The organism is Mycolicibacter sinensis (genome assembly GCF_001673565.1).
In the GTDB taxonomy this organism is placed as follows: domain Bacteria; phylum Actinomycetota; class Actinomycetes; order Mycobacteriales; family Mycobacteriaceae; genus Mycobacterium; species Mycobacterium sinense_C.
Genome location: NZ_LZMF01000017.1, coordinates 57,672 through 98,785, shown reverse-complemented (window position 1 = coordinate 98,785; position 41,114 = coordinate 57,672). Strand labels below are relative to the sequence as shown.

40 protein-coding genes and 2 tRNA genes (1 of these 42 only partly in view) are annotated in these 41,114 nt (G+C 69.5%); 14 read left to right on the top strand and 28 right to left on the bottom strand.

Going from position 1 to position 41,114, the window contains the following annotated elements:
• On the bottom strand, nt 1-1,224 hold a 1,224-nt coding region (locus tag A5648_RS03060; RefSeq protein WP_131810511.1), incomplete at its 3' end, for a DUF7159 family protein.
• A 108-nt stretch (nt 1,225-1,332) separates the two neighbouring features.
• Complete coding sequence (dcd, locus tag A5648_RS03055; RefSeq protein WP_065023140.1) at nt 1,333-1,905, bottom strand: dCTP deaminase; 573 nt, start codon at nt 1,903-1,905, stop codon at nt 1,333-1,335.
• 148 nt (nt 1,906-2,053) lie between these two features.
• On the opposite strand from dcd, the gene A5648_RS03050 reads away from it, so the two are divergent.
• The 4 genes from A5648_RS03050 (at nt 2,054) to A5648_RS03035 (ending at nt 4,519) form a co-directional block, all read left to right on the top strand.
• A tRNA-Gly gene (locus A5648_RS03050) sits at nt 2,054-2,127 on the top strand.
• A gap of 417 nt (nt 2,128-2,544) precedes the next feature.
• On the top strand, nt 2,545-2,871 hold the full coding sequence (locus A5648_RS03045; RefSeq protein WP_065023130.1) for a PASTA domain-containing protein: 327 nt from the start codon (nt 2,545-2,547) through the stop codon (nt 2,869-2,871).
• A gap of 82 nt (nt 2,872-2,953) precedes the next feature.
• Nucleotides 2,954-3,568, top strand: a complete 615-nt coding sequence (locus tag A5648_RS24300) for a DUF2510 domain-containing protein (protein WP_065023129.1) — start codon at nt 2,954-2,956, stop codon at nt 3,566-3,568.
• A 141-nt stretch (nt 3,569-3,709) separates the two neighbouring features.
• Nucleotides 3,710-4,519, top strand: coding sequence for a hypothetical protein (locus A5648_RS03035; protein ID WP_065023128.1), 810 nt, complete (start codon nt 3,710-3,712; stop codon nt 4,517-4,519).
• Here the strand turns inward: A5648_RS03035 and A5648_RS03030 are convergent.
• The 5 genes from A5648_RS03030 to A5648_RS03010 form a co-directional block, all read right to left on the bottom strand.
• A complete protein-coding gene (locus tag A5648_RS03030) occupies nt 4,516-5,328 on the bottom strand; it encodes a glycoside hydrolase family 16 protein (RefSeq protein WP_428844302.1) in 813 nt (270 codons plus the stop codon). The two genes, A5648_RS03035 and A5648_RS03030, sit on opposite strands and share 4 nt — an antisense overlap.
• A gap of 41 nt (nt 5,329-5,369) precedes the next feature.
• Nucleotides 5,370-6,263, bottom strand: coding sequence for a glycoside hydrolase family 16 protein (locus A5648_RS03025; protein WP_065023139.1), 894 nt, complete (start codon nt 6,261-6,263; stop codon nt 5,370-5,372).
• Between the two features lie 75 nt (nt 6,264-6,338).
• Nucleotides 6,339-6,725 carry a hypothetical protein gene (locus tag A5648_RS03020; RefSeq protein WP_065023126.1) on the bottom strand — a complete coding sequence of 129 codons (387 nt, stop codon included), beginning with the start codon at nt 6,723-6,725 and terminating at the stop codon, nt 6,339-6,341.
• Nucleotides 6,726-6,804: 79 nt separating this feature from the next.
• Complete coding sequence (locus A5648_RS23900) at nt 6,805-7,530, bottom strand: hypothetical protein (RefSeq protein WP_065023125.1); 726 nt, start codon at nt 7,528-7,530, stop codon at nt 6,805-6,807.
• Between the two features lie 88 nt (nt 7,531-7,618).
• Nucleotides 7,619-8,845 carry a hypothetical protein gene (locus A5648_RS03010; protein WP_065023124.1) on the bottom strand — a complete coding sequence of 409 codons (1,227 nt, stop codon included), beginning with the start codon at nt 8,843-8,845 and terminating at the stop codon, nt 7,619-7,621.
• 38 nt (nt 8,846-8,883) lie between these two features.
• Between A5648_RS03010 and A5648_RS03005 the strand changes: the two genes are divergently transcribed.
• A complete protein-coding gene (locus tag A5648_RS03005) occupies nt 8,884-9,498 on the top strand; it encodes a TetR/AcrR family transcriptional regulator (protein WP_065023123.1) in 615 nt (204 codons plus the stop codon).
• 9 nt (nt 9,499-9,507) lie between these two features.
• Here the strand turns inward: A5648_RS03005 and A5648_RS03000 are convergent, their stop codons facing one another.
• From A5648_RS03000 to A5648_RS02985, 4 genes are read right to left on the bottom strand one after another with little or no spacing between them, the layout of a single operon-like run.
• A complete protein-coding gene (locus A5648_RS03000) occupies nt 9,508-10,164 on the bottom strand; it encodes a L,D-transpeptidase family protein (RefSeq protein ID WP_065023122.1) in 657 nt (218 codons plus the stop codon).
• 60 nt (nt 10,165-10,224) lie between these two features.
• Nucleotides 10,225-10,461: a hypothetical protein gene (locus A5648_RS02995; protein WP_064857082.1), complete on the bottom strand. Its 237-nt coding sequence runs from the start codon at nt 10,459-10,461 to the stop codon at nt 10,225-10,227.
• On the bottom strand, nt 10,448-11,125 hold the full coding sequence (locus tag A5648_RS02990) for a phosphatase PAP2 family protein (RefSeq protein WP_065023121.1): 678 nt from the start codon (nt 11,123-11,125) through the stop codon (nt 10,448-10,450). Before A5648_RS02990 ends, A5648_RS02995 begins: the two co-directional genes overlap by 14 nt.
• Complete coding sequence (locus A5648_RS02985) at nt 11,122-11,457, bottom strand: hypothetical protein (RefSeq protein ID WP_065023120.1); 336 nt, start codon at nt 11,455-11,457, stop codon at nt 11,122-11,124. Before A5648_RS02985 ends, A5648_RS02990 begins: the two co-directional genes overlap by 4 nt.
• A 37-nt stretch (nt 11,458-11,494) precedes the next feature.
• On the opposite strand from A5648_RS02985, the gene bluB reads away from it, so the two are divergent.
• From bluB to A5648_RS02970, 3 genes are read left to right on the top strand one after another with little or no spacing between them, the layout of a single operon-like run.
• Nucleotides 11,495-12,145: a 5,6-dimethylbenzimidazole synthase gene (gene bluB, locus A5648_RS02980; protein WP_267887779.1), complete on the top strand. Its 651-nt coding sequence runs from the start codon at nt 11,495-11,497 to the stop codon at nt 12,143-12,145.
• Complete coding sequence (locus tag A5648_RS02975) at nt 12,142-13,041, top strand: amidohydrolase family protein (protein WP_065023119.1); 900 nt, start codon at nt 12,142-12,144, stop codon at nt 13,039-13,041. The genes bluB and A5648_RS02975 overlap by 4 nt, the downstream gene beginning before the upstream one ends.
• Before the next feature lie 52 nt (nt 13,042-13,093).
• Nucleotides 13,094-14,287 carry an alpha/beta hydrolase family protein gene (locus tag A5648_RS02970; protein WP_065023118.1) on the top strand — a complete coding sequence of 398 codons (1,194 nt, stop codon included), beginning with the start codon at nt 13,094-13,096 and terminating at the stop codon, nt 14,285-14,287.
• A gap of 9 nt (nt 14,288-14,296) precedes the next feature.
• Here the strand turns inward: A5648_RS02970 and eccE are convergent, their stop codons facing one another.
• From eccE to fdhD, 15 genes are all read right to left on the bottom strand, one after another.
• On the bottom strand, nt 14,297-15,283 hold the full coding sequence (eccE, locus tag A5648_RS02965; RefSeq protein ID WP_065023117.1) for a type VII secretion protein EccE: 987 nt from the start codon (nt 15,281-15,283) through the stop codon (nt 14,297-14,299).
• Nucleotides 15,280-16,698, bottom strand: a complete 1,419-nt coding sequence (mycP, locus tag A5648_RS02960; protein WP_065023116.1) for a type VII secretion-associated serine protease mycosin — start codon at nt 16,696-16,698, stop codon at nt 15,280-15,282. The genes eccE and mycP overlap by 4 nt, the downstream gene beginning before the upstream one ends.
• Nucleotides 16,695-18,128, bottom strand: a complete 1,434-nt coding sequence (eccD, locus tag A5648_RS02955; protein WP_275080635.1) for a type VII secretion integral membrane protein EccD — start codon at nt 18,126-18,128, stop codon at nt 16,695-16,697. Before eccD ends, mycP begins: the two co-directional genes overlap by 4 nt.
• Nucleotides 18,129-18,152: 24 nt before the next feature.
• Entirely contained in the window at nt 18,153-19,028 is an 876-nt protein-coding gene (locus A5648_RS02950; protein ID WP_065023115.1) for an ESX secretion-associated protein EspG, read from the bottom strand.
• A gap of 33 nt (nt 19,029-19,061) precedes the next feature.
• Nucleotides 19,062-19,349 carry a WXG100 family type VII secretion target gene (locus A5648_RS02945; RefSeq protein WP_064857090.1) on the bottom strand — a complete coding sequence of 96 codons (288 nt, stop codon included), beginning with the start codon at nt 19,347-19,349 and terminating at the stop codon, nt 19,062-19,064.
• 34 nt (nt 19,350-19,383) lie between these two features.
• Entirely contained in the window at nt 19,384-19,677 is a 294-nt protein-coding gene (locus A5648_RS02940; protein WP_064857096.1) for a hypothetical protein, read from the bottom strand.
• Nucleotides 19,677-21,137, bottom strand: coding sequence for a PPE family protein (locus A5648_RS02935; RefSeq protein ID WP_207511583.1), 1,461 nt, complete (start codon nt 21,135-21,137; stop codon nt 19,677-19,679). Before A5648_RS02935 ends, A5648_RS02940 begins: the two co-directional genes overlap by 1 nt.
• Before the next feature lie 2 nt (nt 21,138-21,139).
• On the bottom strand, nt 21,140-21,463 hold the full coding sequence (locus tag A5648_RS02930) for a PE family protein (RefSeq protein ID WP_065023113.1): 324 nt from the start codon (nt 21,461-21,463) through the stop codon (nt 21,140-21,142).
• A 28-nt stretch (nt 21,464-21,491) separates the two neighbouring features.
• Entirely contained in the window at nt 21,492-25,445 is a 3,954-nt protein-coding gene (gene eccCa / locus A5648_RS02925) for a type VII secretion protein EccCa (protein WP_065023112.1), read from the bottom strand.
• Entirely contained in the window at nt 25,442-27,064 is a 1,623-nt protein-coding gene (gene eccB / locus A5648_RS02920; protein WP_065023111.1) for a type VII secretion protein EccB, read from the bottom strand. Before eccB ends, eccCa begins: the two co-directional genes overlap by 4 nt.
• The gene (gene eccA, locus A5648_RS02915) at nt 27,061-28,893 is read right to left on the bottom strand and encodes a type VII secretion AAA-ATPase EccA (protein ID WP_065023110.1); all 1,833 of its coding nucleotides are present in this window, start codon (nt 28,891-28,893) and stop codon (nt 27,061-27,063) included. The genes eccB and eccA overlap by 4 nt, the downstream gene beginning before the upstream one ends.
• Nucleotides 28,894-29,147: 254 nt before the next feature.
• Entirely contained in the window at nt 29,148-30,047 is a 900-nt protein-coding gene (locus A5648_RS02910) for a class I SAM-dependent methyltransferase (protein WP_065023109.1), read from the bottom strand.
• 72 nt (nt 30,048-30,119) lie between these two features.
• Complete coding sequence (locus tag A5648_RS02905) at nt 30,120-30,407, bottom strand: WXG100 family type VII secretion target (protein ID WP_064857090.1); 288 nt, start codon at nt 30,405-30,407, stop codon at nt 30,120-30,122.
• Nucleotides 30,408-30,441: 34 nt separating this feature from the next.
• The gene (locus tag A5648_RS02900; protein WP_064857096.1) at nt 30,442-30,735 is read right to left on the bottom strand and encodes a hypothetical protein; all 294 of its coding nucleotides are present in this window, start codon (nt 30,733-30,735) and stop codon (nt 30,442-30,444) included.
• A 186-nt stretch (nt 30,736-30,921) separates the two neighbouring features.
• Nucleotides 30,922-31,746 (bottom strand): formate dehydrogenase accessory sulfurtransferase FdhD, encoded by an 825-nt coding sequence (gene fdhD, locus A5648_RS02895; RefSeq protein ID WP_065023108.1) that lies wholly within the window; start codon nt 31,744-31,746, stop codon nt 30,922-30,924.
• Between the two features lie 89 nt (nt 31,747-31,835).
• Between fdhD and fdh the strand changes: the two genes are divergently transcribed.
• From fdh to nrfD, 3 genes are read left to right on the top strand one after another with little or no spacing between them, the layout of a single operon-like run.
• Nucleotides 31,836-35,114: a formate dehydrogenase gene (fdh, locus tag A5648_RS02885; RefSeq protein ID WP_082966300.1), complete on the top strand. Its 3,279-nt coding sequence runs from the start codon at nt 31,836-31,838 to the stop codon at nt 35,112-35,114.
• Nucleotides 35,114-36,073, top strand: a complete 960-nt coding sequence (locus tag A5648_RS02880; RefSeq protein ID WP_065023105.1) for a 4Fe-4S dicluster domain-containing protein — start codon at nt 35,114-35,116, stop codon at nt 36,071-36,073. Before fdh ends, A5648_RS02880 begins: the two co-directional genes overlap by 1 nt.
• Nucleotides 36,070-37,125: an NrfD/PsrC family molybdoenzyme membrane anchor subunit gene (gene nrfD / locus A5648_RS02875; protein ID WP_065023104.1), complete on the top strand. Its 1,056-nt coding sequence runs from the start codon at nt 36,070-36,072 to the stop codon at nt 37,123-37,125. The genes A5648_RS02880 and nrfD overlap by 4 nt, the downstream gene beginning before the upstream one ends.
• A gap of 7 nt (nt 37,126-37,132) precedes the next feature.
• Here the strand turns inward: nrfD and A5648_RS02870 are convergent, their stop codons facing one another.
• Nucleotides 37,133-37,345 (bottom strand): DUF2945 domain-containing protein, encoded by a 213-nt coding sequence (locus A5648_RS02870; protein ID WP_065023103.1) that lies wholly within the window; start codon nt 37,343-37,345, stop codon nt 37,133-37,135.
• Entirely contained in the window at nt 37,342-38,328 is a 987-nt protein-coding gene (gene selD / locus A5648_RS02865) for a selenide, water dikinase SelD (RefSeq protein WP_065023102.1), read from the bottom strand. Before selD ends, A5648_RS02870 begins: the two co-directional genes overlap by 4 nt.
• A gap of 161 nt (nt 38,329-38,489) precedes the next feature.
• On the opposite strand from selD, the gene A5648_RS02860 reads away from it, so the two are divergent.
• The 3 genes from A5648_RS02860 to selB form a co-directional block, all read left to right on the top strand.
• A tRNA-Sec gene (locus tag A5648_RS02860) sits at nt 38,490-38,584 on the top strand.
• Between the two features lie 16 nt (nt 38,585-38,600).
• On the top strand, nt 38,601-39,908 hold the full coding sequence (selA, locus tag A5648_RS02855) for an L-seryl-tRNA(Sec) selenium transferase (RefSeq protein WP_065023101.1): 1,308 nt from the start codon (nt 38,601-38,603) through the stop codon (nt 39,906-39,908).
• A gap of 13 nt (nt 39,909-39,921) precedes the next feature.
• Nucleotides 39,922-41,114, top strand: partial view of a selenocysteine-specific translation elongation factor gene (gene selB, locus A5648_RS02850; protein ID WP_065023100.1) — the 5' portion only. It continues 607 nt past the right edge of the window; 1,193 of the gene's 1,800 nt are visible here — the first part of the coding sequence; its start codon is at nt 39,922-39,924; the stop codon falls past the right edge of the window.

Sequence of the window (41,114 nt, the reverse complement as noted above, 5' to 3'; positions counted from 1 at the left end):
CCGGTCCGATACTGGTGACCGGGGGGGGGGCTGCACTGTTCGTGGTCGGTGTGCTTGCCCTGGCGATCGCGCCGGCGGTAACGCGGGTGGCGGCGCCGGGGGCGGAACAGCGGCCTTGGGTGGCGGTGGCTGGTGAGTGACGACGTTGGCCCGCACGTCCGGCCCCTGGTGGTTGGCCGCCCGCATGCCCACCGCCAGCGCGATCGCCAGGGCCAGCACACCGACCACGAACAGTGCCGCCACCCCACCGGTCACCAGTATCGGTTTGCGTTCCCGCTGCTGGATCGCGGTGCTGAAGTCCAGCATGCGGGAGTCGACAAGCTCGGGCTGGTCGACGACGTCCTGGATGCCCGAGGGCAGGTAGCCGCTGTCGGCGAAGTCGGGAACCGCGCTGTAGGCCAGCGGCTCGATGTCCGAGGTGGCGTTGTAGTCCACTGCCCCGGGCGGGACGTAGGCGTAGCCGGCTTGGACCAGCCCTGGGCCCAGCGCCGGGTCCACTGCGCCGGTGCCGGGGTCCTGCGCCCAGGCCAGCGCCCGGGTGGACGAGTTGAACAGGGGGGCGTGTGCACTGGCCAGTGCAGCTCCTCGAGCCAGCGCCATGTCCGGTTCTTCGGGGGCGCTGACCGGCAGCGGGCTGGCCTTATCCAGCTCCGGCTTGATCATGGCGACGTTGACGCCGCCCGATCCGACCACGAACAGCCCGTCGGGACGCGACTCCAGGCGTTGGGCGCCGGCCGCCAGCTCGGTCAGCTCACCGACGGCGCTGGCGTCATCGCTCGACAGCGGCTGCCGGTAGATCTCGGCGATCGAGCCGTCGTCGGAGTTGACCACCGCAAGGGTGGCGGCCTCCGGCTCGACGAACAGCAGTGCCGTCCGGTTGTAGCGGGTCGCGCTGCCGACCGCCTGGGCCAGCGCCGCGGCGGCCAGGAACGCCGACACCAGCATCACGTTCTCGACCTTGTGGCTGACCAGGGCATCGCGCAGCGCGGCGGCCTCGGCGGGATGACTCCAGGTCACCCCGGTCGAGCTGAGCTGATAGCCGCCCTCGCGCGCACCCTCGCGGGTGCCCAGGATCGCCGAGACCACCCGCTCCGGGGCGCCCTCGTTACCGGCGCCGACGTCGAAGTCGTCATGCTCGACCGTCACCCCGTTGGCGGTTTCACCTTCCACCAACACCATGCGGACCGTCGAGGGTGCTACCGACACCCCGAGAACGATGTCCACCAATACCTCCACGCGCTGCTGATCGGCCAGTGATGAGGGCCAGACCCCCGCCAAGGCCAGCGGTACCGGCTTCATCCCGGCGGCGCGGCGGCCGTCGCATCCGAAGGGCTAACTGGACTGGATGAAGTTCTGGTACGAGCGGGACGGCGTCGGCCCGCGCTGGCCCTGATATTTCGACCCTACCCGCGTGCTGCCGTAAGGGTGCTCCGCCGGACTCGTCAGCCGCAGTAGGCACAGCTGGCCGATCTTCATCCCCGCCCACAACGTGATCGGCAGATTCGCCACGTTGGACAGCTCCAACGTGATGTGCCCGGAGAAGCCCGGGTCGATGAAACCCGCGGTCGAATGGGTCAACAATCCCAGCCGGCCCAGGCTCGATTTGCCCTCCAGCCGGCCGGCCAGATCGTCGGGCAGCGTGCAGCACTCCAGGGTGGAGCCCAGCACGAACTCGCCGGGATGCAGCACGAACGGCTCACCGGGATCGGGCTCGAACAGCGTCGTCAGTTCGTCCTGCTGTTTAGCCGGGTCGATGTGGGTGTAGCGGGTGTTGTTGAACACCCGGAACAGGCTGTCGAGGCGGACGTCCACGCTGGACGGCTGTACCAGGGCGTCATCGAAGGGGTCGATGCCCAGCCGGCCGGCGGCGATTTCGGCCCGCAGGTCGCGATCGGAGAGCAGCACCGCACGAGCGTATCCGCTGACCGCTTGGATGGGCCGTACCACGGGGCGCCGAGGGTGCGGTTTCATCCGCAACACGCCGCGTCCGGCCGATGAAGATGCACTCTCGCAGGCAGCGAGCGCCCAGATGCTAGCCTGCTAGCGCAGCAATGCCGATGTAGTTCAATGGCAGAACATCAGCTTCCCAAGCTGAATACGCGGGTTCGATTCCCGTCATCGGCTCCACGAGTACGTCGGGTTTTACCTCGGTGGATCCGCAGTCTGGTTGGCGGTCCAGTCGGGCCCGTTGCGGGCGGCCATACAGCTTGGTCCCGGCCGCTACTACGCCAGATCTTTTTCCATGAGCGTGAAGACCGGCTTCCGGAAGCTTGCGAGTCGGCGATTAAGTATCGAATCTCGCCAGTACTAGCTGCCACCATTCCCGCGTTCATAGACGATATGGTCGAGCGCCATGCTCGTCGCCTCTAAGCCGGAGCCAGCAGGATTTTCACAACCGCGTCCAGCTTCTCAAAGTAGATCTGGGATGACTGGGAGTCTCACGCCAGTCGGTGCCACTCGCCAGTGGCGTGCTGATAAAACTCGTTATATGTTAATGGCCGTAATTTGGTAGATAGGCAAACCCCAGCGAGAGGTTGTCACACGATGACGCTCCGTATCCCCCTGATCGCCGCGTCAATGCTTGCGGCCGGCGTGCTCGGCCTCGCACCCACCGCAGCTGCCGAGTCTGAGTGGACGATGCCCGACTTAGTAGGCAAGGACCTCCAAGGCGCGCAAGATTCAATTCAGTCATTGACCAACGATCAGGTCTGGTATTCCGGTTCGACGGACCTGACCGGCAAGGGCCGCAACCAGATTCTTGATCGGAACTGGTTGGTGTGCAGTTCGACTCCGCCTGCCGGTGCGACAATCACAGCCAGCACGCAGATCACGTTTGGCGTTGTACGTATGGATACGGAATCTTGCCCCTAGTCGGCGGAGCTTCCAAGTGGCGACGCGGGCCCAATAGCAACGCGTCTGCCGTGGTGACGAGATCAGACTGGAGGGATCCCCGATGACGAGCCCCGTGCCGCAATCAGGTTGGTACCCCGATCCGTCAGGTAACGGGGGCCAGCGATATTTCGATGGGAAGGCGTGGACGGAGCATTTCAGTCCGCCGCCGCCACCGCAGCCGTCGATCGTCATCAACAACACCAATACGGTCGGTGGTGGCGCGGTAATCGTGTCGAAGGGGCCAAATCATGCTCTGCACCTGGTCCTGACCTTGATCACATTCGGCCTATGGCTTCCGGTCTGGGTGCTCGTCGCAATTTTCAGCAGCGGCAGCCGAGTACAGGTGGCCGGTGCGGTTTCGGACGTCACGGAGTCCGTAGGCCAGGTGTCAGGGAAGGGGTGGCGGATCATCGCCGCAGTCCTAGGCGGGCTCGTGCTCCTAGGTCTTGTCAGCGAGCACCCGGTGCTGCTGGTTCCCGCGGCGATTATCGCCGCCTCAGGGTACTTCGGCTATCGCGAGTACCAGCGAACTATCGAACGCCGTGCGGACCACGCCAACCTCGCAGCCCGCGCAGACATGGAAAATCAGGCGGTGAACTCCGGAGACCCCACCGCCTTTTACGGTCAATATCCGCCGCCGCGTCTGCCGCCAATGCCACCACCGGTCAATCCCTAGGCGGGCGCGCCACCATCGAAAATTGATCTCGTTCGCGGACAAGACCGGAAGCATCTGCGGCACGGTATCGAACGAGACTGGGGCGCCACATCATCTCCAACACGATGATGAACGCGTTTGAATCCGGCCACAATGGGCGCTATGCGCCTGTTCCCCAAGCCGCACACCGCCCTCACCGACGCCGAGGTCGCCGACGCACTCGGTCGCGCGGTGGCGATCATCAACCCGCTGCTCGACCTGCTCGCGCAAGCGGATCCGATCGGCCTGCGCGACCGCACCCACCGCCTGCTCACCCCGCCCCGCGGTCTGATCCAGCGGATCCGCCGCCTACGGCTGAGGCGGCGCCGCCACGAGGCCGGCCGCGGTCCCAGCAACGCCGTCCGGGCCCGCAACGCCGGCGCGCAGTTGATGAACGCCGCCGACCTTCCGGGCACCGCCGCCTGGGAGCGGATGAGCCGCGACGAGCGCGTCCATTGGTGGGTGCACCGGGTCGGCGCGCTGAACACCCTGGTGGTGGCCTCACCGCGCGTCTTCGGCTGGCTGGCGCGGCTGCTGCCGGTCGACGAGCTGGCCGGATTCGTCAACCACGCCATCGTGCTGTGCGCGCTGGCCCGCGAGTACGGCGTCACCGACCGGCGCCAGCAGGTGCGGCTGCTCGCCGCGGTGCTGTGCCGGCGTGAGCTGCCCGAGAATGTCGACGTGCCGCCACCGCCCGAACCCGAGCCGCTCCCGCAACGCCGGGCGATCCCCCGGACTCTCTGGCGGCTGGCCGGGATCTTGCGGGCGACTTTCGAGGAGGCCGCCAAGCGGCCGCAGCCCAAGAAGCTCTACCAGCGGCTGAGTGTCCTGCCCGGGGTCGGGGCGATCGCCGGCTACTTCGGCGAGCGCGACGCGCTGTTCCGATCCGCTGCCGACGGCGTGGCCTGGCTCGACGCGCACACCGCCGGTTAGGACACCCGGATCCAGTCGACCAGCATCTCCGCCGGGTAGCTGCCCGCCCCGGGATCGCCCCCGCCGGACCCGGCGACGGCCAGATTCAACACCGAAAACACTTGGTAGCCGGGGTCATTGAACGGCCAGTCGGCGATCGAGTTCGCCGGAACGGTGAAGTAGGGCTGCGCGCCGTCGACGTAGTCGCGCCAGAACCGGATGCCCTCGTCATCCCAGCGGCATCGCCAGGTGTGCCAGGCGGTGTCCATGGCGATCTGGTGGGTGGCCCACTCGGCCCCGTTCGCCTTGGTGTGGACGGTGGTCGCCGACGGCCAGTTGCCGTTGCCGTACCACTCCAGCACGTCGATCTCGCCGCGATCGTCGTTGCCCATCCACCAGGCGGGCCAGGCGCCGGGGGTCAGGCAGTTGAGTTTGATGCGGACTTCCCAGGTGTGGCCGATGCCGCCGGTCCACCGGCTCTGGACCTTGCCGCTGTAGTAGGTGTTGCGGTCTTTGGCGGCGCGCAGCACCAGGTTGGACTTGCCGTCGAGGAACACGTTCTGGCGATCGTCGCGGTATTGCCCGACGTTCTCGGGCCGCTCCCAGAACGTCGGGTCCTTCATGGATTCGCGCGCCCGCGCCACCGTCCACTTCGCCGAATCGGGGGCCGACCCGGCGGGACCGTCGAACTCGTCACTGAATAGGTAGGTCTGGGCGGGGGCGGCGGGCAGCGGACCGGCCGGCGCCGGCTGCGCCCAGGCCTGCGGAACGCGCATCGCGGTGGCCAGCATCCCGACCCCGGTGCTCAGCATCAGGTTGCGGCGATTCATCTCGGGCACCTTCGCATGGTGCCACTGAATCCCCGCCGCCGTTAGAAGACCCGCACCCAGTCGATCAGCATGTCCGCCGGGTAGGACCCCTGACGAGCGTCGCCGCCCCCAGATCCGCCGACGGCCAGGTTCAGGATCGGGAACACCGTGTAGCCGGGGTCGTTGAACGGCCACTCCCGGCCGGGTTCTTCGATGTTCTCGATGCCCACAGCCGGGACGGAAAAGTAGGGCTCCATGCCCTCGGCGTAGTCCTGCCAGAAGTACATGCCGCTGGCGTTCCAGGTGACCCGCCAGTTGTGCCAGTTGCCGTCGACGGGAAACGCGAACGTTTCGAACGCGGTGCCATACGGGTTGGCGTGCACCGTGGTACCGGACGGCCACTCGCCGTTGCCGTACCACTCCATCATGTCGATTTCGCCTTCGCGGCCCGGGTCGTCGTTGGACAACCACCAGGCGGGCCAGGCGCCCGCGGTCTGGCAGTTCAGTTTGATCCGCGCTTCCCAGGTGGTGCCGAGGCCGCCGCGCCAGTTGCCGTGCACCAGGCCGCCGAAGTAGGTGTTGCCTTCCTGGGTGGCCCGGATGACGAGGTTGGACTTGCCGTCGAGGAAGACGTTCTTGCGACTGTCGCGGTACTGGTAGAAGTACTCCGGCCGATCCCAGCCGACCGGGCGGCGGATCGGAGTGCGGTGGTTGGAGATCGTCCACTTGGACGGGTCCGGGGCCGAACCGGCCGGGCCGTCGAATTCGTCATGCCAGATAAATCCGCCGGGCTTGGCCGCGGCCGGCGGTGCCGCGGGATCGGCCGGGGAGACCGGTTGCTGCGCCGGGTCGCCGGGCGCCCTGGGAGACGCCGGAATGGCTCTGGCCAGCGGATTCGGGGCGGCGGCGGCCAGCGCCCCGGCACCCAGCATCAACATGACGTGGCGGCGGTTCATCTCAGGCACGGTGGCAATGTAACCCACGCCGCAACGGTGTCAAACCAGGCGAGCCGCGCCCATCAGTGGGCTATCTCACTCGCCCGCGCCGGCACTGTCGTCGAGCACACCGACCGCAATCCCATAGGGCAAAAACCGTACTTTTCGTTTGGGATCGGGATTGCGCTGGCTGGCACGCAGGGCATCGATCTCGGTGGCGAACACCTGCTCGACCCGGGCCGCGCCGTCGTCGCCGACCGTGTAGATGGCCCACACCCCATCGCCGGTCTCGCCGGTGGTCGGCGGCCCAGAACGCGCCGCGTGAGCCAGGTCGGCGAACAGCGCGCCCCAACCGGCGCGGTTTCCGGCGGAGCCGAACGTTCCGGAGAAGCGGTCGAACGCCGCGCGCAGCCCCTCACCCGCCTCGCGGAGCACCCGGTCCAAGTCCTCGGCATCGAATCCGAACGCACCCTCATCGCTCATGGCTCGCTCCTATCTGCCTCGGTGGCCACACCCCAGTGTGCCTGCCGCAGGCAGGGCCCGGCCAGCATCGGCCGGGCGGCTAGTTCTCCGGAACGGTGATCGGGATCGGTATCGGCACCAGCGGGATGCGCAGGTACTCCGTGGTCATCGGCACCGTCGTGGTCGGCGGCACCGTGGTGGTCGGCGGCGCCGTGGTAGTCGGGGGTGCGGTGGTGGTCGTCGTCGGTGGCGCCGTTGTCGTCGTGGTGCTCGGCGGCGCGGTGGTGGTCGTGGTGGGCGGCGCCGTCGTGGTGGTGGTGACCGGCGCCTCGGTGGTGGTCACCGGCGGCGGCGCCGGGGTGGTGGCCACCGGCGGCGGCGGAGGTGCGGGCGTGCTGGGCGCCGGCGGCGGCGGCAACGCGCTGGACGACGGCACCGGCGGCACGACGGCGCTGGTCTCCGGCTGCACCGGCGCTTCGTCCTGCGAGGTGCGGGCCAGGTTGAACAGGGCGCCGGCGACGGCGATCAGCGCCACCAGGATGCCGATACCGAGCGCGTAGCGCGGCCACTGCGACGGGTGCCGACGGGCCGGCACCGGCGCCGAGGGCGGTGCCGCGACGGGGCGGCGGCCGGTGCCCGGCGCCGGGTCGTAGAAGTCGTCGACGTAGGGCACCGGTTCGGCGCTGGCGCTGCCGTCCTCCTGCGACCAGGCCAGGGCGTCCACCACGGAACCGGAGGCGGGGCCGGACGTCACCGTCGGCGCCATCTCGGTTGCTCCGATTGCGTCGGCTTCCCGGGTGACCTCGTCGTCCTGCGGGTCATACATATGCGGCATACCTTGGATCGACAACGGCTGGGGATTGCCCCACGATAGGGGCACGGCGCGGTGTGCCGCCACCGCCGAGACCACAGGTTTATACAACTGTTAGCGGCAGTGACCTGCGGGGCCGGAACTGGAAGTTCGCCCCGCCACTGACCTTGGTCACCATCACCTCGGGCAGCTCGGATGCCGCGGTGTCGGTCCCGGTCAGCCGGGCGGTCCACTCGGTGTCCGACCCGTCGACCGTCACCCGCAGGTGCGGGTTGACCGCGGTCGCGATGGCCTGCAGCGGATTGACCTCGGTCGGCGAACACAGCGCGAGCCAGGCGCCGTCATCGTGTGCGGGCGAGTGGCGCACCGCGATCCGGCCCTCGCCGATCTCGGCGCACACGTAGCCGACCGGATTGAGCAGCGGGTGCAACTCGAAGGTGCGCAGCGCCCCGTCGATGTCCTCGGAGAGCCGCAGGGCGTTTTTGATGCGCATCGCGCCCAGCCCGGCCAGCCCGGTGAGCTGGCGCCGGCCCACCGAGGCGGCCAGTTCGTCGGTTGCGGCGCGGGCACGCACCGCCAGCGCGAAGGACAGGTACAGCAGGTGCATCTGCAGGCACACCTCGTCGGCCAGCCGGACCAGCGCCGAGTGCGAGAACGCGGTGAAGTCGACGTCGGACAGCAGTGGCCCGGTGTAGTCGGCCAGACCGTCGTCGGTGCGGTCGATGTCCGCGAGTTCCCAAGTGGCGGCCCGTGTTTGACTGACCAGCTCCAGGGCCGGGATCGGCTGGGCCGGCGGGTAGGACTCGTCGATGATGACGGTCCAGCAGCAGTGCGGTTGGCGGTCCGACGGGGTGCGCGGCGGCCGGTGCACGGGGCGGCACTGCGCCTTGACATTGGTGGCCACCGCGGTGGCGTCGAACGTCGGGTCCTCGATGGTGTGACACATGCCGAAGACGTAGTCGTCACCCATCGGCTCCACGTCGAGCAGCGCACCGCAGCTGGCCAGCTCGAACTCGCCGTGCCAGCGGTCGTGGACGGTGAAGCGGAAGTCCATGAACTGCGGCGGTGAGCCGATGTCGAACTGGATGCCCTTGAAGATGGTCGGCACGTCGTCGCCGACGAAGTTCAGCGCCCGCTGCATCCGCCGGGTGTAGATCGGACTGGAGCCCGCCCACTCCTCGATGGCGATCTGCAACATCTCCTCGCGGCCGAATTCCTGGATGCACCATGCCATCCCGGAGCGGTCGATCATGTGCCCGATCAGCAGCAGCTCGGGTACCAGCACGGCCAACTCGTCGCGCGACAGCGACGCATATCTGGATTCGGTCACAGAGGAAAAATAGACCGGTCTATGTTATAAAGTCAACAATGGTTATTTCCGCAGGTCCCAGCCCCACTCGGCGAACCAGCGCGCCCCGCAAGCGCGGCGACGACACGCGCGCCCGGATCATCGACGAGACGGTGCGCTGCATCCTGGAGGAGGGCTTCGGCGCGGCGAACGCCAAGCACGTCGCCGAACGGGCCGGGGTGACCTGGGGTGTCATCCAGTACCACTTCGGCGACCGCAACGGCCTGCTGATGGCCGTGGTCGACGACGGCGTGGCCCGGTTGTTGGACAGCCTCTCAGCGGTCGAGGTCGGCGAACTGGAACTGCGCCAGCGCATCGAGGCCGTCGTCGACACCGCCTGGCGCTGCTACGCCAGCCCCACCTCGCTGGCCGCGTTCGAGATCCTGCGGGCCACCCGCGGCAGCCTCGGCGAGCAGTCCCACGAGCACCTGTTGCAGATGAACGACGCGATCAACCGACTGGGCAGGCTGGTATCTGATGACCCGGCGGACTCCGGTGTGGCCGAGGTGATTTGGGCATCGCTACGGGGAATCATATTGGCGCAGATGATCGTCGGCGGTGCCTTCGACTGGCAGGCCGAGCGGCGGACGTTGATCGAGATGGTCAGCCACTACTTGGAACGCGACCGCGGCTGACCCGGGCGCCTATTGCGCGATGGCCATCACCGCGCCGGGGCGCAGCCACTGAATGACCTGCACCAGCTTGGCGTCGTCGATGGCGACGCAGCCCGCGGTCGGGCCGCCGTCGGTGGTGTGAAAGAAGAACGCCGCCCCGTCGCCCGGGGTGCGCGCGGTGTTGACGCCCATCACCACCGCGTGCTTGTACTGCGGGATCTGAAGGTTCTCGCTCGCACTGGTATCGAACGCGCACTGCGCCTTTTTGCAGACCTGCATGGTGTTGAAGGTGGGGCTGTGGTCGTCGCCGTCCCACCAGTGGTCCGGGCCGACCTGGACATATTGCAGTCCCCCACCGGGATTCGGTGCGGTGCCGAACGCGTACGGCAGTGTGAAGACGCCCATCGGCGTCGCCGGGTAGCCACTCTTGGCCTTCTGCGCCATCCCGGCCGAGCCGACGAAGGTGGGAATTCCCGCGGCCACCGGCTGCCAACCCGTCGCGCTGCGCTGGTAAACGTCCATCTTGGCGTTTGAACCACCAACTCCGACAACGGATATCACCTGGCTGGCATTGCCGACCGACCGGGCGAACCACGGAGTGACATCGGCTTGGGCTCCCGGCGAAGCGCCGAGCGTCGTACCGGCGGCGCATACCGCAGCGCACAACAAGCTCAGCAGTCGGCGCATGGACTCATGATCGGTGCAGACCGGGGTCCGGTCAAACACCGCTCACGGCGTGCCGGGGCTTTAGGGTTCCGCGCGCCGCTGCAGCTGCTCGACCGGCGTCTCGTCCTTGAGCAGGCCCCGCGACGACAGATAACCGCGGAAGTACTCCCGGTGCTCGGGACAGGTCAGCCAGACCTTGCGCCGTTCGGGGGTGTGCAGCTTCGGGTTGTTCCACAGCATGCCGAAGGTCGCCGCGGCGCTGCAGCCCTTGCGCGAGCAGACGAGCTCCCCTACCGGGTCGGGTTCACAACTGGTCATCAAGATCATCCTGCGGCGCGGACGTGGACCGGTCAACCTGCCACGGTGTCAGCAGCATCGCCCAGAGCGCCAGATAGGCCCAGCCCAGCGCCCAGCCGGCCAGCACATCGGAGGGATGGTGCACGTTGAGCGCCACCCGGGCGATCCCGACCGCGGCGACCACCAGCACGCCGGCACACACCGCAGCCACCCGGGCCCGGCGTCGCAGCAACGGCAGCGTCAGGGCCAGCAGTGCGCCGACCGCGACCATCACGCCCAGTGCGTGGCCGGAGGGAAACGACGACGACGATGCCGTGGCCAACGCGGTACCCGGACGGGGCCGGTCGACCGAACCCTTGGCCACGACGGTGAGCAGCCAGCTCATCTCGACGGTCACCAGCAGAAACAGCGCCGGCCGCAACCGGCGGCGCGCCAGCGCGACCACCGACGCCACCATGGCCAGCACCCGGAACACCGCCGGCGCGAAGACCGTGGACAACCCGTCCCAGAACCGTACCCAGCCCCGATGCTTGATCCCGATGTCGTAGCTCGTGTCCAGCGCGGCGGCGTCGACGGTGGCCAGCCAACCCCAATGCTGCCAATAGCCCACCAGCATCAGCACATACACCGCCGCGGCCGCCAGCACCGAGACCAGCACGGTCGCACGCACGCTCGACGGCGTCATAAGGCCTCGTCGCGGCGAGCACCGGTGCCCCGCAGGTCCGGCCACGGCGGGCGGCGCAGCACCGCCAGCGACGCGATCACCGCCGACAACAGACCGGTGAGCACCCCCACCAACGCGATCCGGTCCGCATCGACGGCGGGCACCCACTTGGCCCGGTCACCGCGGATCACCACCACGCCCAGCGGCGTGGCGGTCATCCCGGAATCGCCCGCGGCCTTCACGCGGGCGGCGGTGATGACTGTGGCGCCGTCGGGGGTCTGGTGCGGTTCGCCGTAGACCAGGCTTCCGGCGGAGTCGGTGAACAGGCGGTCGAGCGGTTCCGAACGTTTCATGGCGGGCGTCCCTTCTCCTGACTCCTACCATGATCGCGTGGCCGATCCTTCCTTCACCGCTCAGGAGCGTCAAGCCGTGTACCGGGTGATCGCCGAACGCCGCGATATGCGCCGGTTCGTTCCCGGCAGCACCGTCGAGCCCGACGTCCTGGCGCGCCTGCTGGCCGCGGCCCACGCCGCACCGAGTGTGGGGCTCATGCAGCCGTGGCGATTCGTCCGGATCACCGACGAGGGCCTGCGGCATCGCATCCACGCGCTGGTCGACGAGGAGCGCCATCGCACCGCCCGCGCGCTCGGGCGGCGCGAACAGGAGTTCCTGGCGCTCAAGGTGGAAGGCATCCGCGACTGCGCCGAGCTGTTGGTGGTGGCGTTGCGCGAGGGCAGGCAGGCGCACATCTTCGGTCGCCGTACCTTGCCGCAGATGGATCTGGCGTCGGTGTCGTGCGCGATCCAGAACCTGTGGCTGGCCGCCCGCGCCGAGGGACTGGGCATGGGATGGGTGTCCTTGTTCGAACCGCAGCCGCTGGCGGCGCTATTGGGTATGCCCGCCGACGCCGAGCCGGTGGCGATCTTGTGCCTGGGCCCGGTGCCGGAGTTTCCGGACCGGCCGGCGCTGGAACTCGATGACTGGGCCTATCGGAAACCCTTGAGCGAGTTCGTCTCCGAGAACAGCTGGGAGCGTTCGTGAGATACGATGACGAAGCCGCCGCGGTGCGGCAGGTCTGGTCCAGTCTCGGGCTGCCGGGGATCATCGACGTGCACACGCATTTCATGCCGAAGCCGGTGATGGACAAGGTATGGAACTACTTCGACTCGGCCGGCCCGATGGTGGGACGCAGCTGGCCGATCACTTACCGCACCGAGGAGTCCGATCGGGTCGCCACGCTGCGGGCGTTTGGGATCCGGCGATTCACCTCGCTGGTCTACCCGCACAAACCGGCGATGGCCGCCTGGCTGAACCAGTGGTCGGCCGAATTCGCCCGGGAGACACCGGATTGCCTGGCTACCGCGACGTTCTATCCCGAGCCGGGCGCGGCCGACTACGTGGCTGCGGCGATCGGGTCAGGCGCCCAGGTCTTCAAGGCGCACATCCAGGTCGGCGACTACGATCCGAACGACCCGATGCTCGAAGGGGTTTGGGGCGCACTCGAGGACGCCGGCATTCCGGTCGTCGTCCACTGCGGCTCCGGACCGCAGCCCGGACGCTTCACCGGTCCCGAACCGATTCGGCGGCTGCTGCGCCGTCACCCGCGGCTGGCCCTGATCGTCGCGCATATGGGCATGCCGGAGTACGGCGAGTTCCTCGACATCTGCCTGAATTCGGCTGCCGTGTACCTGGACACCACGATGGCGTTCACCGCGTTCGTTGACGAGATGATGCCCTTTCCGGCCGGTGAAGAGCCGCGACTGCGCGCCGCGGGCGAGCGGATCCTGTTCGGCAGCGACTTTCCGAACATCCCGTACGGCTACTGCGACGCGCTGAACGCCATCGCCGCAGTTCCCGGCGTCGACGACGCCTGGCTGCGGGGCGTTCTGCACGACAACGCGGCGCGGCTGTTCGCCATCGGGCTACCATCGGATTGACGGTGCCCCGCGCCACTACGGGGGCGATCTCATCCGAGAAAGGCCGGCGACCGTGAGTTCTGACGTGACCCCGCTGACGCCGCCCATCCCGGTCCCCGACATTCCGGGCGAGGACGCCGGCGCCCACGGCCTGCCGGATCGCAGCGAGTTGTCGTTGCGGGACAAGCTGATCGTCGACGCCTCGGCGTGGGCGGACATCGGCTTGCGCACCGCGGTCGCGTCCATGGTCGCGGCGGCGATGGTCCCCTCGGTGCTGACGACCGCGGTCGGGCGCGACCAGTCGCGCCGGGAACGGGAACGGCTGGCGTTCTACGCCGAGCTGGCCGCCGAGCGCGACCCGGCCCGCTCGTTTCCCGCCCCCACAGCGCTGCCCAGAATCTCCTCGCGGCGGGCCAATCCGCTCGCTGAACGGGTGGCGCGTGGCGTGGTGGAAAACGTGGCGTTCCACAGCAGTTTCGAGGCGGTCAACCCCGCCATGCGGGATTCCTGGAATGGCTTGGCCCTGAACAACACCGCCCGGTTCCAGCACTGGCGGCACGAGGACGGGCCCCGGCCGACACTGTGCGTCATCCATGGGTTCATGGGGTCGGCCTACCTGTTCAACGGCCTGTTCTTCGCGCTGCCCTGGTTCTACCGGTCCGGCTACGACGTCGTGTTGTACACCCTGCCCTTCCACGGTCGGCGCGCCGAAAAGTATTCGCCCTTCAGCGGATACGGCATCTTCTCGCACGGCATGTCGGGATTCGCCGAGGCGATGGCCCAAGCCGTGCACGACTTCCGTTCGGTGGTCGACTATCTGGAGTTCACCGGTGTCGACCGCATCGCGTTGACCGGCCTGTCGCTGGGCGGCTACACCAGCGCGCTGCTGGCCGCCGTCGAACCCCGACTGCAGGCGGTGATCCCGAATGTTCCGGTGGTCTCGGTGGACGCCGAGATCAGGGACTGGTTCCCGGCCAACATGGTGCTACAGGCCGGGCAACTGCTGGGCCGGGTCGATCACGACGACTTCACCTCCGCCACGGCGTATCACTCCCCGCTGAACTACCCGCCACTGGTGGCCAAGGACCGGCGGCTGATCATCACCGGTCTGGGCGATCGGCTGGCGCCGCCGGAGCAGTCCGAAATGCTGTGGCAGCACTGGGATCGCTGCGCGCTGCACTGGTTCCCGGGCAACCACATACTGCACGTCAGCCAGCCGACCTACCTACGCCGGATGACCGCATTCCTGCGCGGGTACATGTTTTAGCCCGATCGGCTAACGCGCGGCGATACCGGCCGCCGCGACCGGCCAGCGCAGTCCGGCGAGGTCATCGTCTGACAGCGCGGTGTGGCCGTCGAGACGGCTTCCCGACAGCGGGTGCAAGCCCAGCAGCGCGTCGCGGTGATTGCCCTGCTCGGGCACCAGGCCGGCCAGCGGTGCCGCGCCGTCGGGGGCCGACCCGGTGCGCAGGGCGCACGCCGCAGCGACGCTCAGTTGACCGCCGTCGTCGGCGAATTCCACTGCCGTCCAGGTCTCCCCAGCGTTCGCAGCGCGGATCCGGCTCAGCGTGTCCGTCAGCGCCGCGTCGATAGCGACCTGGTAGGCGGCGACGTGGTCGCCCGAGCCGTCGACCACCGAGCGCCAGGTTTCCCGGGCACCCGCGTCGAGCAGCGCGGGCACCTCGTCGGCGGCGACCAGAGCGGTATCCCAGCCGAGCTCCCGCAGATGGTCGGCGAGGCGCCGGACAGCGATGTCAGCGGTCCGCTGCAGCGGGATCTGCGACGAACGGGCTTGCAGCGCAGCCAGATTCGGCGCGGCAGAATAGGTCAGGCCGATCCAGGTGTCGGAGGCGGCCATACCGCCGTCCGGCCGGGTACCGCGGCTGGTGATGCGCACCGCGTCGGCTCGCAGGCCGTAGCGGTTCAGGTAGCCGGCGATCAGCGACAGCGGCAACGCATCCCCGGCCGCCGAGGCCGAGATCCGCAGCGCCGACGTGGCCCGGGCACCGGAGACCGATCGCCGGTCGGTGTGCGCGCCGCGCCGCGAGCGCGTCATGGCGAGCCGGCGGCGGACGATGGTGGTCAGATGCAGGCCATGCCACCAGCTCAGCAGCAGGATCGCGACGGCGACGGCCACGCCGAGCACCCAGCGGTCCCGGGTGGTCGGCCACGGGTAGGCCAGCAACGCTGGCACGACGGCCAGCAGCACCAGGGTGATCCGGGCGGGCCCGGGCCGGGGAATGGTGGAACGGAGCGGGCTCACAGCTGGTTTTCCTTTCGTCGGCGGGCGGCCGCCGCGGCGCCGACGGCGACGACGAGTCCGGCCAGCAGCGCGGTTCCGGCGAAGGCCACGATCCGCGGCGCCGGGTTCTCGGGTTGTGGGGCCGGCGGTGGCGAGAGTTTCTTCGACGGGGGGTTGGCCGGATCGGCGGCCGGCGCCAGTTCCCAGGTCAGCGCGGCTACCGCGTCGACGGCCCCGGCGCCCACCAGGCCCGACGGGGCACGGGCGCCGTTGTGGGCGGTGGAGACGATCCGGTGGGCCGCCTGCATGGCATTGAGGTCGGGGTAGCGGCTACGCACCAGCGCGGCCACCCCCGCGACGTAGCCGGCGGCGTAACCGGTGCCGGTCAGCGGTACCAATCGGCCCTGGTTGCCGGGCAGTCCGTTGGCCAGACCACCGTCGTCGCGGTTGCTGACCGAAACGATGCCTTCACCGGGTGCGGCGACACCCACCCACGGCCCGGCCATGGTGAATGCCGACGGCTGCCCGGTCGGGGACAGCGATGCCACCGACAGCACATAGGGATGCCACCACGATGGCACCGACAGCGAGGTGACGCCCGTCCAGTTGCGCGGGTCGTGCGGCCGGCTGAGGTCGGTGAGCGGATTGGATTCGCACGCCTCACTGCCGCCCCCGACCGAGCCGGTCTGCCCGCTGTCGCCGGCGGCGGCCACGATCAGCGCGTCCTTTTCCACCGCCGCGTAGCGCAGCGCCGCGCCCAGCGCGGTCTGGTCGACGTCGCGGTCAGCCGGCAGGCAGGTCGTGGTGGAGATGGTGATGACCCGCGCGCCCAGGTCGGCGGCGCGCACGATGGCCCGCGACAGGGCGGTGATGTCGGTGACCACGCGGGTGGTGCGGGGGTCGTCCCCGGCCAGCCGCGGCGAAATCGTCGCCGAGGCGGTGCGCAGTGACAGCAGGCGCGCCGCCGGGGCCACCCCGATGAAACCGTCCTGGCCGTCCGGCGCGGGCTGGCCCGCGATGATCCCGGCGACCAGCGTTCCGTGCCCGTCGCAGTCGGTCAGCCCGTCGGTGGTGCCCATATAGTCGCCGCCCGGGTCCACCGCCGGCAGCCGCGGACCCGGCCGCACGCCGGTGTCGATGACGGCCACGGTCTGGCCCTCGCCGCGGGAGAACTGCCATGCGGTGGGCAGGTCGAGCATCCGCTGCCCGCCGGTCGGGCCGCTGAGGTCGCTGCCGGGCAGCAAACCCGAACTCGCGCACTCGGCGCGCTGCTCCATCGCGGCGACGGGCCCGGGCGCCCCGTTGGGCGGCGGCACCGTCGGGTCGATCTTGGGCGGGGTGATCGCCAGCGCCGGTGCACTGGTCAGCAGCGCGATCAGCGCCGCGATCCCGGCCCCGCGGACCGCACGTCCCCGCCGGATGTCGGCCAACGTCATCGAGACAGAACCCAGGCGAAGATGCCCACCAAGTAGGCCATGACCGGGATCAGGGTGGCGTCCACGCCGGAGGCCAGGAAGCCCACCAACCGCCGCACCGGCAGCGAGTAGCTGTCCGGCGACGCAACGGTCGGGCTCAGGGCGACCACCGCCCACACCGCCACCAGCGCGGCCAGCACCAGCACCGCACCGAAGGCGGCCGGGTAGCGGCCCGTCGCGGCGTAGCAGACCAGCAGCACGACGGCGGTCAGGTGCGGCTGGGCCAGCAGCCAGGCCTTGCACCACGCCGAATCCCACACCCGGGCGCGCAGCACCGAGGCCACCCCGATACCGGCGACCACGTACCACGCCCACCCCGAAAGACCCTCGGGCCGGGTGGCGATCGCCACCGAGCCGAGCACGGCCAGCAACACGGCGCCGGCGATGAAACCGGTCTGGTGGGCGTCGGTGACGCGAACGCGGCGCGGCAGGTCTTCGAGCACGCTTTGCGGCAGCGCCGACGGGGTCGGGTCACCCGGCGCCGGGATCACCGGCAGCGGCAGTCGCGCCCACAACGCCGAGACCTGCGGAGCGGCAACGGTGAGCAGCAGCGACGCGGTGATCAGCCCGCAGCCGAGGCTGAGCGCCGGCAGCTCCCAGAAGGTCCTGACGGCGGCGGCAGCCAGCACCCCCACCCCGGCGACCACCGCGGCGGTGAAGAAGGCGATCCCGCGCTCGCCGCGCCCAGCCGGCGGCAGAATCAGGCAGATCAACGACCACGCGCTCACCGCGGCCGCGCCCAGCACCAGGTGCGCCGGGCTGAACACGCCGGGCACCGCCAGGATGCCTGCGGCAGCGACCGGTACCAACGCCGCGATCGCCAGGGTCAGCCCCGCGTCGGCCGAACGCGTCCGGGTCGCCAGCGCCGCCACGATGGTGACCAGCGCGACGGCAGCCACCGCGAACAGGCCGGCCGGTTCGCCGGTGAGGGCGCGATGCGCGGTGGCCAGCCCGGTGGCCGCGAGGATCAGCCCCACCCCGGCCGCCAGCGTGGCACGCTGAATGTGCTGCGCTCCCCAAGGCTTACGCCGCGATGCCGAGAAGATGACGGCGGCGTCGGCGATGTCTTCGACGATGCCGGGCGCCGCCGGTCCGACCGGCACCGGCCGCAGCGCCAGCAGGTCGCCGTCGACCACGCCGACCGTGTCCAGGCTGGCGTCCAGGCTGAACGGGGCACCGCCGACCGGCGCCAGGCTCAGGCGGGTCGTCGCGCCGTCGCCGGGTTCGGTGTCATCGCCGGCGTCTGGGGCCACCAGACGTTGCACGGCGGGCAGGATTTCGCGCAGCGGCAACTCCGCGGGCACGGCGATCTCGGTCAGCCGACTGTCGGCCAGCACCGCGATGCGCACGATCGGCATGACGGCGCTGGTCAGCACCGGGGCTTCGGTCATGGGTGTTCCCTATTCTTTTCTGTACTAGGTCAGCTGGGTGGTGAAATCTCGGGACAGTCGCTGACCGGGGAACCACTGCCCGTCGGGCAGCGTGGCGGTCAGCTGTTCGATCGCGACGGCGGTCGCGAAATCGGTTCCGGGCCGGAAGGTCGACACCCACTCGCCGTCGAATGCCTGCGATGGGGTGACCAGGATCCGGCCCTCGTCGGTGTCGACCAGGCTCATGCCCACCTCGGTGGTGGCGTGCCGGCCATGGTGGGCGCAGCCCGCGACCACCTCGACGTAGCTGCGCGGACCGGAGAACACCGATTCCACGACCGGTCGGGCGGAGGCGGGAATGCCCAGGTATTCCAGGACTTCGGCGAGCGGGGCGCCGGCGCGCAACCGCTCGTCGGCGCGCACCCCGACCCGGGCGGGCAGGGTGAACTCGTCGAACCGGGCCGGCGGGCGCTGGCGCAACCCGGCCGCGAGCACCGGGACCAGCAGCCGTGGGTCGTCGATGTCCATCGCGGTGAAGGTGACCAGTTGGGCGTTGCGCAGTGCCACCACGGTCCGGGTGCGCTTACCGGCGCCCGGGTCGCGGCGAGCCACGATGCCACGCAACATCTCGGTCGCCCCGCTGGACGGTGAACCCACATAACGCAGGTCCAGCCACCGGTCCGGGAAGCACACCACCCGGATCCATTCGGCCACAGCCGGATTGACCGTGCCGTCCGGCGAGACGACGCCCATCCGAGTAAGCTCGTCGCGCTGGCGAGCCATGAACGCACCGCGTTCCCCGGCGTCGGTGTAGGGCATGGTGATCGCCAATACCCACGGGAAAGACCCGGCGCCAATGGTTTCCGCGATGTACCAGGCCTGCTCGACGGTCAGTTCAGCGGCGTTGGGCTCAGCAGCCATCGCAGCGTTCTTTCGTCGAGCGGATCACCTGGCTCAGCCCCACTTGGCCGCTTCGGCGGTGTCGCGGGCATTCATCATCATGGTGTTGGTCTCATGCGTGCTCGCCATCGCACGATAAGCCAGCACCAACTCCTCCATCGCCTGATTCCACTGCACCTGCCACGCCTGATACGTCATCCCCGTATCGCCCTGCCACGCCGCCGACAACGCCGCCTGCTCACTGGCAATATCGGCACCGACGGCCTGCAACGTGCCCGCATACCCATTCATCTCAGCCGCATGGGCCAACATCGCCGGGTAGTTGTACATAATCTGCGACATCAGACTGTGTTCCTTTCTCTGGCCCCGATATCCCTTAAACCCCGGTGTAACCAGAAGCAGCCGCCGCGTCAGCCGCCACATAGGTACTGCCGGCATCCGCCAAATTCGCCTGCGCCATATCCAGCAACGCATTCACGCGCGCCGCCATCGCCACAAACCGCGCATGCGACCCCTGAAACGCCGCCGCCGCCTCACCGAGGTGAAACGCCTGCGCCGACAACGCCGCCTGCTCGGCCTGCGCCATCGTCGACCGCATCAACGCCGCCTTAGCCCCAAACGCCGACTCCGACGCCACCAACTGCGGAATATGGGCATCCAACAAACTCATCACCGCACTCCTTTCTCTTCCTTCGATACTTCGACTGGCGATTCCGGCTCCGGATCGCCCCGATCGTTCTCACTCCAGGTGTCGGGCAACATCGGCACGCTCGGGCCCCCACCGAATCCGTCGTCGGCCAGTGTGGCCAGCCCCGACGCGGTCGCGGTGCTGCGCTTGCCCACCGTTCCGGTGAAGCCCAGCGCCCCGGCCCCGCGATCGGAACCGGAAGCAGCCGGCTGCTCCACCGGACCGGCCGGACCCGAATCCATGTCCATGTACTCGTCAGCGTGGTCGTGCAACACCGCACGCCGGCGCCGTCGCGCCCGGGCCTTGTCGCGCGCCGAGGCGGCCACCCCCGCCGCGGCCGCCGGCACCCGAGAGGCCGGTGCCTGCGCCTTGTTGCGGTCGGTGAGGGTCGGTCCCAGCCCAGTGCCCGGGTCGGTGCCGCCCATCAGGTAGCCGAAACCCAGCACTCCGGCCGCCGGTGGCGGCGGCGCCACCGCCGGCGTGGCCGGTGCCGCCGACACTGCGGGCGCACCCGGCGTGGCGATACCGGAGGCGAAACCAGTCACCACCGCGATCGGCCGGTCACCCGAGGGGGCGACGCCGAGCGGCGTCGGCACGATCTCGTCCTCACCCGCGGCCGGTTCACCCATGGTGGGCAGCTGGCTCAGCGCCGCGCCCAGGATGATCGGCAAAAATGCTGGGGCAGAAAGCATCACGCCCCAAAAGGTGAAACCGAACGGGATGAAGAACGCCTCGTAGGCGATGAAGAACAGCAGCGGGAACCAGGTCGTCAAGGCGGCGGGGCCGCCGCCCAGGATCTCCCGGATCACCCCGGCCGGATCTTGCAGCAGCTGGCCGAGCTGGTTGAACAGCTGGGTGAAGAAGTCCCCGCCCCCGGCGGCATCGGCGGGCTGTGCCGAGTCGGCCTTGACCACCGGCGGTGCTGCCACCGCCCGCGGCGCCGACGCCAGCGCCGCACCGGACACCGCGTGATAGGTGCCCATGGTGGTGGCCGCCTGAACCCACATCCGGACGTAGTCGGCTTCGTTGAGCGCGATCGGGATCGTGTTGATACCAAAGAAGTTGGTGGCGACCAACACTCCGTGCGTCATGTGGTTGGCGGCCAGTTCGGCCAGCGTCGGCATCGACGCCAGCGCACTGGTGTAGGCCGAGGCCGCCACCTCATGCTGGGCGGCCACTCCGGCGCTGTCCGCGCTGGCCTTGCCCAGCCAGGCCAGGTAGGGCACGTGCGCCGCCAGATACTGCTCGGCGCTGGGGCCCTGCCAGGCACCGCTCTGCACCACACCGAGCAGCGCGGTCAATTCGTCTGCGACGGTGGCGTATTCGACGCTCAGCGCATTCCACACCCCGGCAGCGCTCAGCAGCGGACCCGCTCCGGGACCGCTGCTCAGCAATGCTGAATGCACCTCCGGCGGGGAGGCGATCCAGACCGGGGCGGCAATCATCAGGCGCTCGTGCCCCCCGCGTGGCCTGCCACATAGGTCGAGGCGGCCGCGGCGTCACCGACGGCGTAGTTGACGCCGGACTCACCGACACCCACACCGGCGCGGCCGAGTTCGGTGGCGCCCTGGGCGCCCACCGCGGCATGCTCGCTGCCCTGCGCGCTGAAACCGGCAGCGGTCTGCAGCGACACCGGGTCGGCCGCCGGCGGAATCACCGCGGTGATCAGCGGGGCGGCACTGGCCTGTGCGGCCGCCAGCCGGGCGGTCAGCGCCTCGACCGCCGCGCTGGCGGCGGCGAGACCTTCCGGAACCACGTTGAGCGTCATGACTGTTTCTCCTTCCCTTCGATGCGCGTCAGCGCGTCAGGCTCTGGCTGAACAATGGATTGACCAGCTGCAGATAGGTGGGTTCGTCGCTGTCGCCGAGCAGCATCGCCCGGCCCGCCGGCAACCTGCCGAACCGCTGGCCGCGGATCTTGCCGGAATCGGCCGGGTTGCCCGACAACATCAGGGTGGTCGCCTGCAGGTCGTTGAGGCGACGCAGCAGCGGGTTGGTCATCAACGCGTGGGCCGACCCGGTGGCCCGGCCGGTGACGATCACCCGCAGCCCCAGATCACCGGCCTGCGACAGCAGCCCGATCAGGTTGGTCCACGGCCGCTGACCCGCATACGGCCCGGTCAGCGCCGGGGAGTCCGGGATCGAGTCGACGTCGTCGATGATCAGGTAGTGGGTGTGCCCGTGGAAGGTCCACCCGGCCAGGTCGGCGGCCGACAGTCCGGCCGGCGGCCGGCGCGAGCCGATCAGCGCAGACAGGCCCAGCATCGCCGGGATCACCCGGTCGACGTTGGCGGTGTACTCGTTGTCGGCGAACAGCGGTTCGTCGACCAGGTGCAGCCGGCGATCCAGCACGGTGAACGCCACCTGCTCGGCGGTGCTGTTCTCCCGCACGGTGCGGATGATGTGGCGCAGCAGGGTGGTCTTGCCGGACTTGCTGTCCCCGAGCGCCATCACCAGCGGGTTGTCGGTGAAGTCCAACTCCACCGGCGCCAGGTCCTCTTCGCGCTGACCGATGACGATCCGCTCCGAGCCCGGCCACAGCGTCCCGACCTCTTCGGGCGCCAGGTTCGTCGGCAGCAGTCGCACCGGCGGCGCGGCCAGCCCGGGGTGGCGGGCGTTGATCTCGGCGATCTGGCTCAGATCCGGTTGGGCGATCAGGAAGTGCTCGGCGGCCATGGTCAGGCCGCGGCCCGGCTGATTGGCCGGCACCGCCTCGGCGGGCCGGGTCAGGGCCCCGGCCACCCGGACGTTGCTGTCGCGCGGGTCGTGCAGCTTGAGCTCGAGGCGCAGCCCCAGCCCGTCGCGCATCGCCAGCGGCACCTCGAGCCAGCTCGGGGTGGTGACGACCACGTGGATGCCGTAGGCCAGGCCGACGTTGACCAGCTCGGTCACCTTGGCCAGCAACGGGTTACGGGTGTTGAACTGGTCGGTGTTGTCCCGGCTGAACGCGTACAGGTTGTCGATGACCAGGAAGACCTCGCCGTACCCGTCGTTGAGCGACCCGATACTGCCGTCCCGGAACGCCTCCCGCTGCTGGCGGGCGGTCAGCAACTGCTCGAGTTCGCCGAACGTGCGGCGGATCCGCTCGGGCTCCAGCCCGGACGCGACACTGCCCACATGGGCCAGGTCCTCGAGCGCACGCAGCTGCCCGCCGCCGTAGTCCAGGCAGTAGAAGGTGACCTCACGCGGCGAGTGCAGGCTGGCCGCCGACATGATGAACGTCTGCAGCGCAGTCGTTTTCCCGGACTTGGGCCCGCCGTGGATGAGCATGTTGCCGCTGGCCGAGCGGGCGTCGAACACCAGCGGGTCGCGGCGCATGTCGAACGGCTTGTCGATCTCACCCAGCGGCCAGCGCAGCTGCCGCTCGCCGATTCCCGCGCGAGCCACGGTTTCGGCCAGCGGGATGGTGTCGTCCAGCGGAGGCAGCCACAGCACCGGCGCCTGCGGGCCGTAGTGCGCCAGCTGGTCACCGATCGTCGCGATCAACTTGCGCGGCGGCGCGTACGTCTCGTCGTCGTGCTCGGCCACGATGGTGGTCTCCGCACCGGAGGCCACCGCACCGGCGGTGAACAGCTTGGGTTCTGGAATCGCGTGCATCACCACGGCTCGCGATTGCCGCGGCGGGTCGTAGATGCCGTCGACGTAGGTGCTGCGGAATTTGATCGGCGCAGCACCCGGGGCGGGCACCAGGAAGCCTTCGCCCTTGTGCTCCTTGCCGGATTCGATGTGGTAGGCGTCCTCCACCCCGATGATCTGCCGAGAGACGCTGGGACTGGCCACCTTCAGACCGATCCGGTAGGAGGTGTTCTTGTCGATGTCCTTGATCTTGCCGACGTCCAGGGTCTGCGAGGCGAACAGGATGTGGATCCTAAACGAACGGCCCTTGCGCGCAACGTAATCGAACAGCTCGGCGTACTCGGGGTGATCGGCGAGCATCAAGGTGAACTCGTCGGCGACGATGAACAGCGTCGGGATCGGGGCCAGATCGTGGCCCGCGGCGATCGCGGCCTCGTACTCGGTCACCGAGTTGAACGCGCTGCCCTGCACCTGGCGGCCGGCCTCGCGCAGCAGCAGCTCACGCCGGGCCACCTCGCCGCGCAGGGTGTCGGCGAACCGGTCGGCCAGCGACTTCTTCTCGGCCATGTTGGAGATGACCGCGACGACCTGCGGGAAGTGCCGGAAGATGTCGGCGCCGGCCTCACCCTTGAAGTCGGCGTAGATCACGATCAGCCGGTCCGCGGAGTGCGTGGTGAGCAGCGAGAGCAGGATCGCCATCAGCGTCTGCGACTTGCCGGAGCCGGTCATGCCGATCATCAGGCCGTGCGGGCCCATCCCGCCCTCGGCCTCGTCCTTGAGGTCGAAGATCAGCGGCTCGCCGGTCGCGGTGACCCCGATCGGAACCCGCAGTTCCTCGTCGCGGTTCCGCGGCGCCCACAGCGCGGGTACGTCGAGGCGGGAGGCGTCGGGAATGTTCAGCAAGGTGGTGAAGGTCGCCCCGCGGGTGCTCGCCGAACGCAGCCCGGCGTGCGTCGGGTTGGAGTCCCAACGGGACAGCCGCCGCGCCAGGTGGGCGGCCTCATCGGCGCCGAGGGCGTCGGCCTGATCCACATAGCGCTGCCAGCCGCCGGTCTGCCAGCGGTCGATGGACTCCCCGTCAGCGCTGATCCGCAGGATCGGGCGTTCGGGGTCGGAGTACTGTTCGCGGTTCGGTGCGACGCTGCCGCGCTGCACGATGGTGACCCCGGCCCGGGCGGCGCCCAGCGAGGAGGCGGCCAGGTCGAAGTCCGGGTCGTCGATGATCACCAGCAGGTGCCGCGCCGTCTCGGCCGGCTCTCCGGTGAACGGCGGACGCTCGGCCAGCGCCGGAGCCAGCAGCACGGCCAGCTCCTCAGGGCTGCTCGCCAGGTAGCGGGCCGGGCCGACGCCGTCGACGGCGCCGGGAATGTCGATGTGCGGCAACCACTTCAGCCAGGACCAGGCCGGGCTCTCCAGCTCGGGGCTGGCCAGCGCCACCCCGAGCATGGTGGGGTCGTGCCAGGTGACGGCCTGAGCAACCCAGGCCCGCACCGCAGCGGACACCTCGTCGGCCGAATCGGCCAGCACGGTGATCCGGGACACCTTCGTCAGGTCCAGACCGACGGGCACGTCGCGCACCGTGCGCTGAGTGTCGAGCAGGCTGCGTAATGCGCTGTGCGACACCGGCTCCAGGTCGATCTCGTCGGCGGTGTCGGTGACCCGCACCGCGCTGGCCAGCGGTACCGAGTGCCGGCCGGTGCGCACCACCAGGAAGTCCTCGTCGTGCGGGTCGCGCTCCCACTGCCGCCGCGAACCGGGCACGGCGGCCAGATCCGACGGCTCCGGGTGCGACCACTCCGCGGCGGCGCGCTGCTTGGCGGCCGAACCCCGGATGTTGTCCCGCACCACCGACAGGTAGCGCAGGTAGTCGGCCCGTTCGGCGTCGACCTCGACGGTGCGGGTCTTCTTGTCGCCGCCGCGGTAAATGCCGGCCGCCGCCACCAGCAAGGCGAACGGGAAGAACAGCATCACCGGGGAGATCAGCCGCATACCGGTGGCGACCATGGCGATCACCATGCCGACGATCAGGATCACGATCACCACCGGCAGCGCCCGCTGCAGGAACGACGCCGGCACCACCCGGGGCAGCTCGGGAGGCGGCTCGATGGTGATGGTGCCCTTGTCGGTGGGCGGCGCCGGCAGCCGGCGCCGGGCCTCGAAGATCAGTCGGCTCATCGGGTCTCTCCCCCGTCGGTGGCACCCAGCTCGGTCGTAGCGCGGCGGACGGGCCGTTGATCCGGCGCCAGTGCGTCGTGGGCCAGCAGCGCGTCGGCGCGCGACAGGGTGGGCCCGAGAGCGAACTGCGACAGCACCGACCACGGGATGGGCAGCGCGGGCTGGCTCAGCCCGAGCGCCGACACGGTGTCACCGTCGCCACCGGTGGTACCGGCCTCGGTGTTGACCCCGTAGCGCACCCCGGTGTCAGAGATCCAGAACAGCGGGCCCCCAGTCGGGTTGGCGGTCGGGTCGCCGCTGACACTCTGGGTGAAGTAGCCGGTGCCCGGGGCCAGGGCGACCCGGGCGGCGGTGCCGCCGACTCCGGCTCCCACCAGATCCAGGGTGCGGACTCCGTCGCGCAGCGGCAGCGAGGAGCCGGACAGCAGCGTCAGCGTGCTGGTGCTGGCCCCGGCCGCTCTGCTCCAGTGCGCACACGTGAGGGGGGCAGCCACCGAATCGGTGGTGCCGACCGGCTGCTCGGGGAAGCGGGAGGTGTCCAGGGCGTGCGACACCGGCAGCCGCGCGATGTCGTCGGCGCCGAGCAGCGGCGGCCGGTCCAGGCCGTGCGAGTCGGTGTTGCGCAGCACCGCGGCGACCACACCGGAGATCGGCTGCAGACCGTCCGGCAGCACCGCGTAGTAGCGCAGGGTTCCTTGCGCGTTGCCCTCCAGGGCGTGCGCCGCCACCACCGCGCCCACCGGTGCGCCGCCCGGCAGGTCGTATGACGGCTTGTCGCCGGCGCCGGGAATCACCGGCGCGGTCAGCGCGGGCGCCTCCGGGATGACGTTGAACAGGCCGGTCGAGATCGACCGCGGCGTCGGGACTGCCGTGCCCCGTTCGCCGAGCCCGAGCGCGCCGGTGATGGCCCGGTCGGACAGGTCGATCCGGCTGCGCTTTCCCTCCCACAGCAGCCAGGCGCCGGCACCGTTGTCGGCCAGCACCGCATGCTGTGCATCAAGCGCGCCGGCCCGGGATCCACCGTCGCCCAGCGGCCCGGCGATCACCGTCGTCCCGGCTGCCGCACCGGCCACCGAGTCGCACACCGTCCAGTCCGCATCACGGCTGGTGTTCTGCACCATCCGCTCCGGGGCACCAGGGATACCGATCAGGTTGCCGCGCGGAATCTTGTCCAGCCCAGCGCTTTTCACCGCGGTCGGGTTGACCGGGCGACCGGCGATCAGCCGCGCGGAGGTCAGGTTCAACACCGGGTGCAGCTGGTCGCCGACCCGCACGTACAGCGCCGAGGTCGACTTGTCCGCCAGCACCGGGTCATTGGCCGCGGCACTGTTGGGCCAGATCAGCGTGAACACGAAGCAGCCGCCGGCCACGGTCGCCAGCACCAGCAGTCCCATCATCACCGCGCGGGCCTGCGAGCGCAGCGGCTCCACCAGCATCCGGGTGTCGTGCAGGGCCACCCCGGAGGCGATCCGCCGCATCACGAACCGCCAGCCGCTGACCTGGTGCTTGGTGACGAAACCCCGCCGGTACTCGACCCGGTCGGGGTTCTCGTTGATCGGGGTGCGGGATGCGAACGAGCGCCGCTCCTCATCGGATCGGTCTTGGGAAGCGGCGCTCACGCGTTGGCCTCCAGACCCAGGCCACGCAGCAACGGCGTCACCGAGTAACGGACATCTTCGGTCGTGATGGTCATGAGCTCCTCATCGGTGAACACACCGGTACCGGACTGTTCGGAATGGTCGAGCCGGAACTCGCGCTCCTCCTCGGAGCGTTCGACGAGGTTCCGGACGAACCGGCCGTTGCCGGCGATGTCGAGGCTGCGCCGGGCGATCCCGTTGGCGTCGGGGTGCGACGCCTCGGCCAGCTGGCCGAACAGCGCCTGCATCTCTTCGAGCGCGGACTGCTCGAAGCGACTGTCGCGCTGCTCGGCCATCTTGTAGGCGATCTCGACCAGTTCCGGCGGCTGGTAGGACGGGAAGTCGATGCTGCGGGTGAAGCGCGACCGCAGACCTTCGTTGGTGTCCAGGAACCGGTCCAGGTCGGCGCGGTAGCCGGCGACGATCACCACCAGGCGGTCGCGGTCGTTCTCCATGCGCGCCAGCAGGGTGTCGATGGCGACCAGGCCGAAGTCGTTCTTGGCGCCGGTGGCCACCAGCGCGTAGGCCTCGTCGAGGAACAGCACGCCGTCCAGCGCGCTGTCGATGATCGCGTTGGTCTTGGCCTCGGTCTCACCGATGTGCTGACCGATCAGGTCGGCGCGGTGCACCTCTTTGATGTTCTCTTTCTTCAACAGCCCCAGGCCGCAATAGATCTTGGCCACCACGCGGGCGATGGTGGTCTTACCGGTCCCGGGCGGACCGGCGAACACCAGGTGGTGGGTGCGCTGGCCGACGGCCAGGCCGTGCTGCTTGCGCACCACCTCCATGGCCACCGAGCTCTTGAGGCGCTGCACCTGGTTCTTGACCTCGGACAGGCCGATGAACTCGCCGAGCTCACGTTCGGCTTCGGCCAGCAGTTCGGCCTTGCGCTCATGAGCGGCCGGGTCGACGAAGTCCTCAGCGCTCGGCTCGGTCTCGGGGTCCCAGGGATCGGTCCGGGCCTCGATCCGCGCGGCGGTGGTCGTGACGATCCCAAAACTGTGGTCGAGCAAGGCGTGCTCGACCTGTTCGTTCTCCGGGTTGGCGGCGTAGAGGTCCTGCAGCACCTCTTCGGCCGTCTCATCGTCGCCCTGCGCCCGCAGGATCAGCCCTTTGGCCAGCGCCCCGTCGGTGGCGGCGACGGCGATGGGCCCGTCCGGCTCCTCGAGGTAGGACAGCGCCGGGGCGTACATGCCGAGTCGGGCCAGGGCGACGCCGAGGGCGATCTTGGCGGCGTGGGTGAACAGCTCGTCGCGGTCGGCGTCGTTGACGATCGGGGTCAGCAGTTTGACCATGTCCGACCAGCGCCCGGCGTGGTGGTTCACCGCGATCGCCAGCCAGCGCGCGTCGTTCCAGCCCGGACGCCGCTGGGTGATCTCGGCGACCAGCTCGTTGGCCTCCGCGCAGCGGCCGGCCATCGCCAGTTGGGCGGCGTGCGCCAGGTGGAAGTCGTCGGCGTCGGTGGCGCGCAGCTTCAAATACAGCCCGGTGTCATAGTGGAAGCCCAGCGCGCCGGCCGGCAGGTCCAGTCGCCGCTGCAGCGCCCCGGCGCTGGCCGCGGTCGCCGAGACGGCGGCCAACACCCGCGGTGACTGGTCGCCGGCGGCGGCCAGGCCGGCCCAGGCGTCGCACTGCTCGTGCGCGATTCGGGTCAGCGCGGCAAACCCGGTGCGGGCTGCAGTCAGGTCCGCGGGGCGTTGCCGCTGGTAGACCGGGAGGCCCAGGGCACGGCAGCAGGTGGCGAATCGGCTGAGGGTTTCCTCGTCGACCCGTGGGTGCGGTGTCAACAGAGCCGCGTCACCGTTGGTCATGCGTGGCTCGCCCCTTCGCCAGTGTTGCCTAAGCTAACTCGGCTGAAGTTAGCATTGCATAAGCTAACTGTCGAGGTGGGTCGAGGCGATCGCCGGGTGGCTTCCGTCACCGTTATCCGCGCTTTGCGGGCGCCCAGACCCGGGCCGAGCGCGCGGCCACCGTTCCACCCCATGTCAGACTCCTTATTGAAAATCATTTTCGTTTATCTCTGCACGGTACCGCACCGGGGTTGCCCGGCAATCGCCGACCTCTCCTACTTTTTGACCGCCCGGACCAGCGCATTCCGCGCGACCATCGGCCCGGCCTCGGTACCCGGCCCCGGGACGGGCCGGCCCAGCTCGCGCAGGTAATCCGCCAGCGGCGTCGCCACTGCGGTCCAGCCCCGTGCGCCGAACCACTCATCGGCCGGTGCGCAGCGTTCGTTGTAGACCAACCGGTGGAAGATGCGGCTGTCGTCGTCGGCCGCCACTTCGGCCTCCACCGCCGCGGCGAAGTCCTCATCGGAGAGCGGGGCGCCGTCCTCGACCGCGACCTGGCTGCCCGGAGCGGCCAGGCCGTCGATGCCGGTGAACAACTGCTCCTGCGCGTCGGCCGGAAGGTAGATCAGTAGACCCTCGGCGATCCAAGCCGAGGGCTGGGCCGGGTCGAAGCCACTGGCGACAAGCGCCGCGGGCCAGTCCTCGCGGAGGTCGACGGCGACCTCGCGCCGCTCCGCTGTCGGCCGGATGCCGCGCTGGGAGAGCACGTAGCTCTTGAAGGCCAGCACCTGAGGCTGGTCCAGTTCGAAGATCGTCGTCCCGTCCGGCCAGTCCAATCGGTAGGCCCGGGAGTCGAGCCCGGCCGCCAGAATGACCACCTGGCGCACCCCGGCGTCGGCGGCGCGGCGGAAGTAGTCGTCGAAGTAGCGGGTACGCGCCCCCTGGAAGTTGACGAAGTGCTCGCCGAAATCACTGGTCAACAACTGATGGTCGAGCAGGTTGCCCTCGACCACGGCCTCCCAGTCCCCGCCGGCCGCCCGGCAGAACACCTCGGCATAGGGATCGACCGCCAACGGTTCCGGCTTGCGGGCTTCCAACGCCCTGGCGGTGGCCACGAATAAGGCGGTCGAACCGACACTCGTGGTGATGTCCCAACTGTCACCTTCACTGCGCATCTCAGGCATTCCAGTGACCCTACGCCGCAGTGATCAGCGTGGAATCCCCGATTACTTCGGGCTGCCGACCGCTCAGCCCCACTTGGCCGCTTCGGCGGTGTCGCGGGCATTCATCATCATGGTGTTGGTCTCATGGGTGCTCGCCATCGCACGATAAGCCAGCACCAACTCCTCCATCGCCTGATTCCACTGCACCTGCCACGCCTGATACGTCATCCCCGTATCGCCCTGCCACGCCGCCGACAACGCCGCCTGCTCACTGGCAATATCGGCACCGACGGCCTGCAACGTGCCCGCATACCCATTCATCTCAGCCGCATGGGCCAACATCGCCGGGTAGTTGTACATAATCTGCGACATCAGACTGTGTTCCTTTCTCTGGCCCCGATATCCCTTAAACCCCGGTGTAACCAGAAGCAGCCGCCGCGTCAGCCGCCACATAGGTACTGCCGGCATCCGCCAAATTCGCCTGCGCCATATCCAGCAACGCATTCACGCGCGCCGCCATCGCCACAAACCGCGCATGCGACCCCTGAAACGCCGCCGCCGCCTCACCGAGGTGAAACGCCTGCGCCGACAACGCCGCCTGCTCGGCCTGCGCCATCGTCGACCGCATCAACGCCGCCTTAGCCCCAAACGCCGACTCCGAGGCCACCAACTGCGGAATATGGGCATCCAACAAACTCATCACCGCACTCCTTTCTCCACTACCGGTTAGTCGCGAACCACGCCGGTCCGGTTCCCGAGACACGGCACGCAACGACGGTACGCCCGGGGGAGTCGGTCAGGTCAATATCTGAGGATAAATCGTACGGTATCTAACAGGATCTACGAACCGCTGATGCCGTTCCTATCCGCGATTGCGGTAAACGCTTCAGCCGATGATGCGGTCCGGACGGCTGTAGACGTTCATCGAAGCGCCCCGCAGAAACGCCACCAGGGTCAGTCCGCAGTCGGCGGCCAGGTCGACGGCCAGCGATGACGGGGCCGAGAGCGCAGCCAGGACCGGAATCCCGGCCATCACCGCCTTCTGGGTCAGCTCGAACGACGCCCGCCCGCTGACCAGCAGCACGGCCCCGGCCAGCGGCACTTGGCCGTTCTCGAGGGCCCACCCGATCACCTTGTCGACGGCGTTGTGCCGGCCGACGTCCTCGCGAACCACCCGCATGGTGCCGCCGTCGGTGAAGTCGAACAGCGCCGCGGCATGCAGACCGCCGGTGGTGGCGAAGACGTCCTGTGCGGCCCGCAGCTGATCCGGCATCGCGGTCAGTGCCGCCGCGGTGACGCGCACCGGGTCGTCGCCCGGGTCGTAGCGGCTGGCGAGCCGCACCGCTTCCAGTGAGGCTTTGCCGCAGATACCGCACGACGAGGTGGTGTAGAAGTTGCGGGTGACGTCCACCGCGGGCGCCGGAACGCCCGGCGCCAACGTCACGTCCAGCACGTTGTAGGTGTTCGTTCCGTCCGGCCGGCCGCAATATCGGGCGCTGAGCACGTCATCGCGACCCGAGATGATCCCCTCGGTGAGCAAAAAGCCCTGCGCCAGCTCGATATCCGATCCGGGCGTGCGCATCGTGACCGTGAGCGGCGTGCCGCCCAGCCGGATTTCCAGCGGTTCCTCGACCGCCAAGGTCTCGGACCGCTGGGTCGCGTCACCGGCGACAAGGTGGCTGACCCGCCGGCGCTGGGTTATCCGACTCATCGCTCCATCATCCCGGCTCGGGTTCTCACCGGCGCCGGGTTGCCGCCGAACCGCGCGTCGCTCGCGCACACCGGGACTACGCTGCAGGGATGGTTCAGCGAAAATTCCTGGAGTGGCCGGTAATCCGGCAACTGCGCACCGGTGACCTGCTCGGCCGCGGGCCGGCCGTCACCTCCGAACGCACCCGTGCCATCGCGCCGCGAACCGCGACCGCCGACCGGGTGGTGCAAAGCGTCTGCCCGTACTGCGCGGTCGGCTGCGGGCAGCGCGTCTACGTCAAAGACGAGAAGGTCGTGCAGATCGAGGGCGATCCGGACTCGCCGATCTCGCGGGGGCGGCTGTGTCCCAAGGGCGCCGCGAGCGAGCAGCTGGTCAACTCCCCCGGCCGCCAGATCAGCGTGCTGTACCGGGCGCCGCGTGCCACGCAGTGGCAGCCGCTGGAGCTGAACACCGCCATCGACATGGTGGCCGAGAGGTTCATCGCCTCGCGGCGCAACACCTGGCAGGACCACGACGCCGACGGCCGGCCGCTGCGGCGCACCATGGGGATCGCTTCGCTGGGCGGCGCCACGCTGGACAACGAAGAGAACTACGTCATCAAGAAGCTCCTCACCGCCGCCGGCGCGATACAGATCGACAACCAAGCTCGTATTTGACACTCCGCCACGGTTCCCGGTCTGGGAGCCTCCTTCGGTCGCGGTGGCGCGACGCAAAGCCTGCAAGACATGGCGAATGCCGACTGCATCGTCATCCAGGGCTCCAACATGGCCGAGTGCCATCCGGTGGGTTTCCAGTGGGTGGAGGAGGCGCGGGCCCGCGGCGCGGTGGTGATCCACGTCGACCCGCGGTTCACCCGAACCTCGGCGGTGTGCGACAAGCACGTCCCGATCCGGGCCGGCTCGGATGTGGTGCTGCTGGGCGCGCTGATCAACCACGTGCTCACCCACGACCTGTGGTTCCGTGAGTACGTGCTCGCCTACACCAACGCCGCGACGCTGGTCAGTGAGGACTTCCGCGACACCGAGGATTTGGGCGGGCTGTTCTCCGGCTTCGATCCCAAGACCGGCCAGTACGACCCGTCGAGTTGGGCATACCAGAGCCGCGAGGCCGGCGACAACGACATCGGCTCGCCCGGCGGCGGCCATGAGCACGGCACCAGCGCATCGGCGCGCGCGGTCGGCGAGACGTTCGGCAGCGGCGGCCCGGCACTCGAACACCATCGAGTGCAGCGCGACGAAACTTTGCAGCATCCGCGCACGGTCTTCCAGATCCTCAAGCGGCACTACGCGCGCTATACCCCCGAGATGGTCCGGGAGGTCTGCGGCATCGACCCCGAGACGTTCGGCTACCTGGCCCACGCGGTCACGGCCAACTCGGGGCGCGAGCGCACCACCTGTTTCGCCTACGCGGTGGGCTGGACGCAGCACACCCTGGGCGCCCAGTACATCCGCACCGCGGCGATCCTGCAGCTGCTGCTGGGCAACGTCGGCCGGCCGGGTGGCGGGATCATGGCGCTGCGCGGGCACGCCAGCATTCAGGGCTCCACCGATATCCCGACGCTCTACGACATGTTGCCCGGTTATCTGCCGATGCCCAAGGCCGGGCGCGACGACACCCTGCGCCAGTACCTGGACCGGGTCGGGTCCAAGAGCCAGAAGGGATTCTGGGCCAACGCCGACGCGTATCTGGTCAGCCTGCTCAAGGCGTGGTGGGGCGATGCGGCGACCGCCGACAACGACTGGGCTTATCACTACCTGCCCCGCCTGACCGGACCACACGGCACCTATCAGGCCGTGACCGGAATGCTCGCCGACGAAGTGGAGGGCTACTTCCTGCTCGGTCAGAACCCGGCTGTCGGCTCGGCCAACGGCCGCCAGCAGCGGATGGGAATGTCGCACCTGAAGTGGCTGGTGGTGCGCGACCTCAACCTGATCGAGTCGGCCACCTGGTGGAAGGACGGCCCCGAGATCGCCTCCGGGGAGCTGCGTACCGAAGACATCGAGACCGAGGTGTTCTTTCTGCCGGCCGCCAGCCACGTCGAGAAAGCCGGGACGTTCACCCAGACTCAGCGGCTGCTGCAATGGCGCCACCAGGCGGTCGCCCCGCCGGGGGACTGCATCAGCGAGTTGCAGTTCTTTATCGAGTTGGGCAACCGGATTCGCGCCAAGCTGGCCGGGTCGACCGATCCGCGGGATCGGCCGCTGCTGGATCTGGTCTGGGATTACCCGGTCGATGACCACGGTGACCCCGATCCGGAGTCCGTGCTGGCCGAAATCAACGGCCGTGGCGCGGACGGCATTCCGCTGTCGTCCTACACCGAGCTGCGTGCCGACGGCTCCACTGCTGCCGGTTGCTGGATCTACACCGGGGTGTACGCCGACGGCGCCAACCAGGCCGCCCGCCGCGCTCCGGGGGGCGGGCCGAGTCGCAGTCAGTCGCAGTGGGGTTGGGCCTGGCCGGCCGACCGGAGGATCCTGTACAACCGCGCGTCGGCCGACCCCGATGGGGTTCCGTGGAGTGAACGCAAACGCTATGTCTGGTGGGATGCCGAGTCGGGCCGCTGGACCGGCGACGATGTTCCCGACTTCGTCATCGACCGCGCTCCGGGTGCGCGGCCCGACCCGGCGTTGGGCGGGCCCGACGCATTGGCCGGCGACGACCCGTTCGTGATGCAGTCCGACGGCAAGGGCTGGCTGTTCGCGCCGAAGGGTGTGGTGGACGGGCCGCTGCCGACCCATTACGAGCCGCAGGAGTCCCCGATCGCCAATGCGGTGTATCGCCAACAGCGCAATCCCGCGCGAATCACGTTCCCCCGCAAGGATAATCTGTCTGCTCCGAGCGCCGGCGAGCCGGGCGCCGACGTCTACCCGTACGTGTTCACCACCTACCGGCTTACCGAGCACCACACCGCCGGCGGGATGAGCCGCTGGCTGCCGTATCTGGCCGAGCTGCAGCCGGAGATGTTCTGCGAGGTCTCCCCCGCGCTGGCCGCCGAGCGAGGTCTGGAGAACTACGGCTGGGCCACCATCATCTCGCCGCGGGCGGCGATCGAGGCGCGGGTGCTGGTGACCGACCGGATGACGCCGCTGATCGTGGGCGGGCATACCGTGCACCAGATCGGGCTGCCGTACCACTGGGGAGTCGGCGGTGACGCGGTGGTCAGCGGCGATGCCGCCAACGATCTGCTCGGGGTGACCTTGGACCCCAACGTGCAGATCCAGGAATCCAAGGCCGGTTCCTGTGACATCCGGCCGGGCCGGCGGCCACACGGCGAGGAACTGCTGCGCCTGATCGCCGAGTACCAAAGCCGTTCCGGCGCAACGCCGGAGACCGGCAACACCGATATCGACCCGGAAAGGCGGGGCTGATGGGCCAACTGTCCGGACCTTCCGACCCTGCCGCCGACGCCCGGTGGTCGCCGCAGCATCCGCGCAAGGGGTTCCTCACCGACACCTCGATCTGCATCGGCTGCAAGGCTTGTGAGGTGGCCTGCAAGGAGTGGAACCACAACCCGGCCGACGGCGAGCTGGAGCTGCTCGGGTCGTCCTATGACAACACCGGCGCGCTGGGCGCCAACACCTGGCGGCACGTCGCGTTCATCGAACAGGGCCGCGACGCCATCGACGAGGCACGCGAGTCCGGCCGCCAGCTGATCAGCCTCGGCATGCCGAAAATGCCGGGCGCGCAGGTGGATACCGCACCTCCCGATACGGATCAGTTCCGTTGGCTGATGGCCTCCGACGTGTGTAAGCACTGCACGCACGCGGGGTGTCTGGACGTCTGCCCCACCGGTGCGCTGTTCCGCACCGAGTTTGGCACCGTCGTGGTGCAGGACGACGTCTGCAACGGCTGCGGCAACTGTGTGCCGGCCTGCCCGTTCGGGGTGATCGAGCGCCGCACCGACGGCACCGCGGCGCCGAAGTCTGCTCGCGGCGCCGAGCCGGTGCCCAAGGCAGGGGTCGCCCAGAAGTGCACGCTCTGCTACGACCGGCTCGTCGACGGGCAGATCCCGGCATGCGCCAAGACCTGCCCGACCGAATCGATCAAGTTCGGCGACCACGACGATCTCGTCGCCGAAGGCCGGGAGCGGGTGGCCCGACTACACGCGCAGGGCCGCACCGAAGCCCGGCTCTACGGCGCCAATGAACACGACGGAGTCGGCGGCACCGGATCGGTCTTCCTGCTGCTCGACGAGCCGGAGGTCTACGGCCTGCCCCCGGACCCGCGGGTGGGCACCGCGGACCTGCCGGCGATGTTCAAACGGTCGGCCGTGGCTGCGGCCGGGATGCTGGCCGCCGCCGCCGTGGCGTTCCTGGGACGCTCGTGAGCACGGCACCGAGCGGTTCGCGGCGTAGCGGCGGCAGACGCCGGCGACGGGGCGGCGGTGACGGTGGCCGCGAGATGCCGATGGTGCCCGACGCGCAGTTCACCTCCTACTACGGGCGCCCGGTGGTCAAGCCCGCGCCGTGGTCGCATGAGATCGCCGCCTACCTGTTCCTCGGCGGCCTGGCCGGCGGCTCGGGTCTGCTGGCTGCCGGTGCCCAGCTCACCGGCCGAAAGGTGTTGCGCCGCAACTCCCGGCTGGCGGCGCTGGTGGCGATCGTGTTGAGCGCGGCGGCGCTGATCAGCGACCTCGGTCGCCCGGAGCGCTTCGTCAACATGCTGCGCACCATCAAGCTGACCTCACCGATGAGCCTGGGCTCCTGGATCCTGTCGGGGTTCGGTGCGGGCGCCGGGGTGGCGGCCGTCGCCGAGGTCGACCGGATGACCGGTGAGCGGCTGCCACTGGGCCCGCTGCGCGGCGTGCTGCGCGCCGTCGAGGGCCCGGCCGGGCTGGAGGCCGCCGTGTTCGCCGCGCCGCTGGCCGTCTACACCGCGGCGTTGCTGGGCGACACCGCCACCCCGACCTGGCACGGCGCGCACCGCGACCTGCCGTTCGTGTTCGTCAGCTCGGCGAGCCTGGCTTCCGGGGGGCTGGCGATGCTGACCACGCCGGTCGGCGAGGCCGGCCCGGCGCGCCGGCTGGCGGTGCTGGGGGTGCTCGGTGATGTGATCGCCACCCGCGCGATGGAGCACCGGATGGACCCGATCGCCGCCGAACCGCTGCATCAGGGCCGGGCGGGGGTGATGCTGCGCGCCAGCGAACGGCTGGCTGTGGCCGGCGGTATCGGGACGCTGCTGGGCGGGCGGAACCGGGCGGTGGCGGCGTTGTCGGGGCTGGCGCTGCTTGCCGCGTCTGCGCTGACCCGGTTCGGGGTGTTCGAGGCCGGGATGGAATCGGCGAAGGACCCGCGCTACACCATCGAGCCGCAGAAGCGCCGACTGGCGGAACGCCGGGCCGCGGGCATCACCGGAGATTCGATCACCACGGCGGGCTGAGCGGACTTCAGTCCTTCAGTTTCTCCAGCGCCGATCCCTTGTGCATGGCGATGTGATCGGTCTTGTCGCTTTTGATCTCGTACTGCGGCTCATCGGTGCTCGCGCGTCGGGTATGGCCTTTGTATTCGGTGTCTTTGGTGTGGACCTTGGTGATCTTGCCGGTCACATGCCCGGCCTCGGAGTTCCATCGCACGTGATCGCCGACTTTGAACTTGCTCATCGCACCTCGATTCCGCTTCCCGTCACGGTATGCCCGATCACCGGATACCCGGGAAGCTCCCCGACAACCAGCAGGCCGCCGGACGTCTGGGCGTCGGCCAGCAGCAGCAGCTCGTCCTCACTGATTCCGGGGCCGGGGCGCAGGTGCGGACGCACCCAGTCCAGGTTGCGCCGGCTGCCGCCGGAGACGTAGCCGTCACACAACGCCGCGCGGGCGTCCTCGATGACCGGCACCGCCGCATGGTTGATCACCGCGCCCACGCCCGAGGCCCGACACATCTTGTGGAGGTGACCCAGCAGTCCGAAGCCGGTGACGTCGGTGGCCGCTCGGACACCGTGCGACAACGCGGCGTGCGCGGCGTCGCGGTTCAGCTCGGTCATCACCGACACCGCCTCGGCACACACCTCGCCGGTGCGCTTGTGGCGGTTGTTGAGCAGCCCCACCCCGATCGGTTTGGTCAACGTCAGCGGTAACCCGGGCGCCGCGGCATCGTTGCGCAGCAACCGGTTCGGATCGGCCACCCCGGTGACCGCCATGCCGTACTTGGGCTCCGGGTCGTCGATGGAGTGCCCGCCGATCACCGGGCAGCCCGCCTGCTGCGCCACCGCCAGTCCGCCGCGCAACACCTCGGTCATCAGCTCGAGGGGAAGCGCCTCTCGCGGCCACCCGACCAGGTTGATCGCGACCACCGGGGTTCCGCCCATCGCGTAGATGTCCGAGAGCGCGTTGGCGGCGGCGATCCGGCCCCAGTCGTAGGCATCGTCGACGACGGGGGTGAAGAAGTCCGCCGTCGAGAGCACCGCGAGGTCGTCACGCACCAGCACGGCGGCCGCGTCGTCGCCGTCGTCGAGACCTACCAGGACGCGGTCGTGCGCCTGCCCGGTCAGGCCGCGCACCGCGTCCTCCAGTTCGCCGGGCGGGATCTTGCAGGCGCAGCCGCCGCCATGTGCGTAGCCGGTCAGCCGGACGACATCTGGATTCATCCGTTCAGTGTCCCTTGACGCAGCACCAGGCAGGTGAGGGCGTCGGAAAGCGATACCGCATGCGATATCCAATTCGAAAGGACCCACATGGTCCGCCACGGGACGCCCGAGACGGATGTGACTTACCGCGCGTGGGCGGCTCAGCCGATAGGTTGATCCCCGGAGGCGTTTGGGTCCTGGTGGGCTCCCCGGTCTTCAAAACCGGTGAGGCCGAGTAGCTCGGCCTGGCGGGTTCGATTCCCGTCCGCCTCCGCCAGCCGACAGGAGGCGCAGTGAGCCAGCTCGATCCGCGTCGCGCCATTCCGCGCACCGACGCGCTGCTGGCGCTGCCCGAAGTCCTTGCAGCACGCACCCGGCTGGGCGACCACGCCGTCCGCGCCCTGGTGCGCGACGCCCAGGACCGGGCGCGGCGCGGCGATCTTGATCCTGAGCAGGTGAAAGCCTCGTTGCTAGAGCAGCTTTCGCACAGTTCGGCAACCAGCCTGCGGCCGGTGCTCAACGCCACCGGCGTAGTGGTACACACCAACCTCGGTCGCGCCCCGCTATCGAAGGCGGCCGTCGATGCGCTGGTGGCGGCCAGCGGCTATGTGGACGTCGAACTCGACCTGACTACCGGCGCCCGGTCCAAGCGTGGTGTCGCCACCCGGGCCGCGCTGCTGACCGCCTGCCCGGCCGCCGAGGACGCGCTGGTGGCCAACAACGGTGCCGCCGCCCTGGTGCTGGCCACCACCGCGCTGGCCGCCGGCAAAGAGGTAGTGGTCAGCCGGGGTGAGCTGATCGAGATCGGGGCCGGCTTCCGGCTGCCGGACCTGATCGCCTCGACCGGCGCGACGCTGCGCGAAGTGGGCACCACCAACCGCACCCACCTGCGCGACTACGCCGAAGCCCTCGGACCGCAAACCGGCTGCATCCTCAAGGTCCATCCCAGCAACTTCGTCGTGCACGGCTTCACCACCGCCGTCGGACTGCGCGAATTACGGCCGCTGGCAAACGAACACGGCGTCCCACTGGTGGCCGACCTGGGCAGCGGCCTGTTGGCGCCCGACCCGCTGTTGCCCGACGAGCCGGACGCTGCCACCGCACTTTCCGACGGCGCCGATGTCGTCACCGCCAGCGGCGACAAGCTGCTCGGCGGCCCACAAGCCGGTCTGATGCTGGGCCGCGCCGAGATCATCACCTGGCTGGCGCGGCACCCACTGGCTCGTGCCGTCCGCGCCGACAAACTCACCCTGGCCGCACTGGAGGCCACCGTCGCCGGCGCGGCTGCCCCGGTGATCCAAGCGCTGCACGCCGACCCGGATCACTTGCGCGCCCGGGCTGAACGGTTGGCTGCCGCGGTGGGAGCGACCGTGGTCGCCCACGACGGCCGGGTCGGTGGCGGCGGCGCCCCCGGGGTGCCGCTACCGGGTTGGGCGGTCCGGCTGCCCGAGGCCACCGCCGCCGCGCTGCGCGCCGGCGAACCCGCGGTACTGCCCCGGGTACACGACGGCGCCTGCCTGCTCGATCTGCGCTGTGTGCCCGAAGCCGACGATGAGCGGCTGCTGGCCGCGGTGCGCACCGCCCTCGACCGGATCGGCTGAGCGTGTTCCGACCATGTTTGTAGTCGCCACGGCCGGCCACGTCGATCACGGCAAATCCACCCTGGTGCGCGCACTCACCGGCATGGAGCCCGATCGCTGGGCCGAGGAGCGCCGCCGCGGGCTCACCATCGACCTGGGGTTCGCCTGGACCAGGCTGCCGTCCGGTCGTCAGGTGGCTTTCGTCGACGTGCCGGGCCACGAACGGTTTCTGCCCAACACGCTGGCCGGGCTCGGGCCCGCGCCGGTGGTGTGCTTCGTGGTCGCCGCCGACGCGGGCTGGTGTGCGCAGTCCGATGATCACCGCGACGCGGTTGCCGCCCTGGGTGTTTCGCACGGCCTGGTGGTGCTCACCCGCGCCGATCGGGCCACCGCGCAACGTGTCGATGAAGTCTCGGAGCAAGCCCGAATCGAACTGGCCCGAACCGGCCTGCGCGACGCCCCGGTCGTCGCCGTGTCGGCGGTCGAGGGCACCGGGCTGGACGAGCTGCGCACCGCCCTCGACGACGTACTGGCCGGCGTGCCGGCGCCTCGAGCCGACGAGCGGGTGCGCCTGTGGGTGGATCGGGCATTTCCGGTCAGCGGGTCCGGGACGGTCGTGACCGGCACGCTGACTTCCGGCACGCTGACACGTGGCGACCATCTGGACCTGCTCGCCGGGGAACGACCGACGCCGGTCGCCATCCGCGGTCTGCAGTGCTGCGGTGAACCGATGACCAGTGTTGCGCCCACGGCCCGGGTCGCGGTCAACCTGCGCGGCATCGCCGTCGATGCGGTCCATCGCGGTGCCGCGCTGACCACGCCGGACAGTTGGCACAGCACCGGGATCATCGACGTGCGGCGCAGCACCGGAGCTGGGCTGGACACGGCGCCGGAGCAGCTCACGGTGCACATCGGAACCGCGGCGGTACCAGCGAGATTGCGGTGTTTCGACAACGACCATGCCCGGCTCACCCTGCAGCGCCCGCTGCCACTGATCCCCGGCGACCGACTGCTGCTCCGCAGCCACGGCAGCCGCCGGATCCTGGGCGGGGCGCTGGTGCTTGACGCCGACCCGCCCGCCCTGCACCGGCGCGGCGACGCGGGCCGGCGGTCCGCCGCGCTGGCCGAGCTGGATCTGACTGATCACACCGGCCGGACGCACGCCGAGGTGGTTCGGCGCGGCGCGGTCACCCGACAACGATTGCACATCCTGGGCTGCGACTGCCC

Bases quoted from the DNA above. Each gene is read 5' to 3' on its own strand.
- A5648_RS03045 (WP_065023130.1), top strand. From the start codon at position 2,545: ATGACGCTCCGTATCCCCCTGATCGCCGCGTCAATGCTTGCGGCCGGC.
- A5648_RS24300 (WP_065023129.1), top strand. From the start codon at position 2,954: ATGACGAGCCCCGTGCCGCAATCAGGTTGGTACCCCGATCCGTCAGGT.
- A5648_RS03035 (WP_065023128.1), top strand. From the start codon at position 3,710: ATGCGCCTGTTCCCCAAGCCGCACACCGCCCTCACCGACGCCGAGGTC.
- A5648_RS03030 (WP_428844302.1), bottom strand. From the start codon at position 5,328: ATGAATCGCCGCAACCTGATGCTGAGCACCGGGGTCGGGATGCTGGCC.
- A5648_RS03025 (WP_065023139.1), bottom strand. From the start codon at position 6,263: ATGAACCGCCGCCACGTCATGTTGATGCTGGGTGCCGGGGCGCTGGCC.
- A5648_RS03020 (WP_065023126.1), bottom strand. From the start codon at position 6,725: ATGAGCGATGAGGGTGCGTTCGGATTCGATGCCGAGGACTTGGACCGG.
- A5648_RS23900 (WP_065023125.1), bottom strand. From the start codon at position 7,530: ATGTATGACCCGCAGGACGACGAGGTCACCCGGGAAGCCGACGCAATC.
- A5648_RS03005 (WP_065023123.1), top strand. From the start codon at position 8,884: ATGGTTATTTCCGCAGGTCCCAGCCCCACTCGGCGAACCAGCGCGCCC.
- A5648_RS03000 (WP_065023122.1), bottom strand. From the start codon at position 10,164: ATGCGCCGACTGCTGAGCTTGTTGTGCGCTGCGGTATGCGCCGCCGGT.
- A5648_RS02995 (WP_064857082.1), bottom strand. From the start codon at position 10,461: ATGACCAGTTGTGAACCCGACCCGGTAGGGGAGCTCGTCTGCTCGCGC.
- A5648_RS02990 (WP_065023121.1), bottom strand. From the start codon at position 11,125: ATGACGCCGTCGAGCGTGCGTGCGACCGTGCTGGTCTCGGTGCTGGCG.
- A5648_RS02985 (WP_065023120.1), bottom strand. From the start codon at position 11,457: ATGAAACGTTCGGAACCGCTCGACCGCCTGTTCACCGACTCCGCCGGA.
- mycP (WP_065023116.1), bottom strand. From the start codon at position 16,698: ATGACGTTGGCCGACATCCGGCGGGGACGTGCGGTCCGCGGGGCCGGG.
- eccD (WP_275080635.1), bottom strand. From the start codon at position 18,128: ATGACCGAAGCCCCGGTGCTGACCAGCGCCGTCATGCCGATCGTGCGC.
- A5648_RS02950 (WP_065023115.1), bottom strand. From the start codon at position 19,028: ATGGCTGCTGAGCCCAACGCCGCTGAACTGACCGTCGAGCAGGCCTGG.
- A5648_RS02945 (WP_064857090.1), bottom strand. From the start codon at position 19,349: ATGTCGCAGATTATGTACAACTACCCGGCGATGTTGGCCCATGCGGCT.
- A5648_RS02940 (WP_064857096.1), bottom strand. From the start codon at position 19,677: ATGAGTTTGTTGGATGCCCATATTCCGCAGTTGGTGGCGTCGGAGTCG.
- A5648_RS02930 (WP_065023113.1), bottom strand. From the start codon at position 21,463: ATGACGCTCAACGTGGTTCCGGAAGGTCTCGCCGCCGCCAGCGCGGCG.
- eccCa (WP_065023112.1), bottom strand. From the start codon at position 25,445: ATGAGCCGACTGATCTTCGAGGCCCGGCGCCGGCTGCCGGCGCCGCCC.
- eccA (WP_065023110.1), bottom strand. From the start codon at position 28,893: ATGACCAACGGTGACGCGGCTCTGTTGACACCGCACCCACGGGTCGAC.
- A5648_RS02910 (WP_065023109.1), bottom strand. From the start codon at position 30,047: ATGCGCAGTGAAGGTGACAGTTGGGACATCACCACGAGTGTCGGTTCG.
- A5648_RS02905 (WP_064857090.1), bottom strand. From the start codon at position 30,407: ATGTCGCAGATTATGTACAACTACCCGGCGATGTTGGCCCATGCGGCT.
- A5648_RS02900 (WP_064857096.1), bottom strand. From the start codon at position 30,735: ATGAGTTTGTTGGATGCCCATATTCCGCAGTTGGTGGCCTCGGAGTCG.
- fdhD (WP_065023108.1), bottom strand. From the start codon at position 31,746: ATGAGTCGGATAACCCAGCGCCGGCGGGTCAGCCACCTTGTCGCCGGT.
- A5648_RS02880 (WP_065023105.1), top strand. From the start codon at position 35,114: ATGGGCCAACTGTCCGGACCTTCCGACCCTGCCGCCGACGCCCGGTGG.
- A5648_RS02870 (WP_065023103.1), bottom strand. From the start codon at position 37,345: ATGAGCAAGTTCAAAGTCGGCGATCACGTGCGATGGAACTCCGAGGCC.
- selD (WP_065023102.1), bottom strand. From the start codon at position 38,328: ATGAATCCAGATGTCGTCCGGCTGACCGGCTACGCACATGGCGGCGGC.